This window comes from Marinobacter zhejiangensis (genome assembly GCF_900114775.1).
In the GTDB taxonomy this organism is placed as follows: Bacteria; Pseudomonadota; Gammaproteobacteria; order Pseudomonadales; family Oleiphilaceae; genus Marinobacter; species Marinobacter zhejiangensis.
Genome location: NZ_FOUE01000006.1, coordinates 1 through 56,880 on the forward strand (window position 1 = coordinate 1; position 56,880 = coordinate 56,880).

At 59.1% G+C, this 56,880-nt stretch carries 54 protein-coding genes (1 of these 54 only partly in view); 19 read left to right on the plus strand and 35 right to left on the minus strand.

Annotated features, from left to right (window positions below):
• Positions 1–8 precede the first annotated feature (8 nt).
• The 15 genes from BMZ67_RS16145 to urtA form a co-directional block, all read right to left on the minus strand.
• Positions 9–1,171, minus strand: a protein-coding gene (locus BMZ67_RS16145; RefSeq protein ID WP_092020958.1) for an IS3 family transposase whose coding sequence is annotated in 2 segments (ribosomal slippage) — positions 9–916 and positions 916–1,171 — 1,164 coding nt in all. Because the reading frame shifts where the segments join, the coding sequence is not laid out codon by codon here.
• Positions 1,172–1,222: 51 nt separating this feature from the next.
• On the minus strand, positions 1,223–1,903 hold the full coding sequence (locus BMZ67_RS16150) for a nuclease-related domain-containing protein (RefSeq protein WP_092025597.1): 681 nt from the start codon (positions 1,901–1,903) through the stop codon (positions 1,223–1,225).
• 186 nt (positions 1,904–2,089) lie between these two features.
• Positions 2,090–2,665, minus strand: coding sequence for a HupE/UreJ family protein (locus tag BMZ67_RS16155; RefSeq protein WP_092025600.1), 576 nt, complete (start codon positions 2,663–2,665; stop codon positions 2,090–2,092).
• Positions 2,666–2,709: 44 nt separating this feature from the next.
• The gene (ureG, locus tag BMZ67_RS16160) at positions 2,710–3,348 is read right to left on the minus strand and encodes an urease accessory protein UreG (protein ID WP_092025602.1); all 639 of its coding nucleotides are present in this window, start codon (positions 3,346–3,348) and stop codon (positions 2,710–2,712) included.
• A 193-nt stretch (positions 3,349–3,541) separates the two neighbouring features.
• A complete protein-coding gene (locus tag BMZ67_RS16165) occupies positions 3,542–4,249 on the minus strand; it encodes an urease accessory protein UreF (protein WP_092025605.1) in 708 nt (235 codons plus the stop codon).
• Positions 4,230–4,760 (minus strand): urease accessory protein UreE, encoded by a 531-nt coding sequence (gene ureE / locus BMZ67_RS16170; protein WP_092025608.1) that lies wholly within the window; start codon positions 4,758–4,760, stop codon positions 4,230–4,232. The genes BMZ67_RS16165 and ureE overlap by 20 nt, the downstream gene beginning before the upstream one ends.
• Positions 4,761–4,794: 34 nt before the next feature.
• Positions 4,795–6,498 carry an urease subunit alpha gene (ureC, locus tag BMZ67_RS16175; protein WP_092025611.1) on the minus strand — a complete coding sequence of 568 codons (1,704 nt, stop codon included), beginning with the start codon at positions 6,496–6,498 and terminating at the stop codon, positions 4,795–4,797.
• Positions 6,499–6,655: 157 nt separating this feature from the next.
• Complete coding sequence (locus BMZ67_RS16180; protein ID WP_092025613.1) at positions 6,656–6,964, minus strand: urease subunit beta; 309 nt, start codon at positions 6,962–6,964, stop codon at positions 6,656–6,658.
• 10 nt (positions 6,965–6,974) lie between these two features.
• Positions 6,975–7,277 (minus strand): urease subunit gamma, encoded by a 303-nt coding sequence (gene ureA, locus BMZ67_RS16185; protein ID WP_092025616.1) that lies wholly within the window; start codon positions 7,275–7,277, stop codon positions 6,975–6,977.
• Positions 7,278–7,315: 38 nt separating this feature from the next.
• A complete protein-coding gene (locus BMZ67_RS16190) occupies positions 7,316–8,221 on the minus strand; it encodes an urease accessory protein UreD (RefSeq protein ID WP_092025619.1) in 906 nt (301 codons plus the stop codon).
• Complete coding sequence (gene urtE, locus BMZ67_RS16195) at positions 8,218–8,916, minus strand: urea ABC transporter ATP-binding subunit UrtE (RefSeq protein ID WP_092025622.1); 699 nt, start codon at positions 8,914–8,916, stop codon at positions 8,218–8,220. Before urtE ends, BMZ67_RS16190 begins: the two co-directional genes overlap by 4 nt.
• Positions 8,916–9,740 carry an urea ABC transporter ATP-binding protein UrtD gene (gene urtD, locus BMZ67_RS16200; RefSeq protein WP_092025625.1) on the minus strand — a complete coding sequence of 275 codons (825 nt, stop codon included), beginning with the start codon at positions 9,738–9,740 and terminating at the stop codon, positions 8,916–8,918. The genes urtE and urtD overlap by 1 nt, the downstream gene beginning before the upstream one ends.
• Positions 9,737–10,873, minus strand: a complete 1,137-nt coding sequence (urtC, locus tag BMZ67_RS16205) for an urea ABC transporter permease subunit UrtC (protein WP_092025628.1) — start codon at positions 10,871–10,873, stop codon at positions 9,737–9,739. The genes urtD and urtC overlap by 4 nt, the downstream gene beginning before the upstream one ends.
• Before the next feature lie 3 nt (positions 10,874–10,876).
• Positions 10,877–12,478 carry an urea ABC transporter permease subunit UrtB gene (gene urtB, locus BMZ67_RS16210; protein ID WP_092025631.1) on the minus strand — a complete coding sequence of 534 codons (1,602 nt, stop codon included), beginning with the start codon at positions 12,476–12,478 and terminating at the stop codon, positions 10,877–10,879.
• 101 nt (positions 12,479–12,579) lie between these two features.
• Positions 12,580–13,878 (minus strand): urea ABC transporter substrate-binding protein, encoded by a 1,299-nt coding sequence (gene urtA / locus BMZ67_RS16215; protein WP_092025634.1) that lies wholly within the window; start codon positions 13,876–13,878, stop codon positions 12,580–12,582.
• Between the two features lie 357 nt (positions 13,879–14,235).
• On the opposite strand from urtA, the gene BMZ67_RS16220 reads away from it, so the two are divergent.
• The 5 genes from BMZ67_RS16220 to BMZ67_RS16245 all read left to right on the plus strand — a co-directional run bounded on the left by BMZ67_RS16220 (position 14,236) and on the right by BMZ67_RS16245 (position 18,921).
• Entirely contained in the window at positions 14,236–15,252 is a 1,017-nt protein-coding gene (locus tag BMZ67_RS16220; RefSeq protein WP_092025638.1) for a 2-dehydropantoate 2-reductase, read from the plus strand.
• A 380-nt stretch (positions 15,253–15,632) separates the two neighbouring features.
• Positions 15,633–15,929 (plus strand): ComEA family DNA-binding protein, encoded by a 297-nt coding sequence (locus BMZ67_RS16230; RefSeq protein WP_092025642.1) that lies wholly within the window; start codon positions 15,633–15,635, stop codon positions 15,927–15,929.
• 96 nt (positions 15,930–16,025) lie between these two features.
• The gene (locus BMZ67_RS16235) at positions 16,026–16,805 is read left to right on the plus strand and encodes a (Fe-S)-binding protein (RefSeq protein WP_092025645.1); all 780 of its coding nucleotides are present in this window, start codon (positions 16,026–16,028) and stop codon (positions 16,803–16,805) included.
• On the plus strand, positions 16,802–18,250 hold the full coding sequence (locus BMZ67_RS16240) for a LutB/LldF family L-lactate oxidation iron-sulfur protein (protein ID WP_092025648.1): 1,449 nt from the start codon (positions 16,802–16,804) through the stop codon (positions 18,248–18,250). Before BMZ67_RS16235 ends, BMZ67_RS16240 begins: the two co-directional genes overlap by 4 nt.
• Entirely contained in the window at positions 18,247–18,921 is a 675-nt protein-coding gene (locus BMZ67_RS16245) for a LutC/YkgG family protein (protein WP_092025650.1), read from the plus strand. Before BMZ67_RS16240 ends, BMZ67_RS16245 begins: the two co-directional genes overlap by 4 nt.
• On the opposite strand, the gene gloA is transcribed toward BMZ67_RS16245, so the two are convergent.
• From gloA to BMZ67_RS16260, 3 genes are all read right to left on the minus strand, one after another.
• Positions 18,910–19,464: a lactoylglutathione lyase gene (gene gloA, locus BMZ67_RS16250; protein WP_092025653.1), complete on the minus strand. Its 555-nt coding sequence runs from the start codon at positions 19,462–19,464 to the stop codon at positions 18,910–18,912. The genes BMZ67_RS16245 and gloA overlap by 12 nt on opposite strands.
• 110 nt (positions 19,465–19,574) lie before the next feature.
• A complete protein-coding gene (locus BMZ67_RS16255; RefSeq protein ID WP_092025656.1) occupies positions 19,575–20,273 on the minus strand; it encodes a DUF3592 domain-containing protein in 699 nt (232 codons plus the stop codon).
• Between the two features lie 19 nt (positions 20,274–20,292).
• A complete protein-coding gene (locus BMZ67_RS16260) occupies positions 20,293–20,646 on the minus strand; it encodes a DUF805 domain-containing protein (protein ID WP_092025659.1) in 354 nt (117 codons plus the stop codon).
• Between the two features lie 193 nt (positions 20,647–20,839).
• On the opposite strand from BMZ67_RS16260, the gene BMZ67_RS16265 reads away from it, so the two are divergent.
• A complete protein-coding gene (locus BMZ67_RS16265; RefSeq protein WP_245750019.1) occupies positions 20,840–21,793 on the plus strand; it encodes a formylglycine-generating enzyme family protein in 954 nt (317 codons plus the stop codon).
• On the opposite strand, the gene BMZ67_RS16270 is transcribed toward BMZ67_RS16265, so the two are convergent.
• The 4 genes from BMZ67_RS16270 to BMZ67_RS16285 form a co-directional block, all read right to left on the minus strand.
• Positions 21,790–24,297 (minus strand): LysM peptidoglycan-binding domain-containing protein, encoded by a 2,508-nt coding sequence (locus BMZ67_RS16270; RefSeq protein WP_092025666.1) that lies wholly within the window; start codon positions 24,295–24,297, stop codon positions 21,790–21,792. The genes BMZ67_RS16265 and BMZ67_RS16270 overlap by 4 nt on opposite strands.
• Positions 24,284–25,150: a DUF4123 domain-containing protein gene (locus tag BMZ67_RS16275; protein WP_175481954.1), complete on the minus strand. Its 867-nt coding sequence runs from the start codon at positions 25,148–25,150 to the stop codon at positions 24,284–24,286. Before BMZ67_RS16275 ends, BMZ67_RS16270 begins: the two co-directional genes overlap by 14 nt.
• Positions 25,119–27,257: a type VI secretion system Vgr family protein gene (locus tag BMZ67_RS16280; RefSeq protein WP_092025672.1), complete on the minus strand. Its 2,139-nt coding sequence runs from the start codon at positions 27,255–27,257 to the stop codon at positions 25,119–25,121. Before BMZ67_RS16280 ends, BMZ67_RS16275 begins: the two co-directional genes overlap by 32 nt.
• Before the next feature lie 173 nt (positions 27,258–27,430).
• A complete protein-coding gene (locus BMZ67_RS16285) occupies positions 27,431–28,567 on the minus strand; it encodes an alkane 1-monooxygenase (RefSeq protein WP_092025675.1) in 1,137 nt (378 codons plus the stop codon).
• Between the two features lie 299 nt (positions 28,568–28,866).
• Between BMZ67_RS16285 and BMZ67_RS16290 the strand changes: the two genes are divergently transcribed.
• From BMZ67_RS16290 to BMZ67_RS16300, 3 genes are all read left to right on the plus strand, one after another.
• On the plus strand, positions 28,867–29,559 hold the full coding sequence (locus tag BMZ67_RS16290) for a GntR family transcriptional regulator (protein WP_092025679.1): 693 nt from the start codon (positions 28,867–28,869) through the stop codon (positions 29,557–29,559).
• A 164-nt stretch (positions 29,560–29,723) separates the two neighbouring features.
• Positions 29,724–30,806, plus strand: a complete 1,083-nt coding sequence (locus tag BMZ67_RS16295; RefSeq protein WP_139214391.1) for a DUF6160 family protein — start codon at positions 29,724–29,726, stop codon at positions 30,804–30,806.
• Between the two features lie 81 nt (positions 30,807–30,887).
• Positions 30,888–31,832 (plus strand): YbgA family protein, encoded by a 945-nt coding sequence (locus BMZ67_RS16300; protein ID WP_092025686.1) that lies wholly within the window; start codon positions 30,888–30,890, stop codon positions 31,830–31,832.
• A 46-nt stretch (positions 31,833–31,878) separates the two neighbouring features.
• On the opposite strand, the gene trhO is transcribed toward BMZ67_RS16300, so the two are convergent.
• The 9 genes from trhO to tkt form a co-directional block, all read right to left on the minus strand.
• Positions 31,879–32,886 (minus strand): oxygen-dependent tRNA uridine(34) hydroxylase TrhO, encoded by a 1,008-nt coding sequence (gene trhO, locus BMZ67_RS16305; RefSeq protein ID WP_092025689.1) that lies wholly within the window; start codon positions 32,884–32,886, stop codon positions 31,879–31,881.
• Between the two features lie 141 nt (positions 32,887–33,027).
• Positions 33,028–33,585 carry a porin family protein gene (locus BMZ67_RS16310; protein WP_092025691.1) on the minus strand — a complete coding sequence of 186 codons (558 nt, stop codon included), beginning with the start codon at positions 33,583–33,585 and terminating at the stop codon, positions 33,028–33,030.
• Positions 33,586–33,725: 140 nt separating this feature from the next.
• On the minus strand, positions 33,726–34,457 hold the full coding sequence (locus BMZ67_RS16315; RefSeq protein WP_092025694.1) for a DsbA family protein: 732 nt from the start codon (positions 34,455–34,457) through the stop codon (positions 33,726–33,728).
• 89 nt (positions 34,458–34,546) lie between these two features.
• Positions 34,547–34,888, minus strand: coding sequence for a chaperone modulator CbpM (locus BMZ67_RS16320; protein ID WP_092025696.1), 342 nt, complete (start codon positions 34,886–34,888; stop codon positions 34,547–34,549).
• Between the two features lie 13 nt (positions 34,889–34,901).
• Positions 34,902–35,855 (minus strand): DnaJ C-terminal domain-containing protein, encoded by a 954-nt coding sequence (locus tag BMZ67_RS16325; RefSeq protein ID WP_092025698.1) that lies wholly within the window; start codon positions 35,853–35,855, stop codon positions 34,902–34,904.
• A 169-nt stretch (positions 35,856–36,024) separates the two neighbouring features.
• Positions 36,025–37,089, minus strand: coding sequence for a class II fructose-bisphosphate aldolase (gene fba, locus BMZ67_RS16330; protein ID WP_092025702.1), 1,065 nt, complete (start codon positions 37,087–37,089; stop codon positions 36,025–36,027).
• 42 nt (positions 37,090–37,131) lie between these two features.
• Positions 37,132–38,292 (minus strand): phosphoglycerate kinase, encoded by a 1,161-nt coding sequence (locus tag BMZ67_RS16335; RefSeq protein ID WP_092025705.1) that lies wholly within the window; start codon positions 38,290–38,292, stop codon positions 37,132–37,134.
• Between the two features lie 35 nt (positions 38,293–38,327).
• A complete protein-coding gene (gap, locus tag BMZ67_RS16340; RefSeq protein ID WP_092025708.1) occupies positions 38,328–39,356 on the minus strand; it encodes a type I glyceraldehyde-3-phosphate dehydrogenase in 1,029 nt (342 codons plus the stop codon).
• The gene (gene tkt / locus BMZ67_RS16345) at positions 39,356–41,356 is read right to left on the minus strand and encodes a transketolase (protein ID WP_092025711.1); all 2,001 of its coding nucleotides are present in this window, start codon (positions 41,354–41,356) and stop codon (positions 39,356–39,358) included. The genes gap and tkt overlap by 1 nt, the downstream gene beginning before the upstream one ends.
• Before the next feature lie 211 nt (positions 41,357–41,567).
• On the opposite strand from tkt, the gene BMZ67_RS16350 reads away from it, so the two are divergent.
• The 5 genes from BMZ67_RS16350 to BMZ67_RS16370 all read left to right on the plus strand — a co-directional run bounded on the left by BMZ67_RS16350 (position 41,568) and on the right by BMZ67_RS16370 (position 47,414).
• Entirely contained in the window at positions 41,568–42,572 is a 1,005-nt protein-coding gene (locus tag BMZ67_RS16350) for a metalloregulator ArsR/SmtB family transcription factor (protein WP_425434254.1), read from the plus strand.
• 124 nt (positions 42,573–42,696) lie between these two features.
• Positions 42,697–43,887 (plus strand): methionine adenosyltransferase, encoded by a 1,191-nt coding sequence (gene metK / locus BMZ67_RS16355; RefSeq protein WP_092025716.1) that lies wholly within the window; start codon positions 42,697–42,699, stop codon positions 43,885–43,887.
• 341 nt (positions 43,888–44,228) lie between these two features.
• Entirely contained in the window at positions 44,229–45,623 is a 1,395-nt protein-coding gene (gene ahcY, locus BMZ67_RS16360; protein ID WP_092025718.1) for an adenosylhomocysteinase, read from the plus strand.
• A 42-nt stretch (positions 45,624–45,665) separates the two neighbouring features.
• Positions 45,666–46,535, plus strand: coding sequence for a methylenetetrahydrofolate reductase [NAD(P)H] (metF, locus tag BMZ67_RS16365; protein WP_092025721.1), 870 nt, complete (start codon positions 45,666–45,668; stop codon positions 46,533–46,535).
• Between the two features lie 123 nt (positions 46,536–46,658).
• Positions 46,659–47,414 carry a transporter substrate-binding domain-containing protein gene (locus BMZ67_RS16370; protein ID WP_092025724.1) on the plus strand — a complete coding sequence of 252 codons (756 nt, stop codon included), beginning with the start codon at positions 46,659–46,661 and terminating at the stop codon, positions 47,412–47,414.
• Between the two features lie 45 nt (positions 47,415–47,459).
• Here BMZ67_RS16370 and BMZ67_RS16375 read toward each other — a convergent pair whose 3' ends face one another.
• A complete protein-coding gene (locus BMZ67_RS16375; protein ID WP_092025727.1) occupies positions 47,460–47,960 on the minus strand; it encodes a DUF2505 domain-containing protein in 501 nt (166 codons plus the stop codon).
• Positions 47,961–48,141: 181 nt separating this feature from the next.
• On the opposite strand from BMZ67_RS16375, the gene BMZ67_RS16380 reads away from it, so the two are divergent.
• The 3 genes from BMZ67_RS16380 to BMZ67_RS16390 all read left to right on the plus strand — a co-directional run bounded on the left by BMZ67_RS16380 (position 48,142) and on the right by BMZ67_RS16390 (position 51,653).
• Positions 48,142–49,491 carry an adenosylmethionine--8-amino-7-oxononanoate transaminase gene (locus tag BMZ67_RS16380; protein ID WP_092025730.1) on the plus strand — a complete coding sequence of 450 codons (1,350 nt, stop codon included), beginning with the start codon at positions 48,142–48,144 and terminating at the stop codon, positions 49,489–49,491.
• A gap of 3 nt (positions 49,492–49,494) precedes the next feature.
• Positions 49,495–50,238 carry a 16S rRNA (uracil(1498)-N(3))-methyltransferase gene (locus BMZ67_RS16385; RefSeq protein ID WP_092025733.1) on the plus strand — a complete coding sequence of 248 codons (744 nt, stop codon included), beginning with the start codon at positions 49,495–49,497 and terminating at the stop codon, positions 50,236–50,238.
• Positions 50,239–50,420: 182 nt separating this feature from the next.
• Positions 50,421–51,653 carry a DUF445 domain-containing protein gene (locus tag BMZ67_RS16390; RefSeq protein WP_092025736.1) on the plus strand — a complete coding sequence of 411 codons (1,233 nt, stop codon included), beginning with the start codon at positions 50,421–50,423 and terminating at the stop codon, positions 51,651–51,653.
• Between the two features lie 53 nt (positions 51,654–51,706).
• On the opposite strand, the gene BMZ67_RS16395 is transcribed toward BMZ67_RS16390, so the two are convergent.
• Together BMZ67_RS16395 and BMZ67_RS16400 are read right to left on the minus strand one after the other, a co-directional pair.
• Positions 51,707–53,032, minus strand: coding sequence for a YihY/virulence factor BrkB family protein (locus BMZ67_RS16395; protein ID WP_092025739.1), 1,326 nt, complete (start codon positions 53,030–53,032; stop codon positions 51,707–51,709).
• 81 nt (positions 53,033–53,113) lie between these two features.
• On the minus strand, positions 53,114–54,076 hold the full coding sequence (locus BMZ67_RS16400; RefSeq protein ID WP_092025742.1) for a 2-hydroxyacid dehydrogenase: 963 nt from the start codon (positions 54,074–54,076) through the stop codon (positions 53,114–53,116).
• A gap of 198 nt (positions 54,077–54,274) precedes the next feature.
• Between BMZ67_RS16400 and tmpT the strand changes: the two genes are divergently transcribed.
• Complete coding sequence (gene tmpT, locus BMZ67_RS16405; RefSeq protein WP_092025745.1) at positions 54,275–54,934, plus strand: thiopurine S-methyltransferase; 660 nt, start codon at positions 54,275–54,277, stop codon at positions 54,932–54,934.
• A gap of 8 nt (positions 54,935–54,942) precedes the next feature.
• Here the strand turns inward: tmpT and BMZ67_RS16410 are convergent, their stop codons facing one another.
• Positions 54,943–55,272: a CPCC family cysteine-rich protein gene (locus BMZ67_RS16410; protein ID WP_092025747.1), complete on the minus strand. Its 330-nt coding sequence runs from the start codon at positions 55,270–55,272 to the stop codon at positions 54,943–54,945.
• A 416-nt stretch (positions 55,273–55,688) separates the two neighbouring features.
• Between BMZ67_RS16410 and BMZ67_RS16415 the strand changes: the two genes are divergently transcribed.
• A protein-coding gene (locus tag BMZ67_RS16415) for a PrkA family serine protein kinase (protein WP_092025750.1) crosses the window boundary here: on the plus strand, positions 55,689–56,880 show its 5' portion. Its footprint extends 731 nt past the window's final position; 1,192 of the gene's 1,923 nt are visible here — the first part of the coding sequence; the start codon lies at positions 55,689–55,691; the stop codon falls past the right edge of the window.

The window sequence follows — 56,880 nt, forward strand, 5'->3', positions numbered from 1 at the left end:
TGTAGTGGTCAACTAATCCCGGACAGTATTTTAAGTTTTTCCTCGGCAGCAACCGGAGAAATGCCACCGTTGAATGAGTGTGGTCGCTGCCGGTTGTAGTAGCCCATCAGATAGCCACCAACATCCTTCTCTGCCTGCAACAGGCTTCGATATCCCAAGGCCGGTATCCACTCTGATTTCAGGCTTCGGAACAATCTCTCCATCGGTGCGTTGTCCCAACAGTTGCCGCGCCGGCTCATGCTTTGCGTCATCCGGTAGCGCCAGAGCCGCTGACGGAACTTGCGGCTGGCGTACTGGCTTCCCTGATCCGAGTGGAACATGACTTTTTCTGGTCGACCACGCTGTTCCCAAGCGTGATCCAGAGCTTTTACAACCAGATCAGCATCCGGACTGGAGGACATGCTCCAGCCAACGACCCGGCGTGCATAGAGATCCAGCACAACGGCCAGATAACTCCACCGCTGGCCGCTCCAGATGTAGGTAATGTCACCACACCAGACCTGGTTGGGCCGGTCCACTGCAAATTCACGAGCCAGATGGTTTGGGATATCCGGCCGTTCAACAGTGGCCTGCTTGTAAGCATGAGGGCCTGGTTGCTTGCAGATCAGCCCCAGTTCGCTCATCAGACGTCGAACCTTGAAGCGGCCAACGCTGATGCCTTCGTCGCTGAGCATGTCCTTAATCATCCGGCTGCCAGCAGAGCTGCGGCTCTTGGTGAACAAGCGGTTTACCCGAGCCTTCAGGGCCAGACGCTCAACGTCTATGTGGCTCTGCCGGTGGCGGTACTCGTAATAGCTGGAACGACTGATATCAAACGCTTCACAGACCAATTCCGTAGACTCCTGCTCCCTCAATCGGTCTATCAGCGCGTACGATTCATCTCGTCCGACATCAAGAGAGCAGTAGCCTTTTTTAATATGTCCTTCTCCCGTTCCAGCCGATTACAGCGGGCTTCCAGCTCTTGGATACGGCGTTGCTCCGGGGTAAGGGCCTTGCCCTTCGGGGTGATCCCTTCGCGTTCATCCGTTAGCTGTTGCACCCATCGCCGGAGGGCGCTTTCACCCACGCCCAGGGACGTACTCGCCTGGGCAATGGTGTAACCTTGATCCAGCACCAGGCTGGCTGCTTCCTGCTTGAATTCAGGAGTAAAGGAACGTCGCTTTCTGGTCATCAGACACCTCGTTTATGGTGGCGATCTTACCACCTTCGTTGGTGTCCGGAATCATTGAGCCACTACATTAGGACACCGTGGCTCACCCTCCTTCCTAGCCACAATCTCCCTAACATGCGCCGCATGTTCCCGATTCGTCCGAAACGAAGCCACCAACCGCCCTGACTCAACCTTCTCAACAACCTCCCTCACCTCATCCTCAGAAAGCACCAACTCCGAATGCGACTTAATAAACCGAATATACCCCCCACCCTGCGTCACATTCCCCGGCATCTCCGTCTTAAACGTCGAATCCCCCACAAACACCACCAACGAATGCATCTGCTGATCACCCAGCCCCAGCAGGCCCTGCAACGTCTTCACATGCTTGTAGTTCTGATGCAGCGGATTCTGAAACTTCTGCGAGTGCTTGAAGATCTTCTGCGTCCAATACCGCTGATTTGGCTTACCAAAGATCCACCCCTTCATGTTCTTGGTTTCCACCACAAACACCCCATACCGGGAAACAATGATGTAATCGATCTGGGTGGTGCCGTCTTCGGTGGGCAGGGTGACGTTCTTGATCAGGTGGTAGCGGGTCTTATCGAGGAACAGGCGGGCAGAGGCATTAACCAGGAACTCGCCGGCTTTGCCCTTAAACCAAGGCGACTTGAGGATGCCCGCCAGGATGGCAAGCGGGATCAGATACCAGAGAGCGGTAAAAAGAGGCTGTAGAACCGGGGAGAAGTCCATCCGTTATCCCTAACAGAAAACATGCGAGTCCGTTTCGTTTGACTACACATTAGACCAATATTCCCGATCTGTCATAGGGCACACTGCAAAAAATCGTTAACAAACAACGCCTAATAAAAAAGCCGCATGGTTTCCCTTGCGGCTTTTGTTGTGAAGATTGCCGTATTAGCACGGCATCTGGCGCGATCAGGCAGCGGCGAGCATGCCTCCGGCCACCACCACAGCCCCACCCAATGCACGGGTGACGCGGTTATCCGCCTTGAGCATCAACACCCCCAGCCCCCGGCCAGCAAACGTAATAGCCAACGTAGCAACCGTAAACCCACTCAAATAAGCCACCAACGCAGCCCCCGCCGGCATCTCCGCCCCATGGGCAAACCCATGAAACACCATAAACGCCCCAACCAGGGAGCCACCCACGGCAGTCGGCAGCTTGGCCAGCGTCGCAATCAGAATCCCCGCCAGCAGCACGGAGAAGGTAATGCCGGTTTCCACACCCGGCAGGCTCAGCCCACCCCAAGCCAGCACCGCGCCCAGGATCATGCCGCCGATCACAAAGGCCGGGGTGGCGTTTTTCAGGGTGGTGCTCTGGCGCACACTCCAGAAACCGATGGCCGCCATGGCCAGCAGGTGGTCCAGGCCCAGCATGGGGTGCAGCAGGCCGCTGGTGAAGCCGCCGGTGCCATGGCCGGTGTGGGCGGAAGCGGCGGTGGAGGCGGCCAGCAGGGCGGCGGCGCTCAGCAGTTTGGTTGCCAGTTTCATAGTCGTTCTCCTAAACAGTCTGGTGTGTCTTGTCCAATTCGGAATCAGGCGCTTTCGGCCAGTTTTTCGGGCCTTCTTTCCGGCAACATGCCTCTTTCGAGGATGAACGAGATGATTTCGTCCAAACCAACGCCGTCATACAGGTTGGTAAACACAAACGGCCGCTCGCCGCGCATCTTCTTGGAATCCCGCTCCATCACCTCCAGGGAGGCGTGGACCTGTTCGGCAATGTCGATCTTGTTGATGATCAGCAGGTCGGATTTGGTGATACCGGGGCCGCCTTTGCGGGGGATCTTGTCGCCGGCGGAGACGTCGATGACGTACAGGGTGAGGTCGGACAGTTCCGGGCTGAAGGTGGCGGAGAGGTTGTCGCCGCCGGATTCCACCAGCACCAGTTCCAGGCCCGGGTGGCGGGACTGGAGGTCGTCGATGGCTGCCAGGTTCATGGAGGCGTCCTCACGGATGGCGGTGTGCGGGCAGCCGCCGGTTTCCACGCCGAGGATGCGGTCGGCGTCGAGGGCTTCGTGGCGCAGCAGGAAGTCGGCGTCTTCGCGGGTGTAGATGTCGTTGGTGACCACGGCGATGTTGTAGTGGTCCCGCAGGGCTTTGCACAACTGGCGCAGCAGGGCGGTTTTGCCGGAGCCGACGGGGCCGCCGACGCCTACTCGTAAACAATGTGTCATGGGTTATTCCTCTTCGTCGCTAATTCGTTTATCTCGTTGACTCCGTGAAGCGCGGCAAGTGGGGCGGTCCTTCCGGGACTCGCTCAAGCACATCCATGTGGCGCTCGAGCTCCGCCATCCATGGCTCCGCACGGTCCCGGAAGGACCGCCCCACTCGCCACGCCATAGTTCGGAGTGGCATTCCAATCTGTCTTCAGCTCCGAAAGAGCCTTGAATACTGTGTTTCGTGTAAGGCACTGCCGAGGGCGAGCCCTGGTAGTACCGGTCCTAATTCGTCATCACTCAGGCCCAAAGCCTTGTCCACCGCAGCCACCAGTTTCGGCCGTAGATGCTCGGTCAGCCGTTGGGCGGCGGTGTGGCCCAGGGGCATGGCTTTGCAGGCGACGGCGAGCTGGTTTTCCAGCCAGGCCCAGGCGAAGCCCAGCAGGGTCTGGCGTACCGGAACCTGTCTGAGGTGCGCGGCCCAGGCGAAGACGGTGACGTACCCCGGTTCCGGGGGCAGTTCGCCGTCGCTCGCTTGAGGCAGCAGCTCCAGGCTCTTGAGCAGGCGGACCAGGGCCGCGCCGAGGCGGACGTCTTCGTCGGTCAGTTCGGCGGTTTCGCGGGTGGCGTGGAGCCATTGGTTCCAGTTGGCCACGGTGGAGCTGTCGCCTTCGGCCCAGGCGGTTTGCAGCCGGGCCAGCAGGGGCAGTTCGCAGCGGGTGAGGCCGTCGTCCAGTACGCCTTCCAGCCATTGCCCCAGTTCGGCCTCGTTGGTTACCCACTGCAGCTCAAAGGCGCTTTCCAGGCCCTGGGACCATGCGAAGGCGCCGATGGGCAGGGCCGGGCTGACCAGTTGCAGCAGGCCCAGTAGGGCCAGGTCGCCGGTTGGGCTGTCGGTGTTAGTGATGGCTGTGGCCATGACTGTGTCCGTGGTCATGATCGTGACTGTGTGAGTGGCCGTGTCCGTGACCATGGCTGTGGCCCTGTCCGGCTTGTGCGTAGGCGCCCGGTTCCGGGTCGAACGGGGCCTGGTGGTGGACGACGGTGGCGCCGAGGCGTTCGGCCAGTTCTTCCAGTACGTGGTCGGGCGGGAAGCGGACCCAACTGCCCTGGTCATCCTGCCCTATCGCCAGCGACACGTGGCGGTTGCCCAGGTGGTAGCACAGCCTGGCCAGTGGCAGGCCGGATTCGATGCGGGCGGTGACCACCGGTTCGTCGGCGGCGCGGATGCGGACGACCTCGCCGCCCTTGGCCATCAGGTGGTCCCCTTCCCGCAGCACCGGGCCACGGTCGAGGAACAGGCCGATGTCGTGGCCGTTGTCGGTGGTGGCCCGCAGGCGGCCACGGATGCGTAGCTCGTACGGCAGGGTCAGGGTGTCCAGTACCTCGGCTTTTTCCACCGGGGCGATGCGTTGATTCATTTCCAGCATTTTGTTTCTCCTCTCGCAGGCTCAGGGCGTTCCATCAGAACAGGTGGTAGCGCTGGGCCAGCGGCAGTTCGGCGGCGGGCTCGCAGGTGAGCAGTTCGCCGTCGGCGTGTACTTCGTAGGTCTGTGGGTCCACGGTGAGGTGTGGGCAGGCGTCGTTGAGTTTCATGTCGCCCTTGCGCACGTCCCTTACGCCCTTGCAGGCAGACAGCGGGCTGTCCAGCCCCAGCTCTGCCCCGATGTTAGCGTCCAGCGCGGCCTGGCTGACGAAGGTCAGGCGGGTGGCACTGGCGGCCTTGCCGTAGGCCCCGAACATGGGGCGGTAATGCACCGGCTGGGGCGTGGGGATGGAGGCGTTGGGGTCGCCCATGGGGGCGGCTGCGATCATTCCGCCCTTGAGGATGCAGGCGGGTTTGACGCCGAAGAACGCCGGGCTCCACAGCACCAGGTCGGCCAGCTTACCCACTTCCACCGAGCCGACGTCATGGGCGATGCCGTGGGTGATGGCGGAGTTGATGGTGTACTTGGCGATGTAGCGTTTGGCGCGGAAGTTGTCGGCGCCCAGGTCCTGGTCTTCCGGCAGCAGGCCGCGCTGGACTTTCATCTTGTGGGCGGTCTGCCAGGTGCGGCACACCACTTCCCCTACCCGGCCCATGGCCTGGGAGTCGGAGGAGATCATGGAGATCACGCCCAGGTCGTGGAGGATGTCTTCGGCGGCGATGGTCTCGCGGCGAATGCGGGAGTCGGCGAAGGCGACGTCTTCCGGGATGTTGGGGTCGAGGTGGTGGCACACCATCAGCATGTCCAGGTGTTCGTCCACGGTGTTCACGGTGTAGGGCCGTGTGGGGTTGGTGGAGGACGGCAGTACGTAGTCCTTGGAGCAGGCGGTGATGATGTCCGGGGCGTGGCCGCCGCCAGCGCCTTCGGTGTGGAAGGTGTGGATGCAGCGGCCCTTGAAGGCGGCCAGGGTGTCTTCCACAAAGCCGGATTCGTTGAGGGTGTCGGTGTGGATGGCCACTTGCACGTCGTACTGGTCGGCCACGGTGAGGCAGTTGTCGATGGAGGCGGGGGTGGTGCCCCAGTCTTCGTGCAGTTTGAGGCCGATGACGCCGGCTTTGATCTGGGCTTCGAGGGCTTCCGGCAGGGAGGCGTTGCCTTTGCCGAGGAAGCCGATGTTCATGGGCAGTTCGTCCACGGCCTGGAGCATTTTGCCGATGTGCCAGGCACCGGGGGTGCAGGTGGTGGCGTTGGTGCCGGTGGCGGGGCCGGTGCCGCCGCCGAGCATGGTGGTGATGCCACTCATCAGGGCTTCTTCTACCTGCTGGGGGCAGATGAAGTGGATGTGGGGGTCGATGCCGCCGGCGGTGAGGATTTTGCCTTCTCCGGCGATGATTTCGGTGCCGGGGCCGATGACGATCTGGACGTCGGGCTGGGTGTCGGGGTTGCCGGCTTTGCCGATGGCGGCGATGCGGCCTTTCTGGATGCCGACGTCGGCTTTGACGATGCCCCACCAGTCGAGGATGAGGGCGTTGGTGATGACGGTGTCCATCACGCTGTCGTCGTTGCGCTGGCTTTGGCCCATGCCGTCGCGGATGACTTTGCCGCCGCCGAATTTTACTTCGTCGCCGTAGTGGGTATGGTCTTGTTCGACTTCGATCCACAGGTCGGTGTCGCCCAGGCGGACGCGGTCACCCACGGTGGGGCCGTACATGTCGGCGTAGGCTTGTCTGCTGATTTTCATGTTTAGCCTCTTAGATTTTTTGTCCGTGCAAGAGCCGGGCAGGTAGCCCCTTCCGGGACTCGCTCCTTCGGCACATCCATGTGACGCTCGAGCTCCGCCATCCATGGCTCCGCACGGTCCCGGAAGGGGCTACCTGCCCGCCTCCCAGAAACATGAGTTAGTCCAGTTTGCCCATCACATCGCCACGGAAGCCGTAAATCTCGCGCCCGCCTGCATACGGGATCAGGGTGACTTCGCGGGTCTGGCCAGGTTCGAAGCGGATGGCGGTGCCGGCGGCAATGTCGAGGCGCTGGCCCCGGGCCACGTCGCGGTCGAATTCCAGGGCCGGGTTGGCTTCGGCAAAGTGGTAGTGGGAGCCGATCTGCACTGGGCGGTCGCCGGTGTTGGAGACTTCAATGGTGGTGCGTTCGCGGCCGGCGCAGAGTTCGATGTCGCCGTCTTTCAGTTGGTATTCGCCGGGAATCATCACTAAACCCTCAGACGATTGGATTGTGGACGGTGACGAGTTTGGTGCCATCGGGAAAAGTGGCTTCCACTTGTACTTCGTGGATCATGTCGGCCACGCCGTCCATGACGTCGTCTCGGGTGAGGATGTCGGTGCCGGAGCTCATGAGTTCAGCCACGGAGCGGCCGTCGCGGGCGCCTTCCATGATTTCGGCGCTGATCAGGGCGATGGCTTCGGGGTAGTTGAGTTTGAGGCCACGGGCCTTGCGGCGTTCGGCCAGCAGTGCGGCGGTGAACAGCAGCAGTTTGTCTTTGTCTCTGGGTGTTAGCTCCATTGCTAAAGCTCCGTTCTTCGTTGTCGTTGGTTGGCCGATCAGGTCAGCCAGATTCTTGGTATATGGGCGGTCAGGCCGGTGAGCCGTGGCCGCAGGGTTTCCCAGGCTTGTTGGCACAGCGCCCAGGCTTCGTTGCGTTCGTTGCCCAGGTAGCGCAGCAGCACCACGCCTCGGCGGCGGGTGATGGCCCAGCGGTTGGAGTTGGGCAGAGCCTCGCGGACGGCTTCGATGGCGTCGGTTTCGTCGTCCAGCCCGACCGCCCATAAAGTGGCCTGGACGGTGGCGCCGCCCTGCCCCCATTTACCGGCAAAGCGCGGGTGGTTTGGGTCCAGCGGTTGGCGTTCCAGCCACAGGGGTTGGCCGTCGAGGGTCAGGCGGAAGCGCTGTTCCAAATGTCCGGAGACGAACGGCAACCGGCTGGCCGGGCGGCCGAGGGCGAGGATTTCCCAGCCCAGGGTGCGGGCGCCGGTGGCCAGTTCGATGGTGGTGCTTTGTTCGCCGCGGGAGCCGTCGAAGGCGAGGGTTTCTTGGGGCAGGTATTCGAGGATGGCGTCTTTGGCCACCGTCAAATGGGTGTGCTGGGCCCAGGCGACGCCGTGGCTGTCGGCTTTGTAGAGCTTGGCCGCCGCCGGGGTGGTGAGCAGGGCGTGACTGCCCTCACCCACGGTGGCGTCGATCGTGAGGGCGTCGCCACTGACCAGCCCACCGGGCGGGTGCAGCAGGTAGACGTGACAGCAGCCTGTACGCCCTTCCGGGTAGAAGGGGCGCTGGACCCGCAGCGGGCCGCTGTGGTGGCGTTTGGTCAGGCGGGTGACCCGGTCGCCGTGTTCCAGCCGGGATTCGAAACCGAGGGACAGGCTCGCCGCCCAGCGCCGGCCTGCGTCGAAACGGTGGCCGGAGTCGTTGGCGGCGGCGAGTGCCTGTAAGTTCGGGAAGGCGGTCATACCGTCAGGTGCTGCTTGATGAGTTCGTCGGACAGCTCGCCAATTTCGCCCTGGGCCACGCGGCGGCCCCGGTCGAGGATGGCGAAGCGGTCGGCGTACTTGCGGGCGAACGGCAGTTTCTGTTCCACCAGCAATACGGTGAGGCCGTCTTCGGCAATCAGCTTGCGGATGACCTCGCCGATCTGCGCGACGATGTTGGGCTGGATGCCTTCACCGGGCTCGTCGAGGATCAGCAGTTTCGGTTCGATCACCAGCGCCCGGCCAATGGCCAGTTGTTGCTGTTGGCCGCCGGAGAGGTCACCGCCACGGCGGTTCTTCATTTCCTTGAGCACCGGGAACAGCTCGTAGATGCGCTCGGGGATCTGCTTGCTGCTGTCCTTGCGGGCGGCGAGGCCGGTGCGCAGGTTCTCTTCCACCGTCAGCAGCGGGAAGATCTGCCGGCCCTGAGGGACATAGCCGATGCCGAGGCGGGAGCGGTCTTCCACTTTTTGCTGGGTGAGTTCTACCCCACCGTTGTAGCTGAGGGTGCCGTCTTTCACAGACTCTTCGCCCATGATGCACTTCATCAGCGTGGTCTTGCCCACACCGTTGCGGCCCATCACGCAGGTGCACTGGCCCTTGGGTACGTCCAGTTCCAGGTCCCACAGGGTGTGGCTTTCGCCGTAGAACTGGTTGAGTTTGTCCACTTTCAGCATCAGGCGCCCTCCCCCAGGTAGACTTCGATGACTTTCCGGTCGTTGGAGACCTGATCCATGGTGCCTTCCGCCAGCACGCTGCCCTGGTGCAGGACGGTGACTTTCTTGGCGATGGAGCGGACGAAGCCCATGTCATGCTCGACCACCACCACCGACTGTTCGCCGGCGAGGCTGGTGAGCAGTTCGGCGGTGCGTTCCATTTCCTGCTCGGTCATACCGGCCACCGGCTCGTCCACCAGCAGCAGCCGTGGCTTCTGCATCAGCAACATGCCGATTTCCAGCCACTGTTTCTGGCCGTGGGAGAGGATGCCCGCTTCGCGGTTGCGGAGCTGGCTGAGGCCGATGAGTTTGAGCACCTCGTCGATGCGGTCCCGGTGCTCGCCGGAGAGGCGGGCGGTCAGGGTTTGCAGTACACGCTTGTCAGCCGCCATGGCCAGTTCGAGGTTTTCGAATACCGTCAGCGCCTCGAACACGGTCGGCTTCTGGAACTTGCGGCCGATGCCGAGGGTGGCGATGTCCGGCTCGTTCATGGTGAGCAGGTTGTGACGGCTGCCGAACCACACCGAGCCGGTGTCCGGTCGGGTCTTGCCGGTGATGATGTCCATCATCGTGGTCTTGCCGGCGCCGTTCGGCCCAATGATGCAACGCAATTCACCGTCGTCGATGGTGAGGTTGAGGTTGTTGATGGCCTTGAAGCCGTCGAAACTCACGCTGACGTCTTCGAGGTAGAGGATCGGGCCATGGCGCACGTCCACCGGGGACGCCGCCGGGGCCAGGAATTCAAACACCCGATCACGGTTGGACAGTTCCTGGAAGATGCTCATGCGGTGACCTCCTGACCGGTAACCTGGTCGTCGTCATCCGCCTTCTTGCGACGTCGTAGCAAGCCGGCGATGCCCTTGGGCAGCAACACGGTGACCAGCACAAACAGGCCGCCGAGGGCGAACAGCCAGGCATCTGGCATGACACCGGTGAACACGGTCTTGGCGTAGTTGACCAGCAGGGCGCCAATGACGGCACCGTACAGGGTGGCACGACCACCAAGGGCGACCCACACCACCACCTCGATGGAGAACAGCGGCGAGAATTCGCTGGGGTTGATGATGCCCACTTGCGGTACGTACAGGGCACCGGCCACGCCCGCCAGCATGGCGGAGACCACGAACACGAACAGTTGCACCCGCTCGACCCGGTAGCCGATGAAGCGGGTACGGGCTTCGGCATCCCGGCAGGCCACACTGACCCGGCCCAGTTTGCTGAGCACGATGCCACGGCAGACCACGTAGCCAATGGCCAGGGCGATGCCGGTGGCGATGAACAGCCCCAGGCGGGTGGCGTCGGAACGCAGATCAAAGCCAAGGATGTCCTTGAAGTCGGTGAGGCCGTTGTTGCCGCCGAAGCCCATCTCGTTACGGAAGAACGCCAGCATCAGCGCGAAGGTCAGCGCCTGGGTGATGATCGACAGATACACCCCGGTGACCCGTGAGCGGAACGCCAGGAAACCAAACACCAGCGCCAGCAGGCCCGGTGCCAGCAGCACCATCGCAAAGGCGAACCAGGCCATGTCGAAGCCGTGCCAGAACCAGGGCAGTTCCTGCCAATTCAGGAACACCATGAAGTCCGGCAGGACCGGATCACCGTAGACGCCGCGATCACCGATCTGCCGCATCAGGTACATGCCCATGGCGTAGCCGCCGAGGGCAAAGAAGGCACCGTGGCCCAGGCTGAGGATACCGAGGTAACCCCAGACCAGGTCGACGGCCACCGCCAGCAGGGCGTAGCACAGGTACTTGCCCAGCAGGGTGACGGTGTAGGCACTGACGTGCAGGGCGTGATCTTCCGGGAACACCAGGTGCAGTATCGAGACCAGTGCCACCGCGCCGATCAGGATACCGAGGAACAGTTGTGTGGAACGCTCGTTAAAGGGACGCAGCAGCCACGATTGTGATGAAGACATAGCTTAACCCTCTGCCGCGCGGCCCTTCTGCGGAAAGAGTCCCCGCGGGCGTTTCTGGATGAACAGGATGATGAAGACCAGCACCACGATCTTGGCCAGGACCGCACCGGCCCAGGGTTCCAGAATCTGGTTGATGGTGCCGAGGGAAAGGCCGGCCACCAGGGTGCCCCAGAGGTTACCGACGCCGCCGAACACCACCACCATGAACGAATCGATGATGTAGCTCTGGCCCAAATTAGGACCAACGTTGGTGATCTGTGACAGCGCCACGCCCGCCAGACCGGCCACGCCGGAGCCCAGACCAAAGGTAAGGATGTCCACCTTGGTGGCCTTGATGCCCATGGAGCGGGCCATGGCGCGGTTCTGGGTGACGGCGCGGACTTCCAGGCCGAGGCGGGTTTTGCGCATGATCAGCATCAGCCCGGCGAATACCACCAGCGCGAAGCCGATGACGTAGAGCCGGTTGAGGGTGAGTGACAGCGCCTCGTTAATCATCAGCGAGCCGCTCATCCAGTCCGGGGTGACCACCGAACGGTTGAGGGGGGAAATCACGGTACGCACCAGTTGCTGCAGGATCAGGCTGACGCCAAAGGTGGCCAGCAGGGTTTCCAGCGGGCGGCCCTTGAGGTGCTGGATCACGGTACGTTCGATGGCGATACCGGCCAGCGCGGCGACAAGGAAGCCGGCGGGAATGGACAGAATCAGCGCCAACCCCGGCTGGCCCGGCAGCAGCTGCTGCATGCCCCAGGTGGTGTAGGCGCCGAGCATGATCAGCTCGCCGTGGGCCATGTTGATCACGCCCATCACGCCAAAGGTGATGGCCAGACCAATGGCCGCCAGCACCAGCACCGAGCCGAGGGACAGGCCGAAGTACAGGGTTTCAGCGGCGCTGTTGAGTTTGAGTTTGGTTTCAATACTTTCCAGGGCCTTGCTGGCGGCAGCGGCCAGTTCGGGGTTGTCGCCTTGGGCGGCATTGTTGAGTGCAACGCGGGCCTGGGCATTGAGGCTGCCGGACAGCACCGCGACGGCGGCGAGATCGCCCTGCTCCACCCGGTGGATGGCCAGGGCTTCTTCCAGGGCGGCGCGGACGTCGCTGTCGCCTTCGGTCGTCAGCAGAGAGACCACCTGCTCTGCCAGCACGGCATCGACCTCGCCTTTCAGGGCGCGGGCGGCGGCGAGGCGGGTGTCGGCGTTATCCACGGTCAGGTCGATGACCGAGAGCAGGCCTTCCACTTCTTTACGCAGTGCATTGTTGATGCGGAGCTTGTCGATGTTGCGACGGGACATTTCGCCGAGTTCTTCGCCGCTGAGGGCATCGGCCACGGTCCAGTCACGGCCACGGTTGGTGAGCACAATAACGAACTGGCCGGTGTCCTTGGTCTGGCTGAGCTTGCCATCGGCGTAAGCTTCCAGCCAGGTTCGGGCGCGCTCATCGCCACTGCTGGCGATGTCGCTGATGATCTGTTCTTTCTGGGCATAGGAGGAGTCAGCCAGGGCCTGAAGCAGCGCTGTGGCTTCGCTGTCGCTGGTCTGGGCATGGGCCACGGACGAGACGGTCAGCGCAAGGAACAGCAGCAGGCTGGTGAGCGATCGCAGGATGCTCATGGGGGTCTTCCTTGGGCAAATGGTTGGTACGGTTGTTGGCAACCCGGTTGGTTATGGGGGCGCCCCGCACAGCGGAGCGCCCTATCTGATCTCAGCCAGACTTATTCGGCAGCTTCGTCAGCGGCGCCGCCACAGCTGTGCGTAGCCACGTTGTAGTTGCCGCACTCCAGAGGCTTGCGCCAGTCACTGATCAGGTCCTTGGAACCCGGCAGGAAGTCAGACCAGGCGTCGCCAGCCACGGTGGACGGGGTTTCCCACACCACCTCGAACTGGCCGTTGTCCTGGATCTCACCAATCAGCACCGGCTTGGTGATGTGATGGTTCGGCATCATGGTGGCGTAACCGCCGGTCAGGTTGGGTACGGTGACCCCGATGATGGCGTCCTTGACCGCATCCACGTCGGCGGTACCGGCTTTCTCAACGGCGTCCACCCACATGTTGAAGCCGATGAAGTGCGCTTCCATGGGATCGTTGGTCACGGCGTCTTCGTTCCCGGTGTAGGCGGTCCAGGCGTCGATGAACTCGTAGTTGGCGTCGCTCTCAACGCTCATGAAGTAGTTCCAGGCCGCCAGGTGACCCACCAGCGGAGCCGTGTCGATGCCGGACAGTTCCTGCTCACCCACCGAGAACGCCACCACCGGGATGTCGGCCGCATCGATGCCCTGGTTGCCCAGTTCGCGGTAGAACGGAACGTTGGCATCGCCGTTAATGGTGGAGACCACTGCGGTCTTCTGGCCTTCGCTGCCAAACTTCTTGATGTCAGCAACAATGGACTGCCAGTTGGAGTGACCGAACGGGGTGTAGTTGATCATGATGTCTTCTTCAGCGACGCCATGGTCCCGCAGGTAGGTCTCAAGGATCTTGTTGGTGGTGCGGGGGTAAACGTAATCGGTACCCGCCAGCACCCAGCGCTCGACACCCAGCTCATTCATCAGGTAGTCCACCGCTGGAATCGCCTGCTGGTTGGGCGCGGCGCCGGTGTAAAACACGTTTTCGGAGGATTCCTCTCCTTCGTACTGGACCGGGTAGAACAGCAGGCCGTTCAACTCTTCCACCACCGGCAGTACGGATTTACGGGAAACGGAGGTCCAGTTGCCGAAGATGACGTCAACCTCTTCCTTCTCCAACAGCTCGCGGGCTTTTTCCGCAAACAACGGCCAGTTGGAAGCCGGGTCTACCACCACCGGTTCGAGCTGACGCCCCAGCACACCACCGGCTTCGTTCTGCTGTTCGATCAGCATCAGCATGGTGTCTTTCAGGGTGGATTCACTGATGGCCATGGTGCCGGACAGGGAATGGAGAATACCGACCTTGATGGGGTCATCAGCGGCCAGCGCGTTCAGGGAGATGGAAAGGGCAAGAGCAGAGAGTCCGGTTTTAACGTGCTTTTTAATAGTCATTGCTGTGCATCCGTTTCAGTTGGTTTGCTTGCACTTCTCGAAATCGCGTACAGGCAATTGCATCCGTCGTTCCACAGCAATTTTTTATTATATAAATCATAGAGATATGACAAAAAACCAGCACTTGAAACAGGTCGCAGCCGCTCCTCCGTGCACCGCAACGGAGCGGGCTACCGGGCATAGCCCCAAAACTGAGCATTTTCCGCAACTTGCATCGCACCATCACGGAGCGGGCGTCCTGAGCCAAACCACCAATACACATCTAATTAGTTGTTATAAAAAGATATTTATTTAAATTTGACTTGTCACACAGGCCCTCTAAAGTACATAGCTCGCTAACAACAAAAAGCCGTAACCATGACACCCTGCAAAATCGTTATCTTTGGCGCCGGCAGCATCGGCTGCTATATCGGAGCTCGCCTGCTATCCGCCGGGGCGGATGTCACCTTCGTTGGCCGCCCCCGCATGCAGGAGACCCTGCGGCAACACCCCCTGGTCGCCACCGACTATCAGGGCTTTCGCTCAGAACTGCAGCTGCAGGACCACCAGTATGTGACCACTGCGGAAGCGGCGGCCGAGGCCGACCTGGTGCTGGTCACCGTAAAGTCGGCCGCCACCGAGGAAGCCGGCCAGGCACTGGCTGCCCATGTCCGCCCGGGGATTCCGGTGATCAGTTTCCAGAACGGCATTTCCAACGCCCAGCGCCTGCAGGACACCCTGCCCCAGGCCTGCGTACTGGCGGGTATGGTGCCGTTCAACGTGCTTCAGCAGCACCCCGGACACTTCCACCACGGCACTGAAGGCCACCTGATGGCCGCCACTCACCCGGGCGTTGAACCAGCCCTGCCCTGGTTTGATAAGGCTGGCCTGAGTTTGGAACTAAGGGATGACATGCCATCGGTCATGTGGTCGAAGCTGCTGCTCAACCTCAACAACCCGATCAACGCCCTGTCTGGCGTGCCGCTGGTGGAAGAGCTGTCACAGCGGGACTACCGGCGCTGCCTCGCCATGGCCCAGGACGAAACCATCCGGCTGCTGGATGCCGCCGGGGTGCCCATCATCAACCTGACCGGCGTGCCCACCCGCATGATTCCGAAACTCATGCGTCTGCCGGACTGGCTGTTTACCCGCCTGGCCAAGAAGATGCTGACCATCGACCCGGTTGCCCGGTCGTCAATGTGGGAAGACCTGGAGGCAGGCCGGCCAACGGAAGTGGACTGGATCAACGGTGAGGTGGTTCGCCTGGCACAGTCCCTGGGCCGGTCGGCGCCGGTCAACGAGCAGCTGACCGCCCTGGTGCACCAGTGTGAACAGGAGCGTAAGGCCTGGCCGGCAAACGGGTTATTGAATGCACTGACCCAAGCCAGCACATGAACCTCAACGTAAGCCAGTAAAAGGATTACGTAGCTGTAAGCCATATCTCACAGCCACCGTCTGCAATGTCCCGTTTGCCCCAGCCGAGGCCGGCGTAGAATAGAAAGGGTCAAGGATGACCAGCCTGCACGGACGCAGGCACAAGGATGAAGGGACTGCTCCACAGGATGTGGGCGTACAGGGACGAACGCGCAAGGACTCGCGCAGCCTGAAGGATCAGGCGGTTGGCCGGCTGCGGAAAGGAATAACAGGGACAGTGTTCCTCTCCGAGCCCCATCTCCTCTCACTCTTCTCGTTTTATCAAGGATTACCGACTCTGTTTCTCCTGTTCAGTCTTGGGTCAGTCACTGACGCCAACCTATAACTACAGGAGAAAACCGATGAATCGAAATCCAGTTCTGGCCGCCCTTGTTCTACTGCTATCCCTGCTGGCCGCTCCCGGCTATGCCACCGAAGAACCCGACACCACCACAGTTATCAGCAGCGCCATAAATATCAACACTGCCACCGCTGAACAACTGACCAGTCTGGACGGTATTGGGCAGAGCAAGGCCGAAGCCATCATCGCCTACCGCGACAGCCATGGCCCGTTCCAAAGCCCGGAAGACCTGGCCAACGTTCGCGGTATTGGTGAGCGCACGGTTGCCCGCAATGCCGACCGCGTGACAGTGGAGTAACACCCGCCGATTTCCGGAAAATGGGCTAGACAGCCCCGCTCCCGCTGCCTATCGTGAATTTATGACCACGAATGGATTTGTCAGCGGGAGCATCGTATGGCTGGCCCGACCCGGATTTACCCGTCCAAACCCGCCAAGGTGTATTTGTTTGGCACCTGCCTGGTTGACCTGCTCTACCCGGAAGCCGGGCTGGCAGGCATCCAGTTGCTGGAACGCGAAGGCATTGAGGTGCTGTTCCCCCAGGCCCAGACCTGCTGTGGCCAGCCCGCCTACACCTCCGGCTACCATGACGAAGCCCGGGCGGTTGCCGCTGCCCAGCTGGACCTGTTCCCAGAGGATTGGCCCATAGTAGTGCCGTCCGGCTCCTGCGGGGGCATGATGCGTACCCACTACCCGGCGCTGTTCAAAGACACGCCATTGCAGGCCCGCGCCAACGACGTGGCCGAGCGGGTCTGGGAGCTAACCGACTTCCTGCTCAATGTCTGCCGCATCCAGCTGTACGACCTGGGCGAACCCGCCACCGTGGCCATGCATACCTCCTGTTCCGCCCGCCGGGAAATGGGGGTGGCGGCCGTCGGTCCAGCCCTGCTGGGCCAGTTGAAGAACGTCACCGTCAAGGAACAGGCACGGGCCGAAGAGTGTTGCGGCTTTGGGGGCACCTTTGCGGTCCGCCACCCGGAAATCTCCGGCGCCATGGTCAACGAAAAGGTAGCAGCCCTGGTCGATACCGGCGCCCGCCAGTTCGTGACGACCGATTGCGGCTGCCTGATGAACATTGCCGGTCATGCCGAGAAATCCCTGCAACCCCTGAGCGGCCAGCATATCCTCAGCTTCCTGTGGGAACGAACCGGTGGTAAGGGGGGCACGTCAGCATGAGCCAGTCACCCCATCAGATTGATGTACGGGAGTTCCACCCCAGGGCCCAGGCCGCCATCAACAACCCCCAGATCCGCCGAAACTTCCGCAAGGCCATGGACGGGTTGATCAGCAAGCGCAAGCTGGCGTTTGAAGAGTGGGACCTGGAGTCGCTACGAACCCTGGGGGCCAATGTCCGCCTGAAGGCGCTCTCCCGGTTACCGGAGCTGCTGGTGCAACTGGAACAGCAACTGGTCGCCAACGGTATCCAGGTGCACTGGGCCAACGATGGCGACGAGGCCTGCCACATCGTGCAGGCGATCTGTGCCCGCCGGCAGGCCAAACGGGTAATCAAGGGCAAGTCCATGGTGTCTGAGGAAATGGAACTCAACCATTACCTGGAACAGCATGGCATCGAAGCCCTGGAGTCCGACCTGGGGGAATACATCGTTCAGCTTGCCGAGGAGACGCCGTCCCACATCATCATGCCGGCGATCCACAAGAATACCGATGAAATCTCCGAGCTGATGCACGATAAAACCGGCACCGAACGCTCCCACGATGTCGAATACCTGACCGCCAGCGCCCGTCAGCAGTTGCGTGAAAAATTCATGAAGGCCGATGTGGGGGTTTCCGGTGTCAATTTTGCGGTCGCGGAAACCGGCACCCTGTGCCTGGTGGAAAATGAGGGCAATGGCCGGCTGACCACCACGGTGCCCTCCTGCCACATTGCCGTGACCGGCATCGAAAAGGTGGTGGCCAACCTGGAGGACGTTGCCCCGCTGCTGGCCCTGCTGACCCGCTCGGCAACCGGGCAGCACATCACCACCTACTTCAACATGATTTCCTCCCCACGCCGCCCCGACGAACTGGACGGGCCGGAGGAGGTTCATCTGGTTCTCGTCGATAACGGTCGCGCCACGGTGTATCAGGACGACGAATTGCTGGACACCCTGCGCTGCATTCGCTGCGGCGCCTGCATGAATCACTGCCCGGTCTACGCCCGTGTTGGCGGCCACGCCTACGGCACCACCTACCCTGGCCCCATCGGCAAGATCCTCATGCCACACCTGCTGGGGCTTGAGGAAACCCGGCATTTGCCAACCGCGTCCAGCCTCTGCGGAGCCTGCGGTGAAGTCTGTCCGGTGCGAATCCCTATCCCGGACCTGCTGGTTCGGCTACGGCAGGAGTCGGTGGACGGCGACCACCTGCACCCGGCCCGGGTTCGCGGCCACGGCAGCAAGCGAAGCAAACTGGAGGCCATGGCCTGGAGAGGCTGGCGCTGGATGCATACGTCCGGCAACCGCTACCGTCTGGGTACCCGTCTGGCGACGCGGCTACGTGCCCTGCAACCTCGCCAGCTTGGTGCCTGGACACGTTACCGTTCGGCACCGCGACTGGCGCGACGGAGTCTTCACGAACTGGTCAGGGAACACCAAAACCAACAGGGAGGCCCCCAGTCATGAGCGCCCGGGAACAGATACTGCAACGGCTGAGACAGCGCCAGGGCCAGCCCCTTCAGGCACCGCCTTGCGATTTTTCGGTGATGGAACACCGTGACTGGAGCCCTGAGGAAAAGCTCGAACGGTTTGAGCGGACCCTGGAGTCGGTGCACGGTGAGGTTCACCGGGTAAACCGGGCGCAGTGGATGGATCGGCTGGCCGACGTGTTGAGCACCCGCGGCGCGCGTAACTTGCTGGCATCGACCTCCCACTGGATTGGCCAGGCCTTGCGCGATGCCCAGCGGGAGGACCTGCCGCCCTTACTGACCTACGATCGCCCCATTGAGGGCTGGAAGCCGGAGTTGTTCAACTCGGTGGATGCCAGCATCACCTCAACCCGTGGCGGTATCGCCGAAACAGGCTCGCTGATCCTGTGGCCGACCACCGACGAACCCCGGTTGATGAGTCTGGTGCCGCCCGTTCATATCGCAGTGCTGGACGCCCGCGAGCTGTACCCCACGTTTCTGGACGCCATGCGGGCACAGCACTGGGCAGCGGGGATGCCAACCAATGCCTTGCTGATTTCGGGCCCGTCCAAGACCGCCGATATCGAGCAGACCCTGGCCTATGGCGTCCACGGCCCGAAGGAGTTGATCGTGCTGGTGATTGAGGACGAACCGGACTCAAGCCCCTGAGTTTTGGCCCTGGGTTTCCAGCATGTTTGGCTGCAGCACTTCAATCCAGTAGCCGTCCGGGTCCTTGATAAACGCCAGGCCTTTCATCTTGCCGTCATCCGGGCGCTTCACGAAGTCCACGTCCAGCTCTTCAAACCGTTGCGCCGCAGCATACACGTCCGGTACCGCGATTCCGATATGGCCAAAGCCCTGGGGCTGGTCGTTACCATTGTGATAACGGAACTCCGGATCGTCTTCCGAACCCCAGTTGTGGGTCAACTCCAGCATCGCCTCACGGCCGAAGGTGAAGGTGGTCCGCTTGGCATCATCAGCGGGCACTTTCGATGCCTGTTGTTCATCCAGGTAGGCCAGGAAGTACAGGGAGAATTTCATCTCTGGGAAATCAAGCTTACGAACCAGGCTCATGCCCAACACCCGGGTATAGAAATCCAGGCTGACCGCCGGATCCTTGATCCGCAGCATGGTCTGGTTGAACACATATCCTTCGGTTTCCGGAACCGGGGTATCGAACAACCCCGGAGCTTCCTCAAAATGCCTGGGCATGGCGGGCTCCACTGTCAGATTCAGATGAGCCCTGACAGTGCCGCCTGACCGGCGGGTTTGCAAGGGGATCTAGTGGCTATTCCCTATCTTCGCTCGCCACGCCCCAGGCCTCACGCCAGCTTGGGCAGAAACGACGTGTCCATCCAGTACTTTTTCGGGTTGCTCTCATCAATCAGCACCGGCACGGTGTCGCTGGTGATGTAGTCCGAGGGGTCAAACCACAGGTTGTCGCTGACAAAACGGTGAATGTCCCCCGTCTCCGGGTGCTGCCATTGGGAGACGATGCGGTAGGGATTACGCCCATTCACCTCAAACCCGGTGTTTCGTTCAACGCTCTGGAATGCCGTCAGGATGCGAACTCCATTCTTCTGCAGGAAAGCCTTACCACGCTGGTGGAGCAGCCCGTATGCCGTCATGCCGAAACCAACGAGACCAAACACCAGGCCCAGCCCACCAACGATGGTTGCCGCCCCCCACAATGAGAAGAAACCATTGATCCGTGCTGCTTCCGGCTCCCCGGCCTCATACAACACCTCGACCCGCTCACCACGAGTGTAGGAAGGCGGGTTGGATCCTGTATTGGACTTGAACTCAACCTGCCTGCCGCTGGCATCCCGGAAGACCACCACCGGGTAATAGGTGGTCGAGTCACTGGACCGGGACAGGACCAGATCAACCACCTGCCCTTGGGCAGACACCGCACGTGTCAGAAAGTCCGTGGTGTTGTTGTACAACAACGAAGCCCCCACCAGCATGGCAATACCGATGACAGAGAATACGTATTTGATGATTGAGATTTTTCGATTCATGAGAAACTGCTAATCCAGATTATGCGGCAGTGTGTTTGGGGCTAGGGCCGTACTGGTTGGCTTCCCGATCACCTTCAAGACACAAAAAGACCAACAGGACGATAGGGCCCACCGCCGGTACAAAGGAGACAAAGAACCACCAGCCAGAGCGGCCAATATCGTGGAGGCGGCGAACCATGACCGACATGCAGGGCACCAGCATAACGAGGGCGTACGACATATAGAGGATAAAATACAGCTGTAGCTGGAAGTCCACGATCACCAGCCCCGTGGCAATCACTGAATGAATCAGTATAAACAGCCAGTATTCCTTGCGACGCGCCCTGCCAGAAAACACCGCATAGTTTTTCAAAACGTTCAGATACCATTCCATGGTTTTTTCCTTCCTTTCAATCCATTGAAAAAGCCCGCCGTGCATGGTTTGCGGGCGAAAGGATTATACTCATTCGAGCGTCCTGTTTGTTGATCCAGTCGTGATTGGGGTATTCCCCTGAAACTGAAGTGGGGCACACCAACTTGAGCAGCGATTTTCCCCAATGACGCCAGCTGGTAGAATGCGTGGGAACATGGATCGTTCCCAACCTTTGCACGGAGCACGCATGCGTTACGCGATACCACTGATTGCTGCAGGCCTGATGGCTGGCTGTTCCCCCATTGCCAGCGAAACTCTCAGTAACACCGACATTGAAGCCATTATGGATCGGGTTGAGAACAATCACCCGGACCTACCTTCCTCCCAGAAAAAGGCAGTCACTGAATTGGTGGTCCGCGCGATAGATACCATGGTATTTGTCGAAGGAGGCACCTTCATGATGGGGGAGTTTGGTGTGCCTTGTGAGCCAGGTTCAGAAGAGACCTGCCACGCGGACATCTGGCCTGACAATGACGCGCTCCACGAAGTAACGCTGGACGATTTCTACCTCTCGAAATACGAAACCACGCTGGGTGATTTCGATTTATACCGGGCGGTCATGGGCAAAGCCCCCTATGCCCCGGAACTTCGCTCCCGTGAAGACCGACAGCACCTGTTCGAACCAAACTTGCCTGCGTGGACCAAGGAATGGCAGGAAGTTAAGGACTACTGCCTCTGGGTTGGCGAACTGGCGAACAGATCCGTCGACCTGCCAACCGAGGCCCAGTGGGAGTATGCCGCCCGCAATCGGGGAGAAAACGTTCTGTTTGCTACGAACAATGGGCAATGGGTTAGAGGCGTCAATTCTCCTGGCGACGACGGAATTATGAAAACGGTCCCGGTTGACAGCTACCCACCGAACCCGCTCGGCATTCACCATCTCACATCAAACAGTGCTGAATGGATCAACGACTGGTATTCAGATACTTATTATCAGGAAAGTCCTAGCAGTAATCCTCAAGGCCCCGAGACTGGCGAGACCAAAGTCATCAGATCTGGAGGATTTCGCACATCAGATAGCGCAAGTACCACCATACTTAGAGATAACATCCCGCCAACTGAAAGCTCGTATCTAATGGACCAAGGCTTCAGGTGTGCCCAGCACTAAGCCCAGGCACTGTTGTTGGGATCACGGAGCATTGCCAGTCGGTGCCGCAATCGCTCAGACTTTTGCTGCAGGGGTACCGGCACCCAAGCCAAATTAAGTGACCTCTTGGTGGGCTTTATTGCCAGATCCGATGTAATCCATTGATGAAATTGGGAGAGCTGGCTATCTGAAACACCATCATCAAGAATGGCGGCCATCATTCTTAGGCTACTCATTGGGTCAACCTTTGTACCATCTGTTGACATATGTTCGAGAGACTCAAAGAACTGACGCCAGGTTTTGATCTGCGAAACAATGATTAACAGGGCTTTTTCCTGGTCCTCTTCCCAGCTCTCAATAAACGTTTCACAGAGTGTCGACATCATCATGCCCAGCGTCTCTGGCGGAAGGCGATGGTACGGCAGTCCATTGAAGTGAAGGTCATCAAGTTTTGCGCTTTGCTTAGCCTCTCTTATGATTCTGGCAGCAAGCAATTCAGCTGCGTCTTTACGACTTGCCCGCGCCGACCACACTTCGTTAAAACTCCGAATTGGGCTACTCAGAAGTTCAGCTATGTCCTGGGCCTGATCCGTTATTCCTAAATACAGAGCCCGCGTCCACTGTGTAAAAAGTTCATCATCAATATTGGAGATAAAGTGATAGTCGGCCTCAGCTAATACTTCGAAGACCGTCTTTGCCAAGTTCCAGACTTTGTCAGCTCCTATTTCGCTACCAAAAGCGCCGCTTGCTCCAGGCCCAAACACGAGGCGCCCCTTACAGGCCAGAACCACCTTCCCTCTTACAACCTGGAGCCGAAAATCAAACCCCGCCCCAACTCCCAGCGCCAACGTCCCACCCGCAGAAATCTTGAACAGATCCTGCCAGTTAGCGTTCGTTTTGAACTGCTCATCCGGGTGTACCCAACTGAACTTTCCACCAACTGCACCGCCAACTTCCGCCCCGGCGAAGGCATTGCCTGACACCGCAAGACCGGCACCAGGGCTTGCTTCAACTTTCTTTTTGTCCGACAGCAAAAACGAAGCTGCGCCAGTGGACAACCTGACATTGGCCTCCCCACTTACACGACCGCCCACAAAGCAGTTCAGAGTAATGTCGCCTGAGAAACGGAAAGCGCCAAAGGCCATGTCGGTCAGTTCGCCATTACGGTTGCGGTAGGTAAAGCGACAATCCCAACCCGCTTCGTCTGGCACAAAAACTTCAGCGAGTTTCGCTTCAGCCTCCAACAGCGCCATGGAGGCACTGGCTTTGGTACCAATATCAATTTCGCCGGTACTGAGGTCGAACGCGTTGACGCCCGCGCTGGCCTGCATAGCAAAACGCATTAAGTGTGCCTCAGCGCTGACTTGGAAGTTGTTCTCGGTTGGGCTTTCGTCATCGCCACCAGAATTCCAGGTCAGCTTGGAATGCTCCTCTCCCAGCAGGTAGTGTTCATCGCTGGATTCATAGAACTTCACTTCAATATTGCCAATCGGGCTCTTGGCAGCATCTGCAGCAATACCCTCCCGAATTTGTCCGATCAGCGCCCTGGCGGTGCCAGACGGGTCACTCAACATGTTGGATATGGCACGGGTTTTACGGACATAACGGACGGAGGCATAGGCTGTTACCAGCCGCTGGTAGGCTTCACGACGAATGTAGTACCAGCGTCCCGGGCGACTGAAAACCATCACCTCCACGACGCCGGTTTCCCGATGGGAACTTCGCGCAGCTCCAAAGCCGCGCTCTATGCTGTTGCCATGAGAGGTCAGGAAATTTTCAGAAGCAACGCCATTGCCTTTTACGCCACTGGATGCGGTGCCCTCACCAAGCGAAGCGACCAGATCCCGGCGCTCTTGGCGCAGCATTTCCAGGCGTCGCTGTTTGGCAGTGGTCAGGATGTCTTCACGCATTTCTGCCGAATCATTCACCGCTGACCACAGGTAGTCCGAGTCAAAATCGTTGTACCACTCGATCTGTTCGTCAATGGCGGCGATCTCGGAACTGATGCGGGATGCTTTGTTCGCGTCCTCATCGTCGTTCTCGTCCGGTGCCGGGTCGATCACCCCCATTTCTGAAGCCTTTTGCATCCATTGACGCTTGGGGCCAGGCTCGCCCGCCTGAGGGTTTTCGGCTGCATTTTGCGCCTGGCTGAACTCCGCCATTAGCGCATCAATTGCGGCAATCTCCCGGTAAAGGTCATCCGCGGCCTCTTCCGGTAACGCCACACACCATTCATCATCGCCAGCCCCAGTTACGTGAATGACTTCGGCATATTCATCCGAGCATTCGGTGCAGGAGGCCTGGCCACTGGATTCGTCGCCGGTTGAACGGGGAGGCGGCAATGGTTGCGCATCGTTCGCGGCCTCTGCGACATCCGTTGCCGGAATCTTCAGTTCCCAGCCTACCTGGATGTAATCAATATCGGTGATCTGCGGGTTTACGCTCTGAAGTTCGTCTACCGTTGTCTGGTACCGATCGGCAATGGCAGACAGGGTGTCTCCCGCCTGAACTTTATGCGTTTGCATGTGACTTCTCCGGCGTGCTTTCCATAGCAGTTAATCGTTCCGTGAGGGCAAGGTCATCGCGGGATAAGGTGGACCGAAAAGGTTCAAGACGCGGAAAATCAGCGCCGTGTTGAATCGCCAGTCGCAGCCAGCGTTCCATATGTCCGGTCTTCTGAAAACCTGCCTCCCTTGCTGATTGGAGACAGTTGAATACCCAGTGTTTGGGGGATTCAACCGAGGTCAGTGCTTTTGCATAGTGGTCGGCGTAACCACACGCCTCCCCAGCCACCCAGTAAACCTCGGCCTCCCGGAGCTCCTGCTGTGTCACCAACATTCGCTCACTCTCCCAACTTCCGCAGTGCCCATCCTCTATGGCAACAGTTCCGCGCCAGCCATGGCCATCGTGCCAATACCAACGACACCCCGGGACCAACAAGGCCTGGCGTTTCTGTTCAACCAGGGCACTCAATAAGGGAGCAATCATTCTTGGTTCATAGAACCTAAGTAGATGGCCGGCTCCGGCTTGGCTGCCGCACAGCCTGGCCGCGAGGTTTTGCCGAAGCGTTTCCACGGTTAGCTCGGATTCAAACACCACACCCAACGAAGCTGACTCGAGTTGCGACAATAATTGCCGGCGGAAATCTGCGGCGCTCCGAAGGTCGACCAAAACCGGCCCATTTTCCCAGGCATCCTGCCATTCAGTCCCCTCGAACAGACTCCACCACTGAAGTCGCTCATGACTCATTGCGGAGTAGATCTGCTCTAGCAGATTGTCCGAGGCCGCCAGCTCTAAAATGGCGTAATCATATGTTTCAGGTGCTGAGGCTCTCGGGGCAACGCATTCAAGCGTGGTTATGTAATGTGCAGCGTCCATGTTCATCAAACTCACAAGCGGTGACCGTCAATGCCCCTTCCCGGGCGGCTTGTTTCAACAGCGGGGCATGCTGTGTCTGAGCTGACACCACGGCATACCGTGACTCTTCGGAAGCAACCGGCCGCTGAGATGCCTGCGCCAGCTGCGCCGAGGCATTGTTCGGCTGCCCCTGATCCGAAAGGACGCCTGGCTGTTTGGGCACCTGCGCGGATACACCACTTCCACTGCCCGGAGCCCCCCCAGAGTTCATCTTCACCATCGGCCCGGACACGGTGACACCGCTGGGATCGACTTTGACGAAGCTACCACCGGCTTTGAGGGTAACTTCGGCACCTGCTTCGATGACGATTTTCATCCCCGCCTTATGGTGAATCTCGTTGCCGGCCTCAATCAGCTGGGACGTTCCCTGGCGGCTGTGGTGGCTGCCGTTGACGGTAAGGCTGTAATCGCCACCAACTTTGAGGCGCTGCTCACCGTCCACCGTGAGGTGGTCATTGGCTTTGATGTGGCTGATCCGCTCGTTCTCCACCGTCAGGTGGCTGTCGTGTTTGATGACTTCGGTGCGGTCGTTTTCGGTGAGCAGGTCCAGGTCTTTCTGGGCGTGGAGGTAGATCTGTTCCTGGTTGGCTTCGTCTTCAAACCGCAGCTCGTTGCTGCCCTCGCCCTTGTGGGTCTGGGTTTTCAGCACGGTGCGGGTTTTGTGTTCCGGCAGTGCGTAGGGCGGCGTGTTGGTGGCGTGGTAGGTGCGACCGGTGATGATGGGCTGGTCGGGGTCGCCGTCGAGGAAACTGACGATGACTTCGTGGCCAATCCTGGGCAGTGCCATAAAGCCGTACTGGCCACCGGCCCAGCCCTGGCTAACTCGGAGCCAGGCACTTGAGTGTTCGTCGTTGTCTGAATAGCGGTCCCAGGGGAAACGCACCTTGACCCGGCCGTGTTCGTCGCAGTGAATCTCTTCGCCGGCGGGGCCAGTGACGATGGCGATCTGGGGGCCGTCCATCAGCGGCCGGTGGCTGGCCTGTGGCCGCCAGGTGCGATCCGCCGGGATGGCCTGGAATTCGTTGTGGTAGGTGGTGGGCTCGCTCCCACCCTCTTCTTCCAGGGCCTGGGGCTGCTTGCCGGTGTGGACCACGCCAGTGATCAGCCAGTCGCGGTTGAGGCTGTCCTGGCTGTGGCCGGTCAGCGGCAGCTTGGTGCCCGCGGCGACGTCGGGGCGGTTGCTCTTGCCGCTGGCCACGCTGGCGTCGTTGCGCAGGGCCTCCAGTTTGGCCTGGGTGAAGGCGGTGCCGCTGGCATCGGCCTTGAAGCGGCCCGGGTAGTCGTAATGCTGGTAATCGTCGCGCTGGCCATCCAGATTGGTGGCAGCACGTTCGTGCATCAGGGCGTAGGCGGGGTTCTGGAAGGTGTAGTCCTTCATCGCTACCGAGGCGGCGCGAACCCGTTCCCGGTAGTTGAACGCAAAGACCGCCAGTTGCCGGCTGTTACCGCCGGCGGCGGCGTTGTAGGTGACCTCTGGCAGGGTGACGGTGTCGCCGTGATGGTCTGAGATCGTCAGTGGCTGGTTGTCGGCGTCGAGGTCAAACCGGTAGTGCCAGCCCTCTTCCGCTGCGAGGCGCTGGAGGAACGCCAGGTCGCTTTCCCGGTGCTGGACGCAGTATTCCCGTTCTGCGGGGGTGCGCTTGAGGTCGAAGACGGTGTCCGCGATGCCGCGTTCTTCCAGCAGGGTTTTCAGGATGGCATCCGGGGTCTGGGTCTGGAAGATGCGGCTGTTGTGCATCAGTCCTAGCCGCCACAGCGGGGGTTCCACCACCACCTCGTAACGGGTGCGGCGGTGGCCGCTGTCGCCGCGGGCAAATTCGGACACCACGCCGGTGAAGCGGCGGAGTAATTGGCCGTCCTGCCAGATCGCCAGTTCGACCGGTTGTTCCAACACCTCGTTAACTGCAACGGTGGGGTCAAAGCTGGCCAGTTCCAACTTGCCATGGAATAGCTGGGACAGGGCTTCGGTGAATTCAAAGCCAACGACGACAAACAGGTCAGCGGGCAAGCCGCCAATGCGGGCAGTAAACTGCAGCCCCTGAGAGAGGGGGGTGGAGGCATCGGGCATATCTTCAGTCCTTGAAGAAACATCAGTCGATTATTGGCTCATCCTGAGCCTCGACCGATTATAACGCCCATGCGCAGGATTAAAACCTGTACAGGAGAACCCGGTAACACTCCTTACAAATAAAAAGGGGGCACATGCCCCCATAAGATAAGACCAAACCTACCTCTTCAACCTCACACCAACTGGTGCTCTTCACCTTTGTAATAGGCTTCAACCCGAGGGTTCATGACCCGCTTCCACAGTGGCGGGATGCAGGCCAGCACAACCATGGTTGCGTAACCCGCAGGCAACTGGGGCGCGACTTCATGGTGGCGCAGGATCTGGTATCGGCGCTTGGCGTAGGCGTGGTGGTCACTATGGCGCTGCAAGTGGAACAGGAACACATTGGTGAGAAAATAATTGGAGTTCCAGCTGTGCTCCGGCATGGTTCGTTCGTAACGACCGTTGTCCAGCTTGCGACGGTGCAGACCGTAATGCTCCAGGTAATTGACGATCTCAAGCAGGGTAAAGGCAATAAAGCTCTGCCCCAGGAAAAACGCCGCGCCCAACCAGCCAAACGCCACCGTGAAACCAACCAGAACCATGGCAGAAATGCCGTACCACCAGATCAGCTCGTTATGCCAGCTCACCACGTTCTGCCCTTTGCCCTTCAAGCGCTTGGCTTCAAGCTTCCAGGCATTGAGGAAGTTACGGAGATAGGCCTGGGGAAGGAAGTTGTAGAGGGATTGGTTATAGCGGGACGACGACGCATCTTCTGGCGTGGACACGTGCACGTGATGCCCCCGGAGGTGTTCTACTTTGAAGCCGGCGTAGCACACCAATGACAACAGGAAGCCACCCGCCCAGGTTTCAAGCTTGTCGTCCTTGTGAACCAGCTCGTGGGCCACATTGATGCCCAGGCCGCCCACAATACCAATCGACAGGACCCAGCCGACAATACCCAATGTACTGAATGCCCCTCCGGCGGCAACCGTCGCACTCCAGACCAGCAATACGGCGAACAGGACGACCCACCCCAACGTTAGGGCGCGGTAGAAGCGCTCCTGGATCATGGACGGTACTTCTTCGTCCTCGTTCGGGTTGAGTTCGTCTTTACCCAGCAGCAAATCCAGCACCGGGATAAGCCCGAACACAACCACGGGTGTGCCCCAGGCAAACAGGTTCACCATGTCCAGAGATTGCCCGGCCAGCAGCAACAACGGCGGTATGGCCAGCGGCAGCATGGAAATCAGGTAGCTGTATTTCTTGAGTTTCAATAGCAGCCGTCGGCGTGCCGTGTCTGTGGAAAGGGTCTTGCTCTGGGTTGTCATAGTTTTCGCTCCGGCCCATTCGATGTCTTGGTGTCATATCCGACCAGGCAATCGCCCTAGGTCGGACCAGCGCCACATTTGATGGCGACACCTGCATTATTGTCCTACAATTTAACAATAGTCAAATGAGCAAGAACTCGCCAGTGGAACATGGCCCTGAAAGACAAATCAGCGCCAACGGACGAATTGAGCTCTTGGGGGCTGTGCTAAACTGCCCGCATCAGGGAGGCCGTTGAATGGTTCCGGCACTTCCTGCCACAGACCGGATTCAGGATGCCTGAGGAACAGATGTAACCGTTATGGAATTCCAGCCACCCAACACCCTTGCTGAACAGATAGCCAATTACCTCGCCCAGCAGATCATGACGGGGACGGTCCAGCCTGGGGAGCGCATCCACGAAGCCAGGGTGGCAGCAACCCTGAAAGTCAGCCGGGCGTCGGTCAAAGAGGCCCTGTACATTCTGGAACGGTGGCATCTGGTGGATATCGCCCCAAGAAAAGGCGCGTCGGCCAGCCAGCTCGATGCGGTACATGCCACGGAACTCTATGACGTCTACATGCACCTGCTACAGATGCTTGCCGATCGCCTGATTGACACCTGGACCGAGCCTGGCCTGGAGAAGGTGTTGTCCAACATCCGCCTGGTGAGCCAATGCCTGAACAACCGGGGCAATGTGCTGGCCGTCGTCGAGGCCAGCTTTGCCGTCATGGATGCCTGTTGCGAGCTGGTGGGCAACCCCTACCTCACCGAGGCGCTGACCAATTTCAAGCCGGCGGTCAGCCGCACCTATTACCTGAGTTCAGAGCGCTACCAACAGGATCTGGAGCGGACAGCGACGTTTTTCCAGGGTTTGACGGCAGCCGTACTGAGCCGGGATAAAGCCCTGGCCGCCGATCACATCAAGCGCTTTGGAGACCATCAGAAGCAATTGATTGTAGAGGCCTTGTCGATCCAAACCCCGACAGCACCCCACCCCAAATCACCCGCCTGACCCGGTGTCAGGGTCTGTGATATCGCTCACAGACCCTGATCACAAATCACCCTATCGTAACAACATGTAACAAAACCCGATGTAAGCTGCGTCGATTAAGTGGTTCCCTGCAGCCAGGAATAACGAAGAACGAAAACAACAAGGACAAAAGGACCGGGGACATCATGTCATTCAAGGCTTCGTGGGGAACGAGACTTCCCTTCTCTTTGCTCGCACTGTCGGTCGCATCGTTTCCTGTCTGTGCCATTGAATCCATCAGTGACAGGGAACTGGCAGGTATCACGGGCCAATCTGGCATTGTCGTCGAACTGGATGCCGGGGTAGATGCCGGCGGTGGTGCAGGCGCGCAGGCGGCTAATGGCGGAACCAGCGGGATCACCATCGAAATGGCGGCAACCATCGACATCGGCCAGATCCGCTACGTCGATGACGCCCCGTTGGACATCAACAATTTCCACCTGTCCGGCCACAACGGCACGATGTTGGATAACATGAAGCTCACCATCGATGTTGCCGGCGATGGTGAGATACTGGACTACGGATTTTCGGAGCTGGCCCGCCGAGGCGCCGACGGAATACTCGACCCAGCCAACCCCGATGTCGCCTACGCGATGGGCACCTACTCGGTCGGTGGCCAATATGGCAAACAGTTCAACGATGGCGACCTGGTGATGCACCTGAGCCCGGTCACCAGCGGCGACCCCAGTAACGTCAACGACTACCTCAATGCCATCGACTTCGAGCTGGGCATTGACAGCATCGTCACCGGAGGAAACCCGGCCAGCACTACCCTGTTCTCAGACATATTCCTGACCGGCTACCTTGGCCCCACAGACATTGTGGTTCGCAATGATGGCACCAGCTACACCCGCCCCAACGGAGATGTGGTTCAGGGCTCTGAACTGCAGATCAGCAGCCATTTCCGGATTGATGACGGCTCCTTAAACTGGGACGTGGCCGACGTTATCCTGATCTTCAACCTGGCCGCGGTTGGGATTGAAGGACTCCAGGTCCATAACCGCCGGGGCAACGATACCCTGGGGCATTTCGGCATGGCCAACCTGGCTGCCAGCATTTCCGCAGGCACCAGCGCCACGTCCGGCATGCAGGGGATGTCGATCCACGACGTCGAGTTCCGTGCGGACATCGACATGCCCACCTTCCGCATTGGTAACCAAAGCATTGGTGGCGTCTACTTCACCGACTTCGTTATTTCCGACACCACCATGCTGGTCTATGGCCACTGAGCGTTGAGAGACCACGGATTCACAGCCCGTCCCCATTCGGTTTAGACTTGAGGGTCAAGGAAACCACAAGGGGATGAGCGTGTGAGCGGTATACCTGTCGGCATCAGTACCTGCCTGCTGGGCCAGGAAGTCCGTCATGACGGCGGTCATAAACATTCCAGGTTTTGCACCCAGATCCTGGCCAAACACTTCGACTTCCGCCCGGTCTGCCCGGAAATGGCGGCAGGACTGGGCGTCCCCCGCCCTGCCATCCATATCCGTGACATTGATGGCGAACTCCGGCTGATAGAAACCAAGAGCACCCACGACCATACGGAAGCCATGGAGCACGTCATCAAGGCGGTGATTCCTACCCTGGGTGATCTTCGTGGTTACATCCTCATGGCCAAATCTCCCAGCTGTGGCATGGAGCGCATCAAGGTTCACAATGCCGAAGGCCAGGTCGTTCATCGCGACGGCCGAGGCCTGTTTGCCGCTGCGCTGATGCAGGCGCACCCACTGATGCCGGTCGAGGAAGAGGGGCGGCTCCATGACGATGGCCTGCGGGAGAACTTTATCGAGCGGGTATTCGCGTACGACGACTGGCTGCTGAACGTCGCCTCGGACCTCACAGCCAAGGCCCTGATCGAGTTCCACACCCGTCATAAGTTCCAGCTTCTGGCCCATAACGAACCGCTGTATCGCCAATTGGGGCCACTGCTGTCGAATCTGAAGGATCAGTCGCTGGAAGCTGTCGCCCAGCGTTACATTGAGGGGTTCATGGCCGCAATGACCTGCAAGGTGAGCCGCGGAGCTCATGTCAATGCGATGCAACACCTGATGGGATATCTGAGGGAGGCCATCGGCGATGCCGACCGCCAGGTACTGCTGGAACAAATCGAGGCATACCGACGCGGCGAGCTGCCTTTAATCGTGCCGATGACTCTGCTGCGGATGGCCCAGCGGAGAGAACCGGTGGACTATGTGGAGTTGCAACACTACCTCAGCCCTTATCCGGACGAGCTGGGACTGCGAAACCGGGTCTAGGCAGCCCCGGCACTGACACTTCGGGGCTACCCAGCGAGCCAGGCCATCAGGCCTGGCTTTGTTCTCCGGCAACGCTCTTGGCGGCCTGACGGGCACGCTCAGCTTTCTTGCGGGCTTTGCGCTCGGCAATTACCCGGGCGGCGTCTCCGCCCACGTGACTTTCCCCGCGCTGCTCCGCCAACCGCATCTGGCGCTCACGCTCGGCAAAACGGGCCTTCTGCGCCTCACTCAGGCTGCCGATACACTGATGGCAGCTCACGCCCTGCTCATATTCCGGACGCAGTTTGTCTTCCTCGGTAACCGGCCGGCGGCAGGCATGGCACTGATCAAAAGCGCCCCGCTCCAACTGGTGATTCACCGTTACCCGGTCATCAAAAACGAAGCACTCACCCTGCCAGAGGGAGTTTTCAGCGGGAACCTCTTCCAGGTACTTGAGAATGCCGCCCTTGAGGTGGAACACCTCGTCAAACCCCTGCTCTTTGAGGTAAGCCGTAGACTTTTCACACCGAATACCGCCGGTGCAGAACATCGCCACCTTCTTATGCTTGGCCGGATCCAGGTTCTGCTTGACGTAGTCCGGGAACTCGCGAAAGGTGTCAGTTGCAGGGTTAACGGCGTTCTTGAACGTGCCAATCTCGACTTCGTATTGGTTACGAGTGTCCACCAACAGCACGTCCGGGTCTGAAATCAGGTCGTTCCAGTCTTTCGGCTCAACGTAAGTACCCACCACCCGCTTCGGGTCGATGCCCTCAACGCCCATGGTGACAATCTCGTTCTTGAGCTTCACCTTGGTCCGCTTGAACGGCTGGATATCAACAAACGACTCTTTGTAGTCCACGCCCTCAAAGCGCTCGTCGCTATTAATCCACGCCTTGACCGCATCAATGCCGTCACGACTGCCAGCGATGGTGCCATTGATGCCCTCACGAGCCAGCAACAAGGTGCCACACACCCCTTGCTCAAGCATCAGGTCAAGCAGAGGCTGGCGAAGGTCTTCAAAATTTTCGACAACTGCGAACTTGTACAGCGCGCAGACTACGACGGTATCAGTCATCTCTTTCTCCTGCTGACCGGATCGTAAATCCGGAGCATTAAACCCATTTTAAATAAGCCGTATCGGTGACGGCGGGCGAATTTTAACCGATGCCGCGCCACAAGAAAAACGCCCCGGCGATGCGGGGCGTTATCGACAAACTTAAAATCGGTACATCAGACCCGCTGTAAGGGCACTGATTTCAACTTCACTGTCTTCATACAGAACCAGATACTCAAGGTTAAAGTCCGAACGTTCCGTGATGGAGACATTGGCACCTACCCCATAGGAGACATCGTCATCACTGCCACTGTCGTTAAAAACCGTGGCACCGTAGACGCTGGCGGTAACCTCTGACTTGATGCCGGTGTAGCCCAGAATCACATACGGATACACCGGAGTTTGGTTGGGGATTCCCGCAAGCACATAGCCACCAATGCTACGCTTGGTTTCAACAGTAACCTCTGCCCCATTGCCGCTAATGGAGTCATCCGTTACCCCAAACCCAGCACGACCTTCAATTGCGATGTAATCGTTGAGGCGCCCACCGATCCGAAAAGAAAGGTGACCGTAATTAAAGGTATCTGGCGCCTCATCGATATCAACCGATAACCGAGACAGGTTTACTCCAACATAGCCCTTGGGCGTGCTATCAACTTCCGCGTGCGCACTCATGGCCATCAACGCCGAAACCGACGCAGCGATTACTGCTTTTTTCATGTCTTTTCCCTGTTAGATGTACTTTATTCGGGGTATCCCCGCATCCACGGGCCGGCATGATAGATCATCTGGCTCATTTAATACGAACACATGTCACGATCACGGGAAATATTGCACGAATTAACAGTCCCTCAAAAAGTTTACTCCGAACGGGTCCCAAGCTCCCGTTCGACAACCGCTGACAGCTGTCCCCAGCCTGGACGGCTGAGCTTAACGCTGTCCACTAGCACTGTCGGTGTGCTGGTGACCCGAATGCGCTTGGCGACCTCAACACTGTTCTCGATGACTTCTCGATGAAGTTCGCTCTCCATGCAGCGGCTGAAACGACGTTCTTCAAGCCCCAACTCTCTGGCATAGCGGGCGAAGATCTCGCTGGCAACGCTGGAGTTGCTCCACTCGGTCTGATTGGCAAAGATTCGGTCATGCATTGCCCAGTAACCCTCCTGATCACCGGCACAACGCGCGGCCATAGCTGCGGGCATGGCGTTCTGGTGCTGGCCCAATGGAAGGTCGAAGAAGACAAAACGGACCTTGCCGGACGAAACGTATTCATCCTTGAGCTGGGCACTGGCCTCAGCAAAGCGACCACAGGCCGGGCACTGGAAGTCTGCAAACTCACGAACCACTACAGGGGCATCCGCATCGCCGATGCTGACACCGAACCGGTCCAGCTCCGCAGGGAAAGGTTCAGCATTGGCGGCCGCTACCGGGAGGGATTCTGCCTCGGGCTCCGGGGGCTGGGTTACCCAGAACACACCGGCCACAAGCGCGACCACCAACAGCACCACGGCCACAATCACTCCGGTCTTGCCACCACCCGTCTTCCGGTCTGCCGGCTTGCCGGTCTCATTGCGACGTTTTGCCTCGCCCATATTCACTCCTTACCTGTTATTGACGTGAGACGCTAAGATCCTGCCGTCATTCAAAAAGTTCCCAGAGAGCCTACCAGAAAACCCAGCATTCACCAGTCTCCCATCAATTGTCGTAACTGATGGTTCAATCGCTCTACCTCCCGCCGCAACGACTGAACATCATCCAGCAGGTCCAACGACATCGCCAGCCCCGGTACATTGAGGTCCAGGTCCCGCTGCAGCCGTTGCGCCTTCCGTAACCGGGCCAGGGCCGGCAGGTCAAAACACCACTCTCGGACCTCACCTTCCTCGACAGGTGAAATCACACCGTAATTCACAAGTTTGATGACAAACTCGGCATGAACTTCACCGCGTTCACAGAACTCTCGCAGGGTGAAAGTGGTGTGGGCGTCGATCAGCTCCACATCATAAATGGGTTCACTCTTTGCCATGGTGCCGCTCCCGTTACACGCCCAACTTGCTTCGCGGATTAAAGGCCGGCTCGGCCTCGGCTAACTTCGCATACAACTCTGCCGCCTTTTCACTGTGCTGTTCAGGCATCACGATCTGGAGCACAGCAATCTCGTCACCGGGGTGTTTGCCCGGTAACCCCTTGCCCTTGAGGCGCAGTTTTCGACCACTGGACGACCCCTTGGGCACTTTCACATTGACCCGACCATCCACGGTAGGCACGGTGATTGTGGCGCCCAGCGCCGCTTCCCAGGGCGAAATCGGCACGGTTACGAAGATATCCCGCCCCTCAATGGTGAAATGCGGATGGGGCGCCAGTTCCACTTCAATGAACAGGTCTCCGGCTTCTCCGCCCCCAATCCCGGGTGCCCCCTGGCCTTTCAGGCGAATGTGCTGCCCTTCCCGCATCCCTTGGGGAATCTTCACCTTCAGGGTTTTCTGGCGAGCCCGGACATGGCCATGCTCGTCCATTTCATGGACCGTGAACTGAACTTGCTTTTCACAACCATGAAACGCCTCCTCAAGAAACAGCGACAGGCGGGCATGCACATCTTCCCCTCGCATGCTGGCCTGGTGACGGAAGCCAAACCCGCCCCGTTGGCCACCGCCGCCACCGAATATCGACTCGAAGAAATCGCTGAACCCGCGGGCATCGGCATGGGTATAGCCACCGCCACCAAAATGAGCCGCGCTTTCCCAGCCCGGTGGTGGCTCAAACTGCCCACCCTGAGATCCGTACTGGCGAAGCTGGTCATACTCAGCTCGTTTCTCGGGGTCTTTAAGCACCTCATAGGCCTCCCCGACGTCCTTGAATTTCTCGTCGGCATCCGCTTCCTTGCTGACGTCCGGGTGGTACTTCCGCGCCAGCTTTCGGTAGGCCTTCTTGATCTCTTCCGGCGCAGCGGACTCACTGACGCCGAGGGTAGCGTAATAGTCCTTGAACTCCATGATGCCTCTCGCAACAAAAGTGATGGGTAACTGGAATAACTATTGTTGGCGAGCGGAAATTTACAAGGTGGGGATGATCAGGGTTTAAGCGTATTCAGGAAATGGACTCAATAAAAAAGGGGCAGATATCACATCTGCCCCTCTTCAGGTACGTCCGATCAGAACCGGATCAGTTCACTTTCGGATCCAGCTCACCAGAGGCATAGCGCTCGAACATCGCGTCCAGGCTGACTGGCTTGATCTTGCTGGCGTTGCCGGCACAGCCAAAGGCTTCGTAACGGTCGATACAGATATCGGTCATCGCCTTGACGGAAGCCGCCAGGTATTTGCGCGGGTCGAACTCTGAGGTGTTCTGCGCCAGGAAGCGACGGATGGCACCAGTGCTGGCCAGACGCAGGTCGGTATCGATGTTGACCTTACGCACACCATGCTTGATGCCTTCCACGATTTCCTCAACCGGCACACCGTAGGTTTCCGGGATTTCGCCGCCGAACTCGTTGATCACGGCCAGCCAGTCCTGAGGTACCGAGCTGGAACCATGCATAACCAGGTGGGTACCGGGGATGCGCTGGTGAATGGCCTTGATCTGGTCGATCGCCAGGATGTCCCCTGTCGGCGGACGGGTGAACTTGTAGGCGCCGTGGCTGGTACCGATAGCAATCGCCAGGGCATCCACACCGGTCTTCTTGACGAAGTCGGCCGCTTCTTCCGGGTCGGTCAGCATCTGGCTGTGGTCCAGCTTGCCTTCTGCGCCGATGCCGTCTTCTTCACCGGCCATGCCGGTTTCCAGGGAACCCAGGCAGCCCAGCTCACCTTCAACGGAAACACCACAGGCGTGGGCCATTTCCACGGTACGACGGGTTACGTCCACGTTGTACTCGTAGGAGGTCGGGGTCTTGCCATCTTCCCCCAGGGAGCCGTCCATCATAACGGAGCTGAAGCCCAGCTGGATGGAGCGCTGGCACACGGCCGGGCTGGTGCCGTGATCCTGGTGCATCACCACCGGGATATGGGGAAACTCTTCAATCGCAGCCAGGATCAGGTGGCGCAGGAACGGCGCACCGGCGTACTTGCGGGCACCGGCGGACGCCTGCACGATCACCGGGGAGTCGGTCTTGTCGGCCGCTTCCATGATGGCGCGCATCTGCTCCAGGTTGTTAACGTTGAACGCGGGCACACCGTAGCCATACTCCGCTGCGTGATCCAGCATCTGGCGCAAGGAAATCAGGGCCATGGGTATTCTCCTTAATTAATCTGAATTCGGTTTAAACGTTTCTTACGCGCCGCGTTCTTCGAGTACGGCTACGGCCGGCAGCACTTTACCTTCCACAAATTCCAGGAAGGCTCCGCCCCCGGTGGAAATGTAGGAAATCTTCTCACTCACACCATACTTGTCAACGGCGGCAACGGTGTCGCCGCCACCCGCCAGGGAGAAAGCATCGCTCTGGGCAATCGCATCCGCCAGCGCCTTGGTGCCATTGCCAAACTGATCAAACTCGAACACGCCCACAGGGCCGTTCCACAGGATAGTCTTGGCAGATTTCAGCAATTCGGCGAACTGGGCTGCGGTTTGCGGGCCGACATCCAGAATCATGTCACCATCAGCCACTTCATCGATGGATTTGGTGGTGGCTTCCGCCGTCTCGGCAAACTCGCTGGCAACAACCACGTCGCTCGGCAGCGGGATGTTGACCTTGCTGGCAATGTCCCGGGCCGTGTCCACCAGGTCATGCTCGCACAGGGACTTTCCTACCGGGTGACCGGCCGCGGCCAGGAAGGTGTTGGCGATACCGCCACCCACGATCAACTGGTCACAAATTTCGGACAGAGCGTTGAGCACATCCAGTTTGGTGGATACTTTGGAGCCACCAACGATGGCAACCACCGGCTTGGCGGGTTTATCCAACGCTTTACCCAGGGCATCCAGTTCAGCCGCCAGCAACGGACCGGCACAGGCTTCAGGTGCAAAACGAGCGACACCGTGGGTAGAGGCCTGGGCACGGTGTGCGGTGCCGAACGCATCCATCACGTAGATGTCGCACAACGCGGCGTACTGCTTGGACAGACCCTCGTCGTCTTTCTTCTCGCCCTTGTTGAAACGAACGTTCTCAAACAGCACCACTTCGCCGTCGGCGACCTCAACACCGTCCAGATAGTCTTTCACCAGACGCACGCCCTGGCCCAACAGGCCTGACAGGTGATCGGCCACGGGCTTCATGGAGGAGGCCTCGTCATAGACGCCCTCTTCCGGACGGCCGAGGTGAGACATCAGCATGACCTTGGCGCCAGCATCCCGGGCAGCCAGGATGGTCGGCAGCGATGCACGGATGCGGGCGTCACTGGTCACTTTGCCGTCTTTGACAGGTACGTTCAGGTCTTCCCGGATCAGTACGCGCTTACCGGCGAGATCCAGATCGGTCATTTTTTTGATGGCCATAAGGTCGTCTCTTCAAAAATAATCAGTGTTTACGTTTAATTCAGTTCCAGCCAGCTCCGGCTGACATCCAGCATCCGGTTGGCAAAGCCCCATTCGTTGTCAAACCAGCACAGCACCTTGACCATGCGACCACCGGTTACCCGGGTCTGGCCGCCATCGACCACACCAGAGTGGGCGTCATGGTTGAAATCGGAACTGGCGAGCAATTCATCGGTATAGCCGAGAATGCCGTTAAGCGCACCGCCGGCGACCTGCTTCAACAGGGCATTCACCTGCTCTACCGAGGTTTCCTGGCGTACATTCAGTGTCATGTCTATGGCCGACACATTGGTTGTCGGCACCCGCATCGCCACTGCACTGAAACGGTCCTTCATCCGGGGCAAGAGTCGTTCGATCCCCTTAGCAAGACCTGTGTCCACCGGCACGATGTTCTGCAAGGCACTGCGGGTGCGGCGCAAGTCGTGGTGGTGGTAGGCGTCGATCACCGGCTGATCGTTCATGGCGGCATGGATTGTGGTCGTCACGCCCTGCTCAACCCCAAAGGCCTCGTCCAGCACCTGGATCACTGGCACGATGCAGTTGGTGGTACAGGAGGCGTTGGATACGATTCGATCCGCCGCCATCAGTGAGCGCTCATTCACCCCGAACACCACGGTACGATCGACATCTGCTTCAGCAGGCTGGGAAAACAACAGCCGCTTGGCACCCGCCGCCAGGTGTTGTTCCGCCGTGGCCCGGTCGGAAAATGCTCCGGAGCACTCCAGCACCAGATCAACATCCAGCTCGGCCCAAGGCAGTTCTGACGGATCCTGGCAACTCACCACATTAATACGGTCGCCGTTCACCAGCAGCTGGCTCCCCTCAACCACCACTTCGCCACGGAAACGACCGTGGGTGGAGTCGTACTTGGTCAGGTGGGCAATGGTGTCGATATCCGACAGCTCATTGATCGCGACCACCCGAAGGTGGTCACGAAAGCCGTTCTCGTACAGAGCCCTGAGGACACACTGTCCGATACGGCCATAGCCGTTAATGGCAACGCGAAAAGGCGCCGGGGCGGACATCAGGCTTCCAGCAGCTCCTGTGCGACGGCCAGTATGTTTTCAACGGTGAAGCCGAACTCCTTGAACAGCTCACCGGCAGGGGCGGACTCGCCGAACGTGGTCATACCCACAACCCGGCCATCCAGGCCCACGTACTTGTACCAGTAGTCTTCGATCGCCGCTTCGATGGCAATACGGTTGGTCACTTCCAGCGGCAGCACCTGCTGTTTGTACTCTGCACCCTGGGCTTCGAACACATCCGTAGACGGCATGGAAACCACACGAACCTTGTTACCCTGCTCGCGAAGCGCGGTGGCCGCGTCCTGGGCCAGGCCCACTTCGGAGCCGGTCGCGATCAGGATCAGGTCAGGTGTGCCTTCGCTGTCAGACAGGATGTAGCCACCCTTGGCCACGTTTGCCAGTTGCTCGGCGCTACGGGCCTGGTGCGGCAGGTTCTGACGGGAGAAAATCATCGCCGTCGGGCCGTCCTTGCGCTCCAGCGCAGACTTCCAGGCCACCGCGGACTCAACCGCATCGGCCGGACGCCAGGTGCTCATGTTCGGGGTGGTGCGCAGGCTCGCCAGCTGCTCGATGGGCTGGTGGGTCGGGCCATCTTCACCCAGGCCGATGGAGTCGTGGGTGTAGACATGGATGGCACGTTGTTTCATGAGTGCCGCCATACGGACCGCGTTACGGGCGTATTCCATAAAGATCAGGAAGGTTGCGCCGTAAGGTACAAAACCGCCGTGCAGCGCGATACCGTTCATGATCGCCGACATCCCGAACTCACGGACACCGTAGAAAATGTAGTTACCGGAGGCATCGTCACGGGTCAGGCCTTTACAGTCGCTCCACAACGTCAGGTTGGAGCCGGCCAGGTCGGCTGAGCCACCCATCAGCTCCGGCAACAGCGGGCCGTAGGCATTGAGGCAGTTCTGGGAGGCTTTGCGGCTAGCGATGGTTTCGCCTTTGTCCTGGAGCTCTTGAATGTACGCCTGTGCCTTCTCTGCAAAGTCCGCTGGCAGGTCTCCCGCTACCCGACGCTTGAACTCAGCGGCCAGCTCCGGCTCAGCCTGCTGGTAGGCAGCGAATGCCTCGTCCCAGCTTTGCTCAGCAGCAGCGCCTTTATCACGGGCATTCCAACCCGCGTAGACGTCTTCAGGGATCTCAAACGGCCCGTGGTTCCAACCCAGGTTCTCACGGGACAGGGCAATCTCGTCATCACCCAGGGGCGCGCCGTGACAGCTCTCGGTGCCTTGCTTGTTCGGTGAACCGAAACCGATGATGGTCTTGCAGCAGATCAGTGTCGGCTGGTCGGTGTTGGCACGCGCCTGCTCAATGGCGTTACGCACCGCTTCGGCGTCATGGCCATCGACCGCCGGGATCACCTGCCAGCCATAGGCTTTGAAGCGCTCAGGGGTGTTGTCGGTGAACCAGCCCTCAACCTCACCATCAATGGAGATGCCGTTATCGTCATAGAAGAACACCAGCTTGCCCAGACCCAGGGTGCCGGCCAGGGAGCAGACTTCGTGGGAGATGCCTTCCATCAGGCAGCCGTCGCCCAGGAAGGCGTAGGTGTAATGATCAACGATGTTGTGGCCGGGACGGTTGAACTGAGCCGCCAGGGCTTTCTCGGCAATCGCGAAACCAACGGCATTGGCAATACCCTGACCCAGCGGGCCGGTGGTGGTCTCAACGCCCGGGGTATAGCCATACTCAGGATGGCCCGGGGTTTTGGAGTGAAGCTGACGGAAGTTTTTCAGGTCATCAATGGAGACATCGTAACCAGTCAGGTGCAACAGTGAGTACACCAGCATGGAGCCATGACCGTTGGACATTACAAAGCGGTCGCGGTTGGCCCACTCCGGGTTAGCCGGGTTGTGGCTCAGGTACTCATTCCACAGCACCTCTGCGATATCCGCCATACCCATGGGCGCACCCGGGTGGCCGGACTTGGCTTTTTGCACCGCATCCATGCTCAGCGCGCGAATGGCGTTGGCTAGATCTTTGCGAGATGGCATTGTCGGTTCTCCACTGACTTAGACGTAAGAAAAGGGTCGGATCAAAAAATAGGCGCGTATTTTCGCCGATTAGTAGGCGTCGGGGCAAATCGGATAGTCAAAAGTCTTTGCTGTGGATTTCCGAGAGTCCGCCTGGCCACAAGAGATCTATATCAAAATATTTTGATATGACTATTGATTGACCACTTTTTACCTTCTAAACTCCCTTCCCATGACTAGCATGACCACCCCAAACCAGCCCGAAACCGTCAACGTAGACGCCCTTGCCCCTATCTATAAGGCAAGCGGGGATCCGCTGCGCCTGGAAATCCTGCGGGTACTTCGGCGCGATACCTTCGGGGTGCTTGAGCTGAGCCAGCTGTTTGATATGCGCCAGTCCGGCATGAGCCATCACCTGAAGGTCATGACCAAGGCTGGCTTGCTGGAACCGCAGCGGGAAGGCAACGCCATCTTCTATCGTCGCCCGCTGCACCTGGACAGCGACAAACTGGTGGACCAGACCGTGCGTCAGGTGTTTGAGATGGTGGACCAGATTCCGCTCCCGCTGCATCTGGAGCAGAAAATCGAGGCCATCCGCACCCAGAGAGCGGACCAGTCCCAGGCGTTTTTCTCACGCCATGCGGAGCAGTTCCGCGAACAACAGGAACTGATTGCCGCGTTCGAGCTCTACGCAGAGCCCACCGCCGAATTGATTCGTCAGAGAGCGGTAAAACACAGCTGGCAAACTGGACTGGAAATTGGACCTGGCGAAGGCGCATTCCTCAAGGTCATGGCAGAGGTCTGCCGCCACGTTGTTGCGCTGGATAACTCCCGCGACATGCTGGCCAAGGCGACCCGTACCTGCATTGAGGAGCGGCTGAACAACATTGACCTGATCGAAGGCGTTACCGACACCTTGCTGGCTCGGGGCGATGCCTTTGACCTGGTGGTTGCCAACATGGTGCTGCATCACGTTCCCAGCCCGGCCGACATTTTTCTGGATGCGGCCGCGCTGATGAACGGCGGAGGTTGCCTGATCATCAGCGACCTGTGCAGCCACGACCAGAATTGGGTAACGGAAAATTGCGGGGATCTGTGGCTTGGCTTCGAACCTGAGGAGCTGACCAGCTGGGCCGAGGACGCGGGCCTCAGCAGTGGAGAGTCGCTCTTTATAGGGCTACGCAACGGCTTCCAGATTCAGGTTCGCGAGTTCTGGAAATCCGCAGGGACCAGTTAACAAACTGAACTTTTTTAAACCATATCAATTTTTTTTGATATACAATCAGCCACCGATAACCCCTTGGATTCCGGTGGCAACGACAACCGGCCGACGCTTAATTGCTCATATAGGAGCCAAAACTATGTCTGACTACAGCATCTTTACTTCTGAATCGGTCTCTGAAGGCCATCCGGATAAACTGGCTGACCAGATTTCCGATGCCGTGCTGGATGCAATCCTGCAGGACGACCCGCACGCCCGTGTTGCCTGTGAGACTCTGGTGAAAACCGGTGTAGCCATCGTCGGCGGTGAAATCACCACATCCGCCTGGGTTGATCTGGAAGACCTGGTTCGTTCCGTCATCAAGGACATCGGCTACACCTCCTCCAAGGTTGGCTTCGATGGCGACACCTGTGGCGTGATCAACATCATTGGTAAGCAGTCTGTCGATATTGCCCAGGGCGTTGACCGTCAGAAGCCGGAAGATCAAGGCGCCGGAGACCAGGGCCTGATGTTCGGCTACGCCAGCAACGAAACCGACGTGCTGATGCCTGCGCCGATCTGCTATGCCCACCGTCTGGTAGAGCGCCAAGCCGAAGCCCGCAAGAGCGGCCTGCTGCCCTGGCTGCGCCCGGACGCCAAGAGCCAGGTAACCTGCCGCTACGAGAACGGCATTGTGACCGGCATTGACGCCGTGGTGCTGTCCACCCAGCACGACGAGGACGTCAGCCAGAAAGACCTGCAGGACGCGGTTATGGAGCTGATCGTCAAGCACGTGATCCCAGCCGAACTGCTGCACGCCGACACCAAGTTTCACATCAACCCGACCGGCAAGTTCGTGATCGGTGGCCCGGTGGGCGACTGTGGCCTGACTGGTCGCAAGATCATTGTTGATACTTACGGCGGCATGGCCCGTCACGGTGGTGGCGCGTTCTCCGGCAAAGACCCCTCCAAGGTTGACCGTTCCGCAGCTTACGCTGGCCGTTACGTTGCCAAGAACGTCGTTGCTGCCGGCCTGGCCGACCGTTGCGAGATCCAGGTGTCCTACGCCATTGGTGTTGCAGAGCCAACGTCGATCTCCATCAACACATTCGGCACTGGCAAGATTGGCGACGACAAGATCATCGCCCTGGTCCGCGAGCACTTCGACCTGCGTCCGTATGCGATTACCCGCATGCTGGACCTGCTGCACCCGATGTACCGTGCCACTGCGGCTTACGGCCACTTCGGTCGCGACCCGTACGAAATGACCGTGAATGGCGAGACCTTCACTGCCTTCCCGTGGGAGAAGACCGACAAGGCTGCGGCCCTGAAGGACGCTGCTGGAGTTTAATTCCGGGATTTACCTCGGTTAGCCCGCCACCTCTGGAGGTGGCGGCGCTGAGGTGAAGCCTTTGCGGACACGCTGCGAGTACATCCATGTACGCTTATTTCCGGCCATCCATGGCCTCCAATAGTCCGCAAAGGCTTCACCTCACCACCGCTTGATAGAGCGGAGACAGTTTTTCAATAACGAAATTGACCGTTCGGGGTATCCCCGACGGCAAGCACCCAAAGCTTAAAAGAGGGTGTGGGGGCGGCCTTCCGCGGAAGGCCGCCCCACCCCCGAAATGCGCAAATTCAGCAGTCCGAAAAACAGGCTGTAAAAATCACAGAAAGCGACAGGAGAACACCATGAGCACTCCGGCAGAGCAACTGAACGCCAACCAGGATTACAAAGTCCGCGATATTTCCCAGGCCGACTACGGTCGCAAGGAAATCCAGATCGCCGAAGGCGAAATGCCGGCACTGATGGCCCTGCGTAACAAGTACAAGGGTGAGCAGCCGCTGAAAGGCGCCAACATCATGGGCTGCATCCACATGACCATCCAGACCGCCGTATTGATCGAAACCCTGGTGGAACTGGGTGCCAATGTGCGCTGGTCCTCCTGCAACATCTTCTCCACCCAGGACCATGCCGCTGCTGCCATCGCCGCCCAGGGCATTCCGGTCTTCGCCTGGAAAGGGGAAACCGAGGAAGAGTACGAGTGGTGCCTTGAGCGCACTGTTGGCGCCGACATCGACGGCTGGGAACCGAACATGATCCTGGACGACGGTGGCGACCTCACTGCCCTGCTCCACGACAAGTATCAGGACATCCTGGCCAACTGCCACGGTGTCACCGAAGAAACCACCACCGGTGTCCACCGCCTGCAGGAAATGCTCCGCGACGGCAGCCTGAAAGTACCAGCCATCAACGTCAACGACGCGGTCACCAAGTCCAAGAACGACAACAAGTACGGTTGTCGCCACAGCCTCAACGACGCTATCAAGCGCGGCACCGACCACCTGATGGCGGGCAAAAAGGCCCTGGTTATCGGTTATGGCGACGTAGGCAAGGGCTCTGCAGCGTCCCTGCGTCAGGAAGGCATGATCGTCAAGGTCACCGAAGCCGACCCAATCTGTGCCATGCAGGCCTGCATGGACGGCTTTGAAGTGGTCTCCCCTTACCTTGGCGGCGTAAACACCGGCACCGAAGATGGCATCAACAAAGACCTGCTGGCAACGACCGACCTGCTGGTCACCACCACCGGTAACTTCAATGTTTGCGATGCCAACATGCTGAAGGCCCTGAAGTCCGGCGCCGTGGTGTGCAACATCGGTCACTTCGATAACGAAATCGACACCGCCTTCATGCGCAAGAACTGGGAATGGGACGAAGTTAAGCCGCAGGTTCACCTCGTTTACCGCGACCGCGCCAGCAACGACCACCTGATCCTGCTGTCCGAAGGCCGCCTGGTAAACCTGGGCAACGCCACCGGTCACCCGTCACGGATCATGGACGGCTCCTTCGCTAACCAGGTGCTGGCGCAAATGTATCTGTTCGAGCGCAAGTTTGCCGACCTGCCAGAAGCCGAGCGTGCCGACGCGGTGTACGTTGAGGTACTGCCGAAGCATCTGGACGAAGAAGTTGCCCGCGCGATGGTGGAAGGCTTCGGTGGCGTGATCACCAAGCTGACTTCAGACCAGGCGAAATACATTGGCGTACCGGTCGAAGGCCCGTACAAGCCAGACAGCTACAAGTACTGATCAGCCCTTCAGGGCTGTCAGACCAAGATCAGGGAGCAGTTCATGGAATCCCAAAAGCAGTTTAAACGACGCTTCAGCTTTGAGTTTTTCCCGCCCAAGACCGACCAGGGCAAGGAAAAGCTGCAAGGCGTGCGTGACCGCCTGGCGAGCGTAAACCCGGATTTCTTCTCGGTCACCTTCGGCGCCGGAGGCTCCACCCGTGACCGGACCGTGGAAACCGTACTGAACCTGCACAAGCAGGGCATCTCCACCGCACCGCACTTGTCCTGCGTAGGCGGAACCCGCGAGAGCGTGGCGGAGTTGCTGGACCTGTACAAGGCCAACGGCATCAACCGGATTGTCGCCCTTCGCGGTGACCTGCCGTCCGGGATGGGAGCCTCCGGTGAGCTGCGCTATGCCAACGAACTGGTAGAGTTTATCCGCGAGCACAGCGGCGACACCTTCAATATTGAAGTGGCCGCCTACCCGGAGTTCCACCCCCAGGCCCGTAACGCCGAGGACGACCTGAAGAACTTTGCCCGCAAGGTACAGGCTGGCGCCAACAGTGCCATCACCCAGTACTTCTTCAATGCGGACAGTTACTTCTACTTCATCGACCGGCTTGAGAAGATGAACGTGACCATTCCAGTGGTCCCCGGCATCATGCCCATCGTCAACTTCTCCAACCTGGTGCGGTTCTCCGACATGTGCGGTGCCGACATTCCCCGCTGGATCCGCAAGCAGCTGGAAGCCTACGGCGACGATGCCGACAGCATCCGCAAGTTCGGTGAAGAAGTGGTCACCGATATGTGCCGCAAGCTGCTGGAAGCCGGAGCGCCGGGCCTTCACTTCTATACCCTCAACCAGGCCGAGCCAAGCATCGATATCTGGCAGAACCTGGGCATTGGCGAGCGCGAAAAAATCGCTTTCTGACACTGCCCTATCCGCCCCTTCCCGATCCGGGGAGGGGCCATTCTTACTCCAACCTTCCCGCCCGAACGGCGTCATGGTCTACACTTCCTGAATGAACCCAACGGTCTGACAGGGAGTTCAACCATGAGCAAACAGTGGCTTTGTTCCGTTGTCACGACTGCCTGCGTTTTGGCCACAACGCCCCTTGGCGCAGACACCCTAAAGGTTGTGACAGACCCCAGCTTCGTGCCCTTCGAAATGATGGACCCCGCAACCGGCCGCATGACTGGCTTCGACATGGACATCCTGGCCGCCGTCGCTGCCCGTGCAGGCTTCGATTACAGCGTCAGCACCATGGACTTCAACGGCATCATCCCATCACTGCAGACCGGCAATGTGGACCTCGCCATCGCCGGCATTACGATTACCGCCGAACGACGCGCCATCATCGACTTCTCCACCCCCTATTACGATTCGGGTCTGCGCATCCTGGTTCGTGAAGACGATGACCGGGTTCATCGGATCGACGACCTTGAAGGGCTATTGGTCGGCACCAAGCTGGGCAGTACCAGCTACGATTTCCTGCTGTCCGAACTGGGCGACAGTCACGGCGTCGTTGCTTACCCCGACAGTCATGAGATGTTTAATGCCTTGATGGCCGGAGATGTAGACGCGGTGTTGTTCGATGCCCCCAATGTGGGGTTCTTTGCCCGCAACCGGGGCGAAGGGCACGTCAAAACCGTAGGACCACTGTATCAGGGACAGCAATACGGCATTGCGTTCAGAAAAGACAGCGACTGGCTCCACGAGGTAAACAGTGCGCTGGAGGAGATCCGACGTGACGGCACCTATCGAGCCATCTATGAGAAGTGGTTCGACTCCCTGCCTGAGGGGCGCTAGGAGTGCCGCCACAGTCAGGGGGTCAAGATAACGAGGCCTGCAGGCTTACAGGTCGTCGTTGATGAGCGTGCGGCTGACGCCGTGCTCCAGATCCATTTTGGTGCGGGAGTCGTCAAGAATGAACTTGGCCACTTTCTTCCCGATCAGCGGCAAATCACAGCGTACATCCAGCGATACGTGGTTGGTACAACTCTCACCATTTCCCTGAAGGCGCATGGTGCCTTTGATCTTCGCGGGGACGCCTTCGAGGTGAACCCGGTACTCACAGTGCCACTCGTCATCGTCCTTGCGAAACCAGTGTTCTTCCTGGCGAACCTGATTCCATTCCCGGGCAAAACTGGCCAGGAAGCCCGGAACGGCCGCAGAGGATTTCAGTTCCCGACTGAACACCAGCTTGGCGGTCTGATCGGTACGGCTCAACTCTTTAATCTGGACATTACGTGCGCCCACTTTGTCATTCTTGGCGAGGATGTGCCCCTCACTAAGAAACGCCTCCAATACCTTGTCCAGACCGGCATCGTAGGCGTGTGCAACTTCCAGTTCCATAAACTGTCTCCGAATTTTTTATTTAATCCATTGTGCGATTGCCCCCCGTTTGCCACATTGGCCGCGAGACCATCGGCCACGGGCAATCCAGCCACAGAGCTGGCATCCAGTGCCGCGACCCCAGTATGATGTGGCCCCACCAAGACCACTGCTCTATCGAGGGCCAATAGGAGACCTGACCATGCGCAACGCAGAACTCGTCGCAAGAGACCTCAAAGCTGTCTGGCACCCCTGCACCCAGATGAAAGATCACGAAACCCTGCCACTGATACCCATCAAGCGTGGCGAAGGTGTATGGCTGGAGGATTTTGAGGGCAACCGTTTCATCGATGCGGTCAGTTCATGGTGGGTCAATCTGTTTGGGCATGCCAACCCCCGCATCAATGCGGCGATCCAGGAACAGATTGGTCAGCTTGAGCACGTGATCCTCGCCGGGTTCAGCCATGAGCCGGTGGTGCGTCTTTCCGAGCAGCTCATTGAAGTCACGCCTCCGGGGCTGGACAAATGCTTCTATGCCGACAATGGTTCCTCCGCCATCGAAGCGGCACTGAAGATGAGTTACCACTACTGGAAAAACCACGGCAAGCCGGAGAAGAAGAACTTCGTCAATCTCAGCAACAGCTACCACGGGGAAACCCTGGGCGCTCTCGCCCTCGGCGACGTGGCCCTTTATAAGGACACCTACCAGCCCCTGCTGATGGAAGTCATCACCGCGCCCTCACCGGATGCCTATAACAAGGAACCCGGGGAAACCGACAAAGCCTACGCCCTACGCCAGTTTGAGGCTATGGAACAGATCCTGGCCGAGAAGCACGATGAGATCTGTGCGGTGGTGGTTGAGCCGCTGATCCAGTGCGCTGGCCACATGCGCATGCACCACCCGATCTACCACACCAAACTTCGCGAAGCCTGCGACCGCTATGGCGTGCATCTGATTGCCGATGAAATTGCCGTGGGCTTTGGCCGCACCGGCACCCTGTTTGCCTGCGAGCAGTCCAACATCACCCCGGATTTCATGTGCCTGTCCAAAGGACTCACTGCCGGGTATCTGCCGCTGTCGGTAGTCCTGACCACCAACAAGGTCTACGACGCTTTCTACGACGACTATGACACCCTGCGGGCCTTCCTGCATTCGCACAGCTACACTGGCAACCCGATCGGCTGTGCCGTTGCCCTGGCCACGCTCGATATCTTCCGCAACGACGGCGTCATCGAAAACAACAAGCGTCTGTCCGCCTGCATGGCCAACTCCGTAGCTCACCTCGCGGACCACCCCAACGTGGGCGACATCCGCCAGCACGGCATGACCCTTGCAATCGAAATGGTGAAGGACAAGGCCAGCAAAGCCGCCTTCCCCTGGCAGGAGCGTCGCGGCCTCCGCGTTTACCAGCACGCCCTGACCCGTCAGGCGTTGCTGCGCCCCCTCGGCAACGTGGTTTACTTCATGCCCCCCTACGTCATCACCGAGGATCAGATCCAACATCTGGCCGAGGTTGCAGCGGAAGGCATTGAAATCGCCGTTAGGGACTAAGCCATGAGAATCCCCAGGATTTACACTCCGGCGCCACTGGCCGCAGGACAAAACGTACCGCTGGACGACAATGCCGCCCAGCATGTTGGCCGGGTCCTGCGCATGCAGTCCGGCGATGCCCTGGAACTGTTCAATGGCGATGGCATGGACTACCCGGCCATTATTGAGCAGGTGGGCAAGCGCGAGGTGATTGTTGCGATTGGGGAGCCTCACCACAACAACAGCGAATCGCCGCTGAAACTGGTACTGGGACAAACCCTCTCCAAGGGCGACCGCATGGATTACGCCATCCAGAAAAGCGTCGAAATGGGCGTTACCACCATCGTGCCGCTGGTGTCCGAGCGCTGTGATGTGCGGCTGAAAGGCGACCGCGAGGAAAAACGCCTGCGTCACTGGCGCGGCGTGGCCATCAGTGCGGCGGAGCAATGCGGGCGTGCCGTGGTTCCCGAGATTGCCCCGGTCATGACACTGGATGAGTGGTTCGACTACACCCGCAACACCGCCGTCCGACTGGTACTGCACCACCGTTCCAGCCAATCGCTGGCGTCACTTACCCGGCCCGACGAAGTCGCCTTACTCATTGGGCCGGAGGGCGGCCTGACCGCCCCGGAAATCGAGGCCGCGGAACAGCGCGGTTTTATCCCAACCACCCTCGGAGCCCGGGTTCTTAGAACGGAGACCGCGCCGGTTGCGGCCATTGCTCTGTGCCAGTGGCTATGGGGGGATTACGGAAACGGGAACCTCTGAGTGGCTATTGCGTCTCCCCCCCGGCGGCGGCCTAGTCATTGACAAGATTACCTGACTGACAACATCATCCTGCGATTGCGTCAACAACTCCTGACCACAGTGCGCCTGAGCGGGGCGCTTCCGCATCACCATAGCGCGGAACCTAATAACACTAAAACGATAAAACAACACGCGAGTTCCAGATGACGAATCTCTTATCACAGGCAGAATTCTGGCAGTACCTCAGCATTCCTGTAGTTGCCGCCCTGATTGGCTGGAGCACCAACTGGCTGGCCATCAAAATGACGTTTTATCCTCTGGAATTCGTCGGTCGGCCACCGCTACTGGGCTGGCAGGGAATCATTCCGTCCAAAGCCCATAAAATGGCGTCCATCAGTGTCGATGCCACCATCTCCAAAATCGGCACCGTGCAGGAAATCTTCCAGCAGATTGACCCAAAGGTGCTGGCGGCCCACGTCCTCGAAACCGTCGACCCCAGGGTGGAGGAGTATGTTGATGAGATGATGCTGAAGGAGTACCCCACGTTCTGGGAAAATCTGCCAGCATCCGCCCGTAAGATGGTCTACGACCGGGTTCGCAAGTCCATGCCCCAGCAGATCGACAGCCTGGTGGACGACATCTCCGACAACATTGAGGGGTTGCTGGACATCAAGGGCATGGTCATCGACCGCCTGGTGGCCGACAAGCGTTTGCTGAACCGGATTTTCCAGGAGTGCGGCGAGGTTGAGTTCCGCTTTATCATCAACTCCGGGCTGTACTTCGGTTTCCTCTTCGGCCTGGTTCAGATGGCCGTCTGGTATTTCTATCAGGGCTGGTGGGTACTTCCGGTCTTCGGCCTGCTGGTGGGCTGGGCCACCAACTGGATCGCCCTCAATGTTATCTTCCGCCCGCTGCATCCCAAAAAAGTCGGCCCGTTCAAGATCCAGGGTCTGTTCCTTCGGCGCCAGGAAGCGGTCGCCGAGTCGTTCTGCCACATTGTGACCCACGAAATCCTGACCGTTGGCAACATCATCAGCTCGATCCTGAATGGCACCAACGGCGAGCGCGCTCGCAACATGGTTAAGAAGCATATGAAGCCGCTGGTGGATGAAACCGCTGGCATGGCCAAAGCTCTCACCCAGATGGCCTTCGGCCCCACCGGCTTTGCCACCCTGAAAAACCAGGTTGGTGAGAAGGCCATCGAAATTTCCCAGAACTCGTTCAACAACCCGGTCTTCCAGAAAGACCGGGCCGAAGCCGTCAAGAGCATCATGGTAGAGCGCATGGTGGCGCTGTCGTCTGAGGAGTTTCAGGACCTGCTGCGCCCCTGCTTCCAGGAAGACGAGGTCAAACTCATCCTGGTTGGCGCTTTCCTTGGCTTCGCCGCGGGCGTCTGCCAGTTCGTCTTTGTCTTTGGTCAGTCTCTGGGGTTCTAGCCCTAAACGAGAACCGGGCCCTATGGGCCCGGTGACTGCACATCAGCAAACAGCTATTTACGATCAGGCGTCGCCTCACTGCCCTGACGCAGAAGTTCCGCCAGGGTCTCGTTTCCATTGGCAACGCTTTGCACCATCAATGCCTCCGGCAGCACCCGCGGCAGTCTCGCCACCATACGTTCTTCGTCTCGGCGTGAGGCATTCAGCACATCCTGCACCGTAATGGTATCGAGCGACCGCGCCGGCACCAGCAGGTCCCCCCCCTCTCCGGCCAGCATCAGCAGGCCGGCCCGGATCAGCTTGTCGCTGGCCTCTCGGGTCAGTTCCGCCGGCACGTGCAACTGGCGCTCAAGCACCTCCTGTTGCGGCGCTGGCTTACCTTCACTGAACGGTTTCGCCACCAGCCACATCAGCACCAGACTGACGCGCTCCTGCAACTCCGGCGACAGCGGCACCTTCTGGTGCTTGGAGATCGCTCCCGGGTTCTGCAGGTAGTAGGTGATGCTGGCCCCCAGGAGCAGGATCATCCAGTTCACGTAGACCCAGATCAGCAGGACAATACCGATGGCAAAGCTTGAGTAGATGGCGGCATACTTGGCCGACCCCGCCACAAACGAAGCAAACAGGTAGCCCGCGGCCTGCCAGGTCACGCCGGCGATCAGCCCGCCAATCATCGCGAAGCGCAGCTTCACCCGGGTATTGGGCATAAAGATGTACACAAAGGTAAAGGCGCCCACCACCAGGAAAAATGGCATCAACCGGCTGAGCATCACTATGACCGAACCGAAAGGCTCAATCTCCATCAGTTTGACCATAAACGAGGATGCCAGGATCGTCGCCGTCAGACCGATGGCCGCCGCCATCAGCAACGGCCCCACCATAATCACACTGAGATAGTTGCTGAACCGCTGGGCCATGGAGCGCATTTCCGGCACCCGCCAGATCATGTTGAATGAGCGTTCAATCTTCTGCACCAGGGAAATCACGGTGTAGACCAGCAAGGCCAGCCCCACCGACCCAAGCACCCCAACCTTCATGTTATCCACGAAGCCCAGAATCCGTTCGCCCAGCTCAATACCTTGTTCCCCCATGGGCTGGAAGAACTGGAACAGCAAGGGTTCCAGCTTCTGGTGCACCCCCATGGCCTTGAGCACCGAAAAACTGAGTGCCAGCAATGGCACGATGCTGAGCAGGGTGGTGTACACCAGGCTCATGGCATGAAGCGCCAGGTTCCCGGTCACCAGGTCCCTGATCAGGGCATAGGCTGTTCGCCCAACGGAATAGAGCCAGGTCCAGGGTCGCTGGACCGGAGGGTTCGGATTGGCCAGTATCCAGTCTTCGGCCGCTTTCAACCGCTGTTTCAATGACGTCGTAGTCACACCATGTCCTACTGTCTGTTCGCTGTAAATGACGCCCCGGCGTAATCCAGGGCAGTCTTGCCGGCGCCTGTCACGGCGAGCTTACACCACATAGTGCGCCCGGCCGCCGGAACGCACACCTTCCAGGTTACTGGCGGTAATCCACACAATACGCTGACGAGCTTCGCGGCTCGCCCAGGCCGAGTGCGGGGTAACAATGAGGTTGGGAATGTCGTCAGCCAGCAAGGGGTTGCCGTGCCGGGGCGGCTCTTCGGTGAGTACGTCAAAGCCCGCGCCACCGATCACCCCCGCTCGAAGGGCATCCACCAGGGCCTGCTCATCCACCAGCCCGCCGCGGCTGGTATTGATCAACAGGGCATCGGGTTTCATTTGCTGCAGCTCCTTGGCCCCGATCAGGTGACGGGTTTCATCCGTCAGCAGGCAGTGCAGCGACAGCACATCCACCTGGGGCAATAATTCAGCCAGGGGGATCCGCGGGTAACCGTCGACCTCGCCAACGGGCTGCCCGGGACGGGCGCCCAACAGAACCTTCATGCCAAACGCACGAGCCCGTTCGGCGACCCCGCGGCCCAGATCGCCGTAGCCCACAATGCCAAGGGTTCGCCCTTCCAGCTCCATGATGGGATGATCCATCAGGCAAAACATGTCGCTGCGGCCCCAGCGCCCTGCCTGTACGTCCCGATGGTAGTCCACCAGCCGCGTCGCCAACGCCAACATCAGTGCCATGGTGTGCTGGGCCACGGTGGAGCGACCATAGTTCACCACATTGACCACCCGCACCCCATGCTCCCTGGCCGCCACCAGGTCGATGTTATTAACCCCGGTGGCCATCACCGCAATCAGCTTCAGGTCCGGGCAAGCCTCAAAGTGCTTTCGGCCAATCATGACCTTGTTGACCAGCACCGTATCAAAGCCTTGCAAACGCTCAATGACCTGATCAGGTTCCGTGCGGTCGTGGGTTGTGAGGGTATCGGCCACATGAGTCAGGGGGGACAGGTCAACGTCGTTCCCCAAAGTGATCGCATCCAGAAAGACGGCATTCATCCGACAACCCCTGTTTCATTCATAAATAGAGCACCAGATTACACAGAATCGGGCCAACCCTGAATAAGTCTATGACATTACTTGCTTTCATGGACATAGTGGGCAATTTCGCCGTCATTATCCAAAACCCCTCTCACCTTGATGACGATGATGTAGACTTGTTAACAACCCTTTATCCACTCAGAGCAGGGATCCATCATGGAACACGAATTCTGGCACGACCGCTGGGCCAACCAGGAAATTGGCTTTCACGAAGGCACGGTGAACCAGTTCCTGCGCGACCACTGGTCGCTGATGGTTGGCAACAACGACGACACCGTTCTCGTTCCGCTGTGCGGGAAGGCCCACGACATGTGGTGGCTCAACGACCTCGGCCACCCCGTCATAGGGATTGAACTCAGCGACATTGCCTGTAAGGATTTTTTTGCGGAAGCGGGAGAGAAAGCCAATGTACACCCCGGCGAGCCGTTCACTAAATTCAGCCATGACACGCTGTCGTTGTGGTGCGGCGACTTCTTCCAGCTGGTGCCGGATGATGTCAGGAATGTTCGTCTGGTCTACGACCGGGCAGCGCTGATCGCCCTGCCACCAGGGATGCGCAAGAAGTACGTCGACCACCTGACAGCCATCCTTCCGGATGGTGCCAACATCCTGCTGATCACACTGGATTACAACAGTGAGGAAATGAAGGGCCCGCCATTCAACGTCAGCGACGAGGAGGTTCGTGCCCTGTTCGGGGAGGATTACGACGTCGAGTTGCTGTCCAAGCAGGACATGGCGCGCGACAATCCATTCGCCAAGCGCCGGGGACTCAGCTGCGGCGCTACCGAGAGTGTCTTCCGTCTGAGCAAGCTATAACGCCGTGATCAGAGCTGCCTTTCCTGCAGCCTGAACCGGCTCCGCTGCTCCGGCAGGAGCACGTACTTCGCCATATCAGACTCATAGGCCCCAAAATCATGGAAGTTCCTGCGTCCCTGACGCAAGGTGAGACCATGGTTGGGGCCGGAAGGCGCATCCAGCTCATCCACATCCTGACCGTCATCCTCCCAGAAGCACACCGGGCAAATCTGGTAACTCCCGCGTTCCGCCAGCGAGATATAGTCACAACACGGGCATTGCACTCGCGGTTCCGGTACCACCGGGCCTTCCCATTGGAGGTCGTTGTTGCCCAAACGGCGTTTGATCCAGTTCAGCATGATCTTTCGAGCCACCCATTAACGTGCACAGTCTTAGAGTGAAAGTGTAGCCTCTTCAGCACTGGTTGTTGACGGCACAACCGACCGAAAAAGGCGATCACCGGAGCCAATGCCGGGGCCACAGGACGGCAACCTATGGTCACCGTTTTTCTGGAAACAAAACCCATTGCTGCCTGTCCAATGCTCAAAGACTGAACTAAGCTGAACTTGTCGGTGTCCAGTTAGCCGAAGGAAATGTCGGAGAACAGGCACCCATTCCCACCGATAACACAAAATCCAAGCGCCAAGCGCGTTGCCAACGAACGGGGAACAATGAGTGGATCATAAATAACAGACAGGACTGCTGAACACTGACACCCATCACCGCCTACATCCATGCGGGTTCAGCAGCCAGGTCTCAGGAGCGAGGAGTAACCATGAGCATTGTGCAGCACTTCAAGACACGGTATGACGAAACCCAGGAGGAAGAGTATTCCCTGGAGGAATACCTGGAGATCTGCAAGCGGGACAAAGCCGCTTACGCCACGGCAGCGGAACGGATGCTGTTGGCCATCGGCGAACCTGAGCTTGTTGACACCTCGCGGGACACCCGCCTGTCACGGATTTTCTCCAATAAGGTCATCAAGCGGTATCCGGAATTTTCGGAGTTCTACGGCATGGAAGAAGCCGTAGAAAACATCGTGTCTTTCTTCCGCCACGCCGCCCAAGGCCTGGAGGAAAAGAAACAGATCCTGTACCTGCTCGGCCCGGTCGGGGGCGGTAAAAGCTCCCTGGCCGAAAAACTCAAGCAACTGATGCAGAAGGTGCCGTTCTACGCCATCAAGGACTCACCGGTCAACGAGACACCGCTAGGGCTCTTCGATCCGGATGAAGACGGCCCCATTCTGCAGGAAGAATTCGGCATTCCCCGCCGCTACCTGAGCAACATCATGTCACCGTGGGCGGTCAAACGCCTGCACGAGTATGGCGGCGACATCAGCAAGTTCCGGGTCATCAAGCGCTACCCGTCCATCCTCGACCAGATTGCCGTGTCCAAGACCGAGCCCGGCGATGAAAACAACCAGGATATTTCCGCCCTGGTGGGTAAGGTCAATATCCGCATGCTGGAAGACTTCTCCCAGGATGACCCCGATGCCTACAGTTTCAGTGGCGGCCTGTGCCGGGCCAACCAGGGGCTGATGGAATTCGTGGAGATGTTCAAGGCGCCGATCAAGGTTCTCCACCCGCTGCTGACCGCAACCCAGGAAGGCAACTACAACACCACCGAAGGCATGGGCTCCGTCCCCTTCGATGGCATTATCCTGGCCCACTCCAACGAATCGGAATGGCAAACTTTCCGTAACAACAAGCACAACGAGGCCTTCCTTGACCGGGTTTACATCGTCAAGGTGCCCTACTGTGTCCGGGTCACGGAAGAAATCGAGATCTACCAGAAACTGCTGAAAAACAGCTCGCTGTCTGGCTCCCCCTGCGCACCGGACACCCTCAACATGCTGGCGCAATTCTCGGTGCTGTCGCGGGTCAAGGAACCGGAAAACTCCAGCATCTTCTCCAAGATGCGGGTCTACGACGGCCAGAACATCAAGGATACCGACCCCAAAGCCAAAT

Bases quoted from the DNA above. Each gene is read 5' to 3' on its own strand.
- BMZ67_RS16150 (WP_092025597.1), bottom strand. From the start codon at position 1,903: ATGGACTTCTCCCCGGTTCTACAGCCTCTTTTTACCGCTCTCTGGTAT.
- BMZ67_RS16155 (WP_092025600.1), bottom strand. From the start codon at position 2,665: ATGAAACTGGCAACCAAACTGCTGAGCGCCGCCGCCCTGCTGGCCGCC.
- ureG (WP_092025602.1), bottom strand. From the start codon at position 3,348: ATGACACATTGTTTACGAGTAGGCGTCGGCGGCCCCGTCGGCTCCGGC.
- BMZ67_RS16165 (WP_092025605.1), bottom strand. From the start codon at position 4,249: ATGGCCACAGCCATCACTAACACCGACAGCCCAACCGGCGACCTGGCC.
- ureE (WP_092025608.1), bottom strand. From the start codon at position 4,760: ATGCTGGAAATGAATCAACGCATCGCCCCGGTGGAAAAAGCCGAGGTA.
- ureC (WP_092025611.1), bottom strand. From the start codon at position 6,498: ATGAAAATCAGCAGACAAGCCTACGCCGACATGTACGGCCCCACCGTG.
- BMZ67_RS16180 (WP_092025613.1), bottom strand. From the start codon at position 6,964: ATGATTCCCGGCGAATACCAACTGAAAGACGGCGACATCGAACTCTGC.
- ureA (WP_092025616.1), bottom strand. From the start codon at position 7,277: ATGGAGCTAACACCCAGAGACAAAGACAAACTGCTGCTGTTCACCGCC.
- BMZ67_RS16190 (WP_092025619.1), bottom strand. From the start codon at position 8,221: ATGACCGCCTTCCCGAACTTACAGGCACTCGCCGCCGCCAACGACTCC.
- urtE (WP_092025622.1), bottom strand. From the start codon at position 8,916: ATGCTGAAAGTGGACAAACTCAACCAGTTCTACGGCGAAAGCCACACC.
- urtD (WP_092025625.1), bottom strand. From the start codon at position 9,740: ATGAGCATCTTCCAGGAACTGTCCAACCGTGATCGGGTGTTTGAATTC.
- urtC (WP_092025628.1), bottom strand. From the start codon at position 10,873: ATGTCTTCATCACAATCGTGGCTGCTGCGTCCCTTTAACGAGCGTTCC.
- urtB (WP_092025631.1), bottom strand. From the start codon at position 12,478: ATGAGCATCCTGCGATCGCTCACCAGCCTGCTGCTGTTCCTTGCGCTG.
- urtA (WP_092025634.1), bottom strand. From the start codon at position 13,878: ATGACTATTAAAAAGCACGTTAAAACCGGACTCTCTGCTCTTGCCCTT.
- BMZ67_RS16220 (WP_092025638.1), top strand. From the start codon at position 14,236: ATGACACCCTGCAAAATCGTTATCTTTGGCGCCGGCAGCATCGGCTGC.
- BMZ67_RS16230 (WP_092025642.1), top strand. From the start codon at position 15,633: ATGAATCGAAATCCAGTTCTGGCCGCCCTTGTTCTACTGCTATCCCTG.
- BMZ67_RS16235 (WP_092025645.1), top strand. From the start codon at position 16,026: ATGGCTGGCCCGACCCGGATTTACCCGTCCAAACCCGCCAAGGTGTAT.
- BMZ67_RS16240 (WP_092025648.1), top strand. From the start codon at position 16,802: ATGAGCCAGTCACCCCATCAGATTGATGTACGGGAGTTCCACCCCAGG.
- BMZ67_RS16245 (WP_092025650.1), top strand. From the start codon at position 18,247: ATGAGCGCCCGGGAACAGATACTGCAACGGCTGAGACAGCGCCAGGGC.
- gloA (WP_092025653.1), bottom strand. From the start codon at position 19,464: ATGCCCAGGCATTTTGAGGAAGCTCCGGGGTTGTTCGATACCCCGGTT.
- BMZ67_RS16255 (WP_092025656.1), bottom strand. From the start codon at position 20,273: ATGAATCGAAAAATCTCAATCATCAAATACGTATTCTCTGTCATCGGT.
- BMZ67_RS16260 (WP_092025659.1), bottom strand. From the start codon at position 20,646: ATGGAATGGTATCTGAACGTTTTGAAAAACTATGCGGTGTTTTCTGGC.
- BMZ67_RS16265 (WP_245750019.1), top strand. From the start codon at position 20,840: ATGGATCGTTCCCAACCTTTGCACGGAGCACGCATGCGTTACGCGATA.
- BMZ67_RS16270 (WP_092025666.1), bottom strand. From the start codon at position 24,297: ATGCAAACGCATAAAGTTCAGGCGGGAGACACCCTGTCTGCCATTGCC.
- BMZ67_RS16275 (WP_175481954.1), bottom strand. From the start codon at position 25,150: ATGGACGCTGCACATTACATAACCACGCTTGAATGCGTTGCCCCGAGA.
- BMZ67_RS16280 (WP_092025672.1), bottom strand. From the start codon at position 27,257: ATGCCCGATGCCTCCACCCCCCTCTCTCAGGGGCTGCAGTTTACTGCC.
- BMZ67_RS16285 (WP_092025675.1), bottom strand. From the start codon at position 28,567: ATGACAACCCAGAGCAAGACCCTTTCCACAGACACGGCACGCCGACGG.
- BMZ67_RS16290 (WP_092025679.1), top strand. From the start codon at position 28,867: ATGGAATTCCAGCCACCCAACACCCTTGCTGAACAGATAGCCAATTAC.
- BMZ67_RS16295 (WP_139214391.1), top strand. From the start codon at position 29,724: ATGTCATTCAAGGCTTCGTGGGGAACGAGACTTCCCTTCTCTTTGCTC.
- trhO (WP_092025689.1), bottom strand. From the start codon at position 32,886: ATGACTGATACCGTCGTAGTCTGCGCGCTGTACAAGTTCGCAGTTGTC.
- BMZ67_RS16310 (WP_092025691.1), bottom strand. From the start codon at position 33,585: ATGAAAAAAGCAGTAATCGCTGCGTCGGTTTCGGCGTTGATGGCCATG.
- BMZ67_RS16315 (WP_092025694.1), bottom strand. From the start codon at position 34,457: ATGGGCGAGGCAAAACGTCGCAATGAGACCGGCAAGCCGGCAGACCGG.
- BMZ67_RS16320 (WP_092025696.1), bottom strand. From the start codon at position 34,888: ATGGCAAAGAGTGAACCCATTTATGATGTGGAGCTGATCGACGCCCAC.
- BMZ67_RS16325 (WP_092025698.1), bottom strand. From the start codon at position 35,855: ATGGAGTTCAAGGACTATTACGCTACCCTCGGCGTCAGTGAGTCCGCT.
- fba (WP_092025702.1), bottom strand. From the start codon at position 37,089: ATGGCCCTGATTTCCTTGCGCCAGATGCTGGATCACGCAGCGGAGTAT.
- BMZ67_RS16335 (WP_092025705.1), bottom strand. From the start codon at position 38,292: ATGGCCATCAAAAAAATGACCGATCTGGATCTCGCCGGTAAGCGCGTA.
- gap (WP_092025708.1), bottom strand. From the start codon at position 39,356: ATGTCCGCCCCGGCGCCTTTTCGCGTTGCCATTAACGGCTATGGCCGT.
- tkt (WP_092025711.1), bottom strand. From the start codon at position 41,356: ATGCCATCTCGCAAAGATCTAGCCAACGCCATTCGCGCGCTGAGCATG.
- BMZ67_RS16350 (WP_425434254.1), top strand. From the start codon at position 41,568: ATGACTAGCATGACCACCCCAAACCAGCCCGAAACCGTCAACGTAGAC.
- metK (WP_092025716.1), top strand. From the start codon at position 42,697: ATGTCTGACTACAGCATCTTTACTTCTGAATCGGTCTCTGAAGGCCAT.
- ahcY (WP_092025718.1), top strand. From the start codon at position 44,229: ATGAGCACTCCGGCAGAGCAACTGAACGCCAACCAGGATTACAAAGTC.
- metF (WP_092025721.1), top strand. From the start codon at position 45,666: ATGGAATCCCAAAAGCAGTTTAAACGACGCTTCAGCTTTGAGTTTTTC.
- BMZ67_RS16370 (WP_092025724.1), top strand. From the start codon at position 46,659: ATGAGCAAACAGTGGCTTTGTTCCGTTGTCACGACTGCCTGCGTTTTG.
- BMZ67_RS16375 (WP_092025727.1), bottom strand. From the start codon at position 47,960: ATGGAACTGGAAGTTGCACACGCCTACGATGCCGGTCTGGACAAGGTA.
- BMZ67_RS16380 (WP_092025730.1), top strand. From the start codon at position 48,142: ATGCGCAACGCAGAACTCGTCGCAAGAGACCTCAAAGCTGTCTGGCAC.
- BMZ67_RS16385 (WP_092025733.1), top strand. From the start codon at position 49,495: ATGAGAATCCCCAGGATTTACACTCCGGCGCCACTGGCCGCAGGACAA.
- BMZ67_RS16390 (WP_092025736.1), top strand. From the start codon at position 50,421: ATGACGAATCTCTTATCACAGGCAGAATTCTGGCAGTACCTCAGCATT.
- BMZ67_RS16400 (WP_092025742.1), bottom strand. From the start codon at position 54,076: ATGAATGCCGTCTTTCTGGATGCGATCACTTTGGGGAACGACGTTGAC.
- tmpT (WP_092025745.1), top strand. From the start codon at position 54,275: ATGGAACACGAATTCTGGCACGACCGCTGGGCCAACCAGGAAATTGGC.
- BMZ67_RS16410 (WP_092025747.1), bottom strand. From the start codon at position 55,272: ATGCTGAACTGGATCAAACGCCGTTTGGGCAACAACGACCTCCAATGG.